The sequence below is a fragment of the Desulfoplanes sp. PS50 genome (assembly GCF_053851535.1).
Map to the genome: position 1 here is coordinate 1 of NZ_JBSPZA010000027.1, position 55,151 is coordinate 55,151.

47 protein-coding genes and 2 tRNA genes are annotated in these 55,151 nt (G+C 55.0%); 25 read left to right on the plus strand and 24 right to left on the minus strand.

Annotated elements, in window-relative coordinates; genetic code table 11:
- The first annotated feature begins 398 nt into the window (after positions 1–398).
- The 5 genes from ACTVJH_RS11910 to ACTVJH_RS11930 all read left to right on the plus strand — a co-directional run bounded on the left by ACTVJH_RS11910 (position 399) and on the right by ACTVJH_RS11930 (position 2,525).
- Positions 399–492 (plus strand) — tRNA-Sec (locus ACTVJH_RS11910).
- Positions 493–583: 91 nt separating this feature from the next.
- Positions 584–1,312, plus strand: coding sequence for a M48 family metallopeptidase (locus tag ACTVJH_RS11915; RefSeq protein ID WP_455990955.1), 729 nt, complete (start codon positions 584–586; stop codon positions 1,310–1,312).
- A gap of 154 nt (positions 1,313–1,466) precedes the next feature.
- Positions 1,467–1,784 (plus strand): hypothetical protein, encoded by a 318-nt coding sequence (locus ACTVJH_RS11920; protein WP_455990958.1) that lies wholly within the window; start codon positions 1,467–1,469, stop codon positions 1,782–1,784.
- A gap of 234 nt (positions 1,785–2,018) precedes the next feature.
- Positions 2,019–2,095, plus strand: a tRNA-Met gene (locus tag ACTVJH_RS11925).
- A gap of 211 nt (positions 2,096–2,306) precedes the next feature.
- Positions 2,307–2,525: a hypothetical protein gene (locus ACTVJH_RS11930; protein WP_455990961.1), complete on the plus strand. Its 219-nt coding sequence runs from the start codon at positions 2,307–2,309 to the stop codon at positions 2,523–2,525.
- 223 nt (positions 2,526–2,748) lie between these two features.
- Here ACTVJH_RS11930 and ACTVJH_RS11935 read toward each other — a convergent pair whose 3' ends face one another.
- Positions 2,749–3,393: a 16S rRNA (guanine(527)-N(7))-methyltransferase RsmG gene (locus ACTVJH_RS11935; RefSeq protein WP_455990964.1), complete on the minus strand. Its 645-nt coding sequence runs from the start codon at positions 3,391–3,393 to the stop codon at positions 2,749–2,751.
- Between the two features lie 153 nt (positions 3,394–3,546).
- Here ACTVJH_RS11935 and ACTVJH_RS11940 point away from each other — a divergent pair, with 153 nt between their 5' ends.
- From ACTVJH_RS11940 to ACTVJH_RS11975, 8 genes are all read left to right on the plus strand, one after another.
- Positions 3,547–4,488 (plus strand): ACP S-malonyltransferase, encoded by a 942-nt coding sequence (locus ACTVJH_RS11940; protein ID WP_455990967.1) that lies wholly within the window; start codon positions 3,547–3,549, stop codon positions 4,486–4,488.
- A gap of 48 nt (positions 4,489–4,536) precedes the next feature.
- Positions 4,537–6,192, plus strand: a complete 1,656-nt coding sequence (gene argS / locus ACTVJH_RS11945; protein WP_455990970.1) for an arginine--tRNA ligase — start codon at positions 4,537–4,539, stop codon at positions 6,190–6,192.
- Between the two features lie 59 nt (positions 6,193–6,251).
- Positions 6,252–6,881, plus strand: coding sequence for an SPOR domain-containing protein (locus tag ACTVJH_RS11950; RefSeq protein ID WP_455990973.1), 630 nt, complete (start codon positions 6,252–6,254; stop codon positions 6,879–6,881).
- Positions 6,882–6,964: 83 nt separating this feature from the next.
- Entirely contained in the window at positions 6,965–7,909 is a 945-nt protein-coding gene (gene speB / locus ACTVJH_RS11955) for an agmatinase (RefSeq protein ID WP_455990976.1), read from the plus strand.
- Positions 7,910–8,010: 101 nt separating this feature from the next.
- Positions 8,011–9,102 carry a deoxyhypusine synthase family protein gene (locus ACTVJH_RS11960; RefSeq protein ID WP_455990979.1) on the plus strand — a complete coding sequence of 364 codons (1,092 nt, stop codon included), beginning with the start codon at positions 8,011–8,013 and terminating at the stop codon, positions 9,100–9,102.
- 213 nt (positions 9,103–9,315) lie between these two features.
- Positions 9,316–10,494: a class I SAM-dependent RNA methyltransferase gene (locus tag ACTVJH_RS11965; RefSeq protein ID WP_455990982.1), complete on the plus strand. Its 1,179-nt coding sequence runs from the start codon at positions 9,316–9,318 to the stop codon at positions 10,492–10,494.
- A 129-nt stretch (positions 10,495–10,623) separates the two neighbouring features.
- Complete coding sequence (locus tag ACTVJH_RS11970; protein WP_455990985.1) at positions 10,624–12,351, plus strand: long-chain-fatty-acid--CoA ligase; 1,728 nt, start codon at positions 10,624–10,626, stop codon at positions 12,349–12,351.
- 5 nt (positions 12,352–12,356) lie between these two features.
- Positions 12,357–12,947 carry a MarC family protein gene (locus tag ACTVJH_RS11975; protein WP_455991093.1) on the plus strand — a complete coding sequence of 197 codons (591 nt, stop codon included), beginning with the start codon at positions 12,357–12,359 and terminating at the stop codon, positions 12,945–12,947.
- Positions 12,948–13,039: 92 nt separating this feature from the next.
- Here ACTVJH_RS11975 and ACTVJH_RS11980 read toward each other — a convergent pair whose 3' ends face one another.
- Positions 13,040–14,302 (minus strand): glutamate-5-semialdehyde dehydrogenase, encoded by a 1,263-nt coding sequence (locus ACTVJH_RS11980; RefSeq protein ID WP_455990988.1) that lies wholly within the window; start codon positions 14,300–14,302, stop codon positions 13,040–13,042.
- 399 nt (positions 14,303–14,701) lie between these two features.
- Here ACTVJH_RS11980 and ACTVJH_RS11985 point away from each other — a divergent pair, with 399 nt between their 5' ends.
- The 4 genes from ACTVJH_RS11985 (at position 14,702) to ACTVJH_RS12000 (ending at position 19,661) form a co-directional block, all read left to right on the plus strand.
- Positions 14,702–15,370, plus strand: coding sequence for a tetratricopeptide repeat protein (locus ACTVJH_RS11985; RefSeq protein ID WP_455990991.1), 669 nt, complete (start codon positions 14,702–14,704; stop codon positions 15,368–15,370).
- Between the two features lie 212 nt (positions 15,371–15,582).
- Positions 15,583–17,436, plus strand: coding sequence for an indolepyruvate ferredoxin oxidoreductase subunit alpha (iorA, locus tag ACTVJH_RS11990; RefSeq protein WP_455990994.1), 1,854 nt, complete (start codon positions 15,583–15,585; stop codon positions 17,434–17,436).
- Positions 17,436–18,032, plus strand: a complete 597-nt coding sequence (locus ACTVJH_RS11995; protein WP_455990997.1) for an indolepyruvate oxidoreductase subunit beta — start codon at positions 17,436–17,438, stop codon at positions 18,030–18,032. The genes iorA and ACTVJH_RS11995 overlap by 1 nt, the downstream gene beginning before the upstream one ends.
- Positions 18,033–18,122: 90 nt before the next feature.
- Positions 18,123–19,661, plus strand: a complete 1,539-nt coding sequence (locus ACTVJH_RS12000) for a sigma-54 interaction domain-containing protein (protein WP_455991000.1) — start codon at positions 18,123–18,125, stop codon at positions 19,659–19,661.
- A 60-nt stretch (positions 19,662–19,721) separates the two neighbouring features.
- Here the strand turns inward: ACTVJH_RS12000 and ACTVJH_RS12005 are convergent, their stop codons facing one another.
- The 20 genes from ACTVJH_RS12005 to ACTVJH_RS12100 form a co-directional block, all read right to left on the minus strand.
- Positions 19,722–21,140 carry an AAA family ATPase gene (locus ACTVJH_RS12005; RefSeq protein ID WP_455991003.1) on the minus strand — a complete coding sequence of 473 codons (1,419 nt, stop codon included), beginning with the start codon at positions 21,138–21,140 and terminating at the stop codon, positions 19,722–19,724.
- Positions 21,141–21,151: 11 nt separating this feature from the next.
- Complete coding sequence (locus ACTVJH_RS12010) at positions 21,152–23,950, minus strand: HDOD domain-containing protein (RefSeq protein ID WP_455991006.1); 2,799 nt, start codon at positions 23,948–23,950, stop codon at positions 21,152–21,154.
- Positions 23,951–24,072: 122 nt separating this feature from the next.
- Complete coding sequence (locus ACTVJH_RS12015; protein ID WP_455991009.1) at positions 24,073–24,681, minus strand: tetratricopeptide repeat protein; 609 nt, start codon at positions 24,679–24,681, stop codon at positions 24,073–24,075.
- Positions 24,671–24,799 (minus strand): CcmD family protein, encoded by a 129-nt coding sequence (locus ACTVJH_RS12020; protein WP_455991012.1) that lies wholly within the window; start codon positions 24,797–24,799, stop codon positions 24,671–24,673. Before ACTVJH_RS12020 ends, ACTVJH_RS12015 begins: the two co-directional genes overlap by 11 nt.
- 68 nt (positions 24,800–24,867) lie before the next feature.
- Positions 24,868–25,548 (minus strand): cytochrome c biogenesis protein CcsA, encoded by a 681-nt coding sequence (gene ccsA / locus ACTVJH_RS12025; protein WP_455991015.1) that lies wholly within the window; start codon positions 25,546–25,548, stop codon positions 24,868–24,870.
- A 43-nt stretch (positions 25,549–25,591) separates the two neighbouring features.
- On the minus strand, positions 25,592–26,266 hold the full coding sequence (locus ACTVJH_RS12030) for a heme exporter protein CcmB (RefSeq protein ID WP_455991018.1): 675 nt from the start codon (positions 26,264–26,266) through the stop codon (positions 25,592–25,594).
- On the minus strand, positions 26,256–26,918 hold the full coding sequence (locus ACTVJH_RS12035; RefSeq protein WP_455991021.1) for an ABC transporter ATP-binding protein: 663 nt from the start codon (positions 26,916–26,918) through the stop codon (positions 26,256–26,258). The genes ACTVJH_RS12030 and ACTVJH_RS12035 overlap by 11 nt, the downstream gene beginning before the upstream one ends.
- Before the next feature lie 152 nt (positions 26,919–27,070).
- Entirely contained in the window at positions 27,071–28,978 is a 1,908-nt protein-coding gene (locus tag ACTVJH_RS12040; protein ID WP_455991024.1) for a heme lyase CcmF/NrfE family subunit, read from the minus strand.
- A 105-nt stretch (positions 28,979–29,083) separates the two neighbouring features.
- Positions 29,084–29,497, minus strand: coding sequence for a cytochrome c maturation protein CcmE (locus ACTVJH_RS12045; protein WP_455991027.1), 414 nt, complete (start codon positions 29,495–29,497; stop codon positions 29,084–29,086).
- Positions 29,498–29,677: 180 nt separating this feature from the next.
- On the minus strand, positions 29,678–30,115 hold the full coding sequence (locus ACTVJH_RS12050) for an HDOD domain-containing protein (protein WP_455991030.1): 438 nt from the start codon (positions 30,113–30,115) through the stop codon (positions 29,678–29,680).
- Positions 30,116–30,369: 254 nt separating this feature from the next.
- Positions 30,370–30,978, minus strand: coding sequence for a tetratricopeptide repeat protein (locus ACTVJH_RS12055; RefSeq protein ID WP_455991033.1), 609 nt, complete (start codon positions 30,976–30,978; stop codon positions 30,370–30,372).
- Complete coding sequence (locus ACTVJH_RS12060; protein WP_455991036.1) at positions 30,968–31,096, minus strand: CcmD family protein; 129 nt, start codon at positions 31,094–31,096, stop codon at positions 30,968–30,970. Before ACTVJH_RS12060 ends, ACTVJH_RS12055 begins: the two co-directional genes overlap by 11 nt.
- 69 nt (positions 31,097–31,165) lie before the next feature.
- Positions 31,166–31,846 carry a cytochrome c biogenesis protein CcsA gene (gene ccsA, locus ACTVJH_RS12065; RefSeq protein ID WP_455991039.1) on the minus strand — a complete coding sequence of 227 codons (681 nt, stop codon included), beginning with the start codon at positions 31,844–31,846 and terminating at the stop codon, positions 31,166–31,168.
- A gap of 43 nt (positions 31,847–31,889) precedes the next feature.
- Complete coding sequence (locus ACTVJH_RS12070; RefSeq protein WP_455991042.1) at positions 31,890–32,564, minus strand: heme exporter protein CcmB; 675 nt, start codon at positions 32,562–32,564, stop codon at positions 31,890–31,892.
- Positions 32,554–33,216, minus strand: a complete 663-nt coding sequence (locus tag ACTVJH_RS12075) for an ABC transporter ATP-binding protein (protein ID WP_455991045.1) — start codon at positions 33,214–33,216, stop codon at positions 32,554–32,556. Before ACTVJH_RS12075 ends, ACTVJH_RS12070 begins: the two co-directional genes overlap by 11 nt.
- 152 nt (positions 33,217–33,368) lie before the next feature.
- Positions 33,369–35,276, minus strand: a complete 1,908-nt coding sequence (locus tag ACTVJH_RS12080) for a heme lyase CcmF/NrfE family subunit (protein WP_455991048.1) — start codon at positions 35,274–35,276, stop codon at positions 33,369–33,371.
- Between the two features lie 109 nt (positions 35,277–35,385).
- A complete protein-coding gene (locus ACTVJH_RS12085) occupies positions 35,386–35,799 on the minus strand; it encodes a cytochrome c maturation protein CcmE (RefSeq protein WP_455991051.1) in 414 nt (137 codons plus the stop codon).
- A 176-nt stretch (positions 35,800–35,975) separates the two neighbouring features.
- Positions 35,976–37,025, minus strand: coding sequence for a hemolysin family protein (locus ACTVJH_RS12090; RefSeq protein ID WP_455991054.1), 1,050 nt, complete (start codon positions 37,023–37,025; stop codon positions 35,976–35,978).
- A 133-nt stretch (positions 37,026–37,158) separates the two neighbouring features.
- Positions 37,159–37,860, minus strand: a complete 702-nt coding sequence (locus ACTVJH_RS12095) for a YggS family pyridoxal phosphate-dependent enzyme (protein WP_455991057.1) — start codon at positions 37,858–37,860, stop codon at positions 37,159–37,161.
- Between the two features lie 261 nt (positions 37,861–38,121).
- Positions 38,122–38,697 carry a hypothetical protein gene (locus ACTVJH_RS12100; protein ID WP_455991060.1) on the minus strand — a complete coding sequence of 192 codons (576 nt, stop codon included), beginning with the start codon at positions 38,695–38,697 and terminating at the stop codon, positions 38,122–38,124.
- Positions 38,698–38,979: 282 nt separating this feature from the next.
- On the opposite strand from ACTVJH_RS12100, the gene ACTVJH_RS12105 reads away from it, so the two are divergent.
- A complete protein-coding gene (locus ACTVJH_RS12105) occupies positions 38,980–39,855 on the plus strand; it encodes an LOG family protein (RefSeq protein ID WP_455991063.1) in 876 nt (291 codons plus the stop codon).
- Positions 39,856–40,070: 215 nt separating this feature from the next.
- On the opposite strand, the gene ACTVJH_RS12110 is transcribed toward ACTVJH_RS12105, so the two are convergent.
- Together ACTVJH_RS12110 and ACTVJH_RS12115 are read right to left on the minus strand one after the other, a co-directional pair.
- Entirely contained in the window at positions 40,071–40,523 is a 453-nt protein-coding gene (locus tag ACTVJH_RS12110) for a universal stress protein (protein WP_455991066.1), read from the minus strand.
- 363 nt (positions 40,524–40,886) lie between these two features.
- Complete coding sequence (locus tag ACTVJH_RS12115; protein WP_455991069.1) at positions 40,887–41,057, minus strand: hypothetical protein; 171 nt, start codon at positions 41,055–41,057, stop codon at positions 40,887–40,889.
- Between the two features lie 10 nt (positions 41,058–41,067).
- Between ACTVJH_RS12115 and tgt the strand changes: the two genes are divergently transcribed.
- The 7 genes from tgt (at position 41,068) to ACTVJH_RS12150 (ending at position 54,624) form a co-directional block, all read left to right on the plus strand.
- Complete coding sequence (tgt, locus tag ACTVJH_RS12120) at positions 41,068–42,189, plus strand: tRNA guanosine(34) transglycosylase Tgt (RefSeq protein ID WP_455991072.1); 1,122 nt, start codon at positions 41,068–41,070, stop codon at positions 42,187–42,189.
- 17 nt (positions 42,190–42,206) lie between these two features.
- Complete coding sequence (gene tsaA / locus ACTVJH_RS12125) at positions 42,207–43,175, plus strand: tRNA (N6-threonylcarbamoyladenosine(37)-N6)-methyltransferase TrmO (protein WP_455991075.1); 969 nt, start codon at positions 42,207–42,209, stop codon at positions 43,173–43,175.
- Positions 43,094–46,252 (plus strand): hybrid sensor histidine kinase/response regulator, encoded by a 3,159-nt coding sequence (locus tag ACTVJH_RS12130; protein WP_455991078.1) that lies wholly within the window; start codon positions 43,094–43,096, stop codon positions 46,250–46,252. Before tsaA ends, ACTVJH_RS12130 begins: the two co-directional genes overlap by 82 nt.
- A gap of 133 nt (positions 46,253–46,385) precedes the next feature.
- On the plus strand, positions 46,386–46,667 hold the full coding sequence (locus ACTVJH_RS12135) for a YhdT family protein (protein ID WP_455991081.1): 282 nt from the start codon (positions 46,386–46,388) through the stop codon (positions 46,665–46,667).
- On the plus strand, positions 46,664–48,142 hold the full coding sequence (gene panF, locus ACTVJH_RS12140; protein ID WP_455991084.1) for a sodium/pantothenate symporter: 1,479 nt from the start codon (positions 46,664–46,666) through the stop codon (positions 48,140–48,142). Before ACTVJH_RS12135 ends, panF begins: the two co-directional genes overlap by 4 nt.
- A 15-nt stretch (positions 48,143–48,157) precedes the next feature.
- A complete protein-coding gene (locus ACTVJH_RS12145) occupies positions 48,158–50,008 on the plus strand; it encodes an autotransporter assembly complex protein TamA (RefSeq protein WP_455991087.1) in 1,851 nt (616 codons plus the stop codon).
- A 287-nt stretch (positions 50,009–50,295) separates the two neighbouring features.
- Entirely contained in the window at positions 50,296–54,624 is a 4,329-nt protein-coding gene (locus ACTVJH_RS12150; RefSeq protein WP_455991090.1) for a translocation/assembly module TamB domain-containing protein, read from the plus strand.
- The last annotated feature ends 527 nt before the right edge of the window (positions 54,625–55,151 follow it).

Consider the following 55,151-nt stretch of genomic DNA (forward strand, 5'->3'; position numbering starts at 1 on the left):
TTTGTATTCTATTGCGTGGAAACAAGAGAAATACTAAAAAACAAGGATCTCTTCAAGTAAAAAATTAGTTATTTCAGGATGTTTGTTCTAATTTTGAAAGCAAAATAAACTCCGAAAGTCGAGTTATGATCTCGAACCCAAAAAGCATTTTCGCTTTTTGCCCCGGGACATCGGCATGCATTGAAAAACGTGGATATGTTTCATATCATAAATTCAGTTCAGGTACCAGCCCTGGAAAGGGCATGAAATTCACGAATGAGACACAAGTGGTATTTATTAAATCTCCAAATTGAAAAGGCAAGCAAAATTTCCGAGAAAGAAAAAAACCCGTATCCCTGCAATTATCCGCTTGAAAAACCAAAAGCATCCTGTTAGTCAACCTCACTTCACGAGAGCGAGGAAGCGTTTCGTCACCGGTGTGGCGCCTGGACTTCAAATCCAGTGGACGGTCGAGAGGTCGTCGGTAGGTTCGACTCCTATACGCTTCCGCCATAAGGAACCCAAAGCCCGGTTTGCCGGGCTTTTTTCGTTGCGTCGCCCTGAACTTGCCATCTTCGTATTCCACGAGATCCACAGGAAAATAATGACTTCCACAACCTTTCCATTTTCCTACACCGTGCGCACCAGCCCTCGGGCCAAATATGTCCGACTGTCCGTCGACCTGCACAATGGACTCGAGGTCGTTGTGCCCAGAGGATTCGATCATCACCGGATTCCGAATATTCTCGCGGATAAAAAAAAATGGATCACAAAACAGCTGGAGAGATCAAAACGTCTCCAACCGGATATTCCCGGCCGGATTCTCCCAGAAACCATAGACTTCAAGGGGATATCAGAACAGTGGAAGGTACGCTATGTTCCGGTGGAAGAGGCGACTTACAGCATCCACGAGACACCCGACCATGGACTCGATCTGTGCGGACCTGACCGGCATGTTCCAACCATGGCCTCCCTACTCAATAACTGGCTGATCTTTAAAGGCAAAAAACATCTCCCGGGGTGGGTGGCCTCTTTGGCGCGACAATACGATTTTCCCCGGATTTCCCGCATCCAAATCAGAAACCAGAAAACTCGCTGGGGGAGTTGCTCGGCACGAAAGACTATAAGCCTGAACGCCAAACTCCTCTTCATTTCCCCCGAACTGGTCAAGTATATCCTGATCCACGAGCTGTGCCATCTTGTCCACCTCAATCACTCACCTGCATTCTGGAGCATTGTGGAAAAACACATGCCGGATTTTCGCATCCACGAAGAGCATCTTAAAGAGGCATGGTTGCAGATGCCGCCCTGGGCAGAAATCTCCTTTTCCTGAGCCGATCATTTCGTGCAGAAAGAGATCCATGGAGTCCGCGTTCAGCAATCCCTTGCCACCTCATCACATGAGCGATTCCGGCAATCCGGCAAGAAGGCTTCTTGACCGTAGCTCCAGCTATACTTATCTATACTATTCAATGAGGAATTATTTTATGATAGATGAAACAATCACATTTCTTCTCGAGGCAATGAGCCCATGCACCGAGACTTTTTTTTCTCGGAGTTATACCTATGATTCGTCCGGGACCTGCCTGGATGACGCGACAGGGCTGGTCGGCCAATTGGAAAAATGCCGCACCTCCATGCTCGAGGCCGTTGTTTGGGAAAACAGCACCTATAGAGGAGGAACATGGTTCGACGTGACCCACCAGAAATGGACTGCGGAGTTTTTTGACAAGACCTGGAATACACGCACAGATTGCCCTGCAACCGAGTTCTTTCCTGCAGGTTACTTTCAAAAACCCGCATAACCGGTATATCCCCATACGACACCCGCTCGGATCGGGCAGCTCCCCTGCAAAACGCCTCTGATTCATCTGATCATTGATTTCAGGCTGGATTACCACCTTCCTCCATAATCCACCCATTCTGTCTTCTTTATCAACAATTCAATATGGTTGAGATGTCGAGGTATGATTTCGGAATCCACCCAAAAAAATGCTTGCATTTTCGTTTTATCGCATATAGACACCTTTTTCACTTTTGGCGAGGTAGCTCAGGTGGTTAGAGCATGCGGCTCATATCCGCAGTGTCGGAGGTTCAAGTCCTCTCCTCGCTACCAAAAAATCCAACCCCTTGTTCGCAAGGGGTTTTTTTATGCCTGGTGTGGTACATCTCTGCCTCTGCCGCACCCGCCTTTGTACCCGAATGTCCTCCATGAACCCGGTGTTCTCTTTTTGACCCGGCATATGCCTTGTGGCAAAAGCGTCGTGCTGCAGGAAAAAGTCCCGAAACCAGCCATGGCACATATTGCGAACCAACAGGAACCTACAATGATCACGGAAAAAACACTCAAGGAATTTCAGCAATACATGCGCTCAGGGAAAATGGGTGAGGATTTCGAAAGCTCAGGCGAAGAGCGCAGGATGGAAATGCTCGATCTGCTCGAAATGTTCATGGATGTGGCCGAGATCGCCGATGAGACGGCCACGAAGCTCATTTTCAAAAATTCACAGCTCGGGGAAATGTTCGGAGAGGGTCCGAAACAATAGCAGTAATCCATCGCTGCGACTTCCAAAAGCTCATATCCGGGACAGCGTGAATATGCCGTTTGGGGTTCTATCCCGGATCGCCAATTCCCCTCCCCGCACTTTTTTTCAACCCGGTGCCGCGAGGACGGATTGCCCATGGGAAGTTCCATTCCAATACGGTCGAACGCCTGCAACCCGATTCACCGGTTCATCTCGAGGAACAGGGGATTTGTATAACAAAACCTTACTCACGCGAAGGAGAAAAAAGCCAGAAGGATCGCTGCTCCGGACCTACATCATAGGATGAACATCCGGTCAGTATCCAGCCCGGGGGGATCGCATCCGGTTCGGGCGTATGGGACATGACAAGGCACAATCCGTCCTGCACAAGAAGGGGACGGGAAATAGCGAGAAACTCCCGCCAGGGACAAAAGGCCCTGCTCACAACCAGCCGGGCCGGTAAATCACTTGCCGGCAGATGCTCCACCCGGCACGCGGCGACCCGGGTGCGCGCAAGCTGCATGGCCCGGATGGCCGTCTGCATGAACATGGCCCGTTTCTGTCTCGGTTCGACCAGGATATACTCTCCCTTGTCCCAGAAGATTCGCAGGGGGATGCCCGGAAGCCCTGCCCCGGCACCAAGATCCAAGGTGCGGCCATCATCTTCAAGATGCAGACCGTTTAGAAAATCTCCCAGATTCCAACTGTCGATGACAAGCGTACCCAGCATGGTCTTCCAATCCCTGGGTCCGACCAGATTCATTTTTCTGTTCCACTTTTCCAGAAGTTGCAGATAGGTGGTTACGCGTCCGGCCTGTTGTGCGGTCAAATTCCGGCCGAGTTCACCGGCTCGGTCTGTCACGGCTTTTTCAGAAATAGGGGACACCATGAATTTTTTCTCTCCGAGTATATGGATGATTCCAAACGATGGCATACGTCCTTGCCATGGGCCTGCGCCACACGCGACACGTCCTTTTTCTCCCTTTACGTCCAGTAAAGGTCCGGGTACAAGCCCGAGGGATCACCACACGGGAGGACATATATGACCACGATCAATCACCCGACCGCAGTTCTTTTTCCCGGCCAGGGTTCACAATGTCCCGGCATGGGACGCGATCTGGCCGAGTATTGGCCGGATGCCATGGAACTCTGGGTCCGGGCTGAAAAAATATCCGGTTTTGCCCTGCGCGAAATCTACTGGGACGACGATACCGAGGCCATGGCGCAAACGGCCTATTTGCAGCCCGCTCTGACCGTTGTCAACGCGGGGATTTGGGCCTTTGTCAAAAGCAGACTTTCTGCGACCTGCACCGCAGGACACAGTCTGGGCGAATATGCCGCCCTGTTCGCCTCCAAGGTCCTGTCCATCGAAGATACCCTCAAACTGGTCTGTCTGCGTGGGCGGCTCATGTCCGAGGCGAGCAAAGAAACCGGGGGCAAGATGGCCGCCATTCTCAAGCTCTCCCAGGAAAAGGTGGAAGCCATGGTTCAGGAAGTCACATCCTCACTGGATCAGGAACTTCTCATTGCCAATTACAATACCCCGGCCCAGTTCGTGATCAGCGGAACGGAAGAGGCGGTCACCCAGGCGGCCTCCCGGGCCAAGGAGGCCAGGGGGCGGGCCGTTATCCTCCCGGTAAGCGGTGCCTTTCACAGCCCGATGATGGCCGAACCGGCTGCCGAACTCGCCAGGGCCATGAACAAGGTTGATTGGAGAGATCCCGAGATTCCCGTGTACCTGAACGCAACCGCCGAGCGTACGGACGACCCGGCAGCCATCAAGGACATCATGACCCGACAGATGACCTCCTCGGTGTACTGGATCCAGCTTGTCACGGCCCAATGGGAAGCGGGTATCACACGATTTGTGGAGCTTGGCCCCAAGGGTGTTCTCTCCCGGATGACCGGACAGATCCTCAAGGATCACAAGGACGAGCTGACTTCGGAGAATATCGAGACCCTGGAACAGGCTCAGTCATTGTAAAACGAATCTTTTGGCTACTTGGACACTTTTTTTACGTAAGGACGGATTATGCGCGGCGAAACCTATTTGAATGACAAACTCCAGGCCTTTGTCCAGACAAAGGGGTGGCAATGGCCGGGCAAGGCCACCCTGGAACCTCCCAAGGACGAAAAGTTTGGCGACCTGGCATCCAACCTGGCCATGATGCTTACCAAGCAGGCACAAACTGCTCCGAGAAACATCGCCGAAGAGATCCGTACCGCTCTGCTCGCCGAATGCCCGGAGGTTGCAACCATTGATATTGCCGGTCCGGGATTTTTGAATTTTTTCTTCAAACGAGATTTCTGGCTTGCGGCCATCCCTCAGATCGCTTCGCAAAAAAAGGCCTACGGGAGCTCACAACTCGATAAACCCATGAAGGTTCAGGTCGAGTATGTTTCCGCCAATCCCACCGGCCCGCTGCACATAGGCCATGGCCGGGGCGCGGCCATTGGCGACAGCCTGACCCGCATCCTGCGGGCAACCGGACACGAGGTGCAGACCGAATACTATCTCAACGATGCCGGCCGCCAGATGCTCATGCTCGGCAATTCCGTCTGGGTCCGGCTCAAACAGCTTGCCGGACAGGATATCGCCCTGCCGGATGAATCCTACAAGGGCGAATATATCCGGGATATTGCCGCGGATATTCTTGCGGACAAGGGAGAGTCCTTTCTGAACACCCCGGAAGACGAGGCCATCGAATATTGCAAAACCGTGGCCGTTGATGTCATCCTCGCCGGGATCAAGGAAGATCTGACCAATTTTCGGGTGGAACACCAGAACTGGTTTTCAGAAAAAAGCCTGGTCACTGACGGCATCGTGGACAAGGCCCTTTCGGCACTGAAGGATAAAGGCCTGGCCTATGACAAAGACGGTGCCCTGTGGTTTGAATCAACCCGTTTCGGAGACGACAAGGACAGGGTTCTTCGCAAGTCAAACGGGTATCTGACCTATTTTGCCTCGGACATCGCCTATCATGCCGATAAAATTGACCGGGGATTCGACCTCATGGTCGATATCTGGGGCGCCGATCACCATGGCTATGTCCCGCGCATGAAGGCGGGCATCGAGGCTGTTGGCAATGACCGGGAATCCCTGCAGGTCATCCTCGTTCAATTGGTCAACCTTCTTCGCAGCGGGGAACAGATTGCCATGTCCACCCGGGCGGGCAAGTTCGAAACCCTGGCCGATGTGTGCGCCGAAGTCGGCGTGGATGCAGCCCGGTTCATCTTTCTCTCCCGCAAAAGTGACAGCCATCTGGATTTTGATCTTGAAGTGGTCAAGCAGCAGTCCATGGATAATCCGGTCTATTATGTCCAGTATGCCCACGCCCGAATCTGCTCGCTCATGGCCAAGGCCGAGGAACGCGGAATCGAAACAACAGAGCCCGACATGTTGCTCCTGCGCCTGCTGGACACCCCCGAAGACCTGACTCTGCTAAAAAAGATGGATAGATTTCCGGACGTTCTGACCCTGGCATCACGAACACTCAGCCCGCACCATGTGAGTTACTATCTCCAGGAGCTGGCAGGCGATCTCCACCGGTACTATAACGTGCACCACATTTTAAACGCCCCGCAACCGGAACTGCTTCAGGCACGGCTCCACCTTTTCAAGGCTGTTGCCCAGGTCCTTCGCAACGGCCTGGATCTTCTCGGGGTGAGTGCACCGGAAAAGATGTAATCGCAGACACACTCTCTCTTGTTCTTTTTGTACAACGCGAGCGTACCAAACTTTTGTCCATGGCAATCAAGAATACAAAAAAAAAGCCCCCTTCCAAGCGGACAAGCCGGTATAAACCGGACTTCGCCCGACTGATCAACAAATCATTGATCATCCTGGTTGCCATGGCCTGGGCCTTTATATTGGGTGTCCTTGTGGGCAAGGGATACAGGCCGGAAAACGCTGTTCCGGAACTAGCCAGAATCATGCCGGATACGCAGGAAGTTCAGCCTGAACAACCCGTGGTACTCAAGGCCGAGGAGCTCGACTATTACGACCGCCTCAAAAAGGCCAAACCCCAACCCCGGCCACAAGCCAAACCACAGTCCCAACCACAAAAGGCTCCTGCTCAAAAAACAGTTTCCCACGTCCAGGCACAACCGCCGCAAAATGAGAAGAAACCCCAGTCTCCCCAACGTTTCACCTACATCTACCAGACTGCGGCCTTTCGATCTCAGGCCGATGCCCTGCGGTTCCAGCAACAGATCATCAGACTCGGCATTCCGGCATTTATCGAGAGCACCCCGTCTGGCTGGCATCGTGTCAATGTACGCTTCAAGGGAACACCCACCGAGACGGGCAACCTCAAACAACGGCTCAAATCCCTGGGCGTGAACAAGGTCATTTTGCGCAGCAAAAAACCTTTATAGACCTTTCTGGAACTTCCGATCAGGATACGGATCCCGCCATCCCGGAACAATTTCTCTGTCACCCTCAAACCTCGAACACGCCCATGTACAGCCATTTCCTTGATCTGGACACCCATAATGGCCGGCATATCCATGTCTGGCCGGTGCCCTACGAAGGTACCGTGAGTTTCATGAGCGGCACCAAATCCGGACCGGAAGCCATTCTCAAGGCGAGCTATCAGATTGAAACATTTGATGCCCAGTTGGGAGTCGATCTGGCGGATCTGGCCCATTTTTCAACGCTGCCCTATCTGCGAACTCCGGCACACGGTCCCGAAGGATTGCATCAGGCCATGCACGAAGTCCTTGCTGACCATGATCCCCGCCAGGATTTTTTTGTGACCCTGGGCGGCGAACATTCCATCTCTCTGCCCCTGTTCGAATTTTACAAAAAGGCCCATCCCGACATGGTCGTTTTGCAGATCGACGCCCACAGCGATCTGCGCAAGGAGTATGAAGAAAGCCCCTTGTCCCATGCCTGCATCATGGCCAGGGCCAGGGATCTGGGCATTCCAGCCATCCAAGTGGGTATCCGCAGCCTCTGCAGCGAGGAATTCGATTACATCTCCTCCCAGCCGGCCGATGAATTGATGACCATCTTTGCCTGGGATCTGGATACCCCCAAAAAGACCGCTGAAAACGTCAATGCATTCCTTGACGGTCGTCCCTTCTATCTGACCTTTGATATTGATGGACTCGATCCATCCCTGGTTCCCGGCACCGGAACTCCTGAGCCAGGAGGGATACAATATCCCTGGATCTGGGAATTCTTCTCCCTGCTGTGGCCCGGCTCCCCCCTCGTGGGGATGGATCTGTGCGAGGTCGCACCGGTACCAGGATCAGTTGTTTCCGAATCCGTTGCCGTCAAGGCCATCGCCAGGATCCTCACCTGTTTCCTGAAAAACCATCCCTCAAGGAATGGGTTGCAACAACAAGAGAACAAAAGACATTCGATACGGTCAGGACACGAATCAGAAAAGCACCTCTGAACACCCGGGTTGTGCATCCCCATCCTGGATTCTTTTTTCTCCGCGTCACTAACGTCGTGGCGCGATACCTTTTATTTCATCATCTTATCCCCGAGTTTGCCATGACAGACACAAACAAGAACCTCCGGACCACCAGTCATCTCGAAGATCCTGCGGATTATGGACTCGAACCCTTGACCACGCTTGATCCCGACAGGATACATTCCTTTGATCAACTCCTTGCGGCCATGTCCAAGACAGCCTTTGGAGGTCGCAATCTCGGAGAAGCCCTGGACGTGCTCCACGGCATGGTCACCGATCCCGACTGCCTTGTGGTGGGTACCTTTTCCGGGGCCATGACCGTCGGCAAAATGGGCAAACTCATCTGTAAGATGATCGACCAGGGATGGCTCAATGTTGTCGTGTCCACCGGAGCCCTCATGGCCCACGGCTTCATCGAGTCCATGGGAATGCGCCACTACAAGTACAAATTCGGAGAAATGGATGACAAGTCCCTTTTTTCCAAGGGTTTCAACCGGGTGTACGACACCCTTGAGCCGGAAATCAATTTCATGCAGGCCGAGACTGTCATCCACGAAGTCATGCGATCCCTTGAAGGGGAAACCTTTCTCTCTTCAGAGTCCTTTTGCAGAAAAATCGGTGAGTATCTTGCCGATCACGTAGACGGTCCGGGCATCCTCAAAAGTGCCTACAACAAGGATGTCCCTGTATACATCCCGGCCTTCACCGACTCGGAACTCGCCCTGGACGTGGCCACCCACTTGATGCGCCACACCCCCGGGCTGTTGGATGGAGAATGTGATCCGACGTCCTTTCCCTTCCAGTTCAACCCTTTTCTGGATCTGCTCAGCTATACCCGCAAGATCTGTTCGGCCAAAAAAATCGGTATTTTCACCATTGGCGGTGGTGTTCCCAGAAATTGGGCCCAGCAGGTGGGGCCGTTCGTGGAAATCGCAGGTCAACGCCTTCCCGAACTCGACCTGCCCATTCGCAGGTTTTCCTACGGCATCCGCATCTGCCCGGAGCCTGTGCATTGGGGAGGTCTGAGCGGTTGTACCTATTCCGAAGGCATTTCCTGGGGCAAATTCGTTCCGCCCAACCAAGGCGGAAAATTTGCCGAGGTCATGTGCGACGCCACCATTGCCTGGCCCATCCTCATCAAGGGATTGCAGGATAGACTCGCAAAAAGATGACAACAAAAAGCATGGGCATTATCGCGCAGAGGCGCTGAGACGCAGAGAAGGGCATTTTGGGTTTATCGTGTCTCGAGAGTGATTGGCGATACTTGGCCGAACTCAATCGATCGTGACCATGCCAGCAAGGTCTTTCGTTTTTTTTCCTCTGCGTCTCAGCGCCTCTGCGCGAGAAAAAACAAAAAACTAACGCAACGGAGCGCAACAAAAATTATGACCATGCTCCACGATCTGACCATAGAAAAAATCCTCTGGCGAGGCCGGGGACTTGCCAGGCTGGAGTCGGGCAAGGCAGTCATTGTCGAACCGGGCGTACTCCCCGGAGAGGTCGTGGATGCCGAAATTCTCCGGGAAAAAAAAGATTATATCGCGGCAGAACCAATCCGCATCAATCAGCCTTCTCCCCTTCGCCGCCCGCATCCCTGTCCCCATTCGTCAGCATGCGGAGGGTGCAGGATGGGTATTCTCCCGGCATCCAAGGGTCTTGATCTCAAAAAAGATATCCTCAAAGATACCCTGATCCGAAGCCTGCGGCGCCACATGGATGTAAAGCGGCTTCCATCCATTCAGACCATGGCCTCACCCAGGGGGTGGCGATACAGGTATCGGGGGCAGATCCACGTCCACAACCATCTCCCCCACTTCCAAAAGGCCCGAACGAACGATCCGGTCCGACTCGATGATTGTCTCCTTTTGGCCCGCCCTCTGGCCCGAGCCCTGCAGACAGTAAGCGCCGGACTTCCTGACGGCAGGTTCGCCATTGCTGCCAGCCCCAAGGACCACCGGGTGTGTTCCCAACAGGATCAGACAAGCCTGGCATTGCCCTTGTCTGCCTATGGTTTCGATCTCATCCAGCCCGGGGGCAATTTCTTCCAGGCCAACTGGGAACTCAATCAGTCCCTGATCCATCTGGTAACCCAGGCAGTCTCGGGACACGAACGGATTGCAGATCTCTATGCCGGGGCGGGCAATTTCTCTCTGCCCCTGGCCTTTTCGGGTGCACGGGTTCTCGCCGTTGAATCGGTTCCTGCGGCGGCACATGCCGGAACACAGAATGCCAAACGTCTTGGATTAACCGACCTCTCCTTTAAGACAGGAGATTTGTCCGAGGGAAAAACCTGGAAGACCATCGGCTCGTTCAACCCCACCGCCGTGGTCCTCGATCCTCCCAGAACCGGGGCCAGACATATTGCCTCCCGGCTCATGGCTCTTGAATCCCTCTCGACCATGGCCTGGGTTTCCTGCGATATCGTTACCACCTGCCGGGATCTCACGCCAATGCTCAAGGCCGGATGGACTGTCCGTGAAATCATCCTCGTGGACATGTTCCCGCAGACCTGGCATATGGAAACCGTTTTCATCCTTGAAAAAAACTTCGTTCCGGGTGCATGAAAACAAACCGCACTGCCGGGCAGCACAGCCCGATACTGGACAAACGCTCGAGAATCTTGCATTCCCCCTTTCCAAGTGTGAGGCTAAAGTCATACATTTTCCCACCCTCATTTTTCTCAGGGCTTGATCATGATTGAAGACGGCTTGCAGCGGCAATGGCTCAAAAATTACGACCGGGAGGTTTCTCCTCGGCTCTCGTACGAGAATATTCCCATCCATGAATATCTCAAACGGAGTGCTGAAAAATTTCCCAAACGTAAGGCGATCATCTTCAATAATTGGAGCATGACCTATGCCGGCCTGCTCACGGCCAGCGAAAAGATCGCCGCCAACCTTCGCGAACATGGAGTCCGGGCAGGGGACAGGGTAGCGATCATGCTGCCCAATACACCTCAGGCGATCATGGCCTATTACGGTGTCCTCCAGGCAGGTTGCATCGCCGTGATGACCAATCCATTGTATATGGAAAAGGAGCTGGTTCACCATTTCTCCGATTCCGGGGCCAAGATCCTCATCACCCTGGACCTCTTGTGGCCCAAGCTCAAAGCCCTTGAAAAAAAACTCAAGCTGTCCAAGATATTTGTCACCCGTATTTCCGACTGTCTCAGCTTCCCATTGAATATCCTTTACAATTTCAAAGCCAAAAAGGACAACGCCCCGACCATTCCCTATGACATGCACAAGGTCTTTCCCTGGAAAGTTCTGCTGAAAAAACGGGCCAAATTCAATCCCCGTTCTTTCAGACCGGAAAAGGATCTCGCCCTGCTCCAATACACCGGAGGAACGACCGGGGTTTCCAAAGGGGTCATGATAACCCATCAGAACCTGGCCTCCAATGTTCAGCAATACCTGGCCATTTTGCACAAATTGGGCAAGTCGCATGAAGTGCTTCTGGGCATTCTGCCCTATTTTCACATCTTCGGGCTGAATGTGTGCGTCAATTTCGCCGTGGCCCTGGGCGCAACCATGGTACCCTTTCCCAGGTTCGTCCCCCGGGACATTCTCAAATCGATCAAAAAAATCCATCCGACCATTTTTCCCTGTGCCCCATCGGTCTTCATGGCCCTTTTGCAACAAAAGGATATCGACAAATTCGATCTCTCCTCCATCCGATTCTGTATTTCCGGTTCAGCTCCGATCCCTGCGGAAATCATCAGACAATTCAAAAAACTTGCCGGGGCGGAGATCATCGAAGGGTATGGATTGACCGAGGCGTCACCAGTCACCCATCTCAATCCCCTCAACGGAACCCACAAGCTCGGCTCAATCGGCCTGCCCATCTCGGATACGGACGCCTGCATCGTTGATATGGAAGTGGGTTCCCTGACCCTCCAACCGGGCCAGATCGGTGAATTGATCATCCGTGGTCCTCAGGTCATGAAAGGGTATTGGAAACGGCCCGATGAAACAGCCTCCACCCTGCGCAATAACTGGCTGTATACAGGTGATATCGCCTACATGGATGAAGACGGTTATTTCTTCATCGTGGACCGGAAAAAGGACCTGATCATCTCCGGTGGCTACAATATATATCCCCGGGAAATCGACGAGGTCCTTCACGAACATCCCAAGATCAAGGAGGCTGTTGCCGTGGGGGTCCCCCACCACACCCGGGGGGAAATCATCAAGGCGTTCGTGGTCGTGCAGCCCGGAGAGAGTCTTACCCGGGCCGAGGTCATTTCCTTGTGCCGGGAAAAACTGGCCAATTACAAGATCCCGAAAAAGGTCGAATTCCGTGACGAACTTCCCAAGACGCTCGTCGGCAAGGTGCTCCGCAGGGCCCTGCGTGAAGAGGAGGTTGTCAAACTCGAAAAGGCCAAAAAGAAACGAGCGGACCAAAACAAGGCAGCTGAGTGACCTCGATGTTCATCAGCCTGTTCATCAAACTCTTCTTCCTGCTGACCCCGTTTTTTGTCCTGACCATGTTTCTTTCCCTGACCAGAGAGATGGGCCGGCACGAAAAACAGCGCATGGCCGTTCGGGTCACATGCGCTGTTCTCTGTACCACCTTTGTGATCTTTTTTCTGGGCAACTCCATTTTTGACATTTTCGGCATCACCCTGGATGCCTTCCGGATCGGCGCGGGATCACTGCTTTTTCTTTCGGCCGTGGAACTGGTCCATGGCAAGGCCGGCAAAAAGCCGGAGCATAACGCCTCGGACGGAGACATGAGCGTGGTTCCCCTGGCCATCCCCATCACGGTAGGCCCGGCTACGGTGGGCGCCCTGCTGGTCATGGGGGCCGGTCAGCGACAACTCATGGAAACCGTGATCGGATCACTGGCCCTGACCGCTGCCGTCGTCTCCGTGGGCATCCTGCTGCTCATGGCCGCGCACATCGAACGGCTTATCGGCAAAACCGGAATCATTATCCTCAGCAAGCTCACCGGTCTGATTCTCTCCGCCCTGGCCGCACAGATCGTCTTCACGGGCATCAGCAACTTCCTCACATAGAAAAACGAACCGTCATCCCCCAAAACCTGCTCTCAAGTCCTTATAAAAAAGTTGTCAGTTTTTTCTGCGCCCTGTGCACTGCGCACTTTCTTCTACTTGCGAATCTGCCCCTCGCCAAAGACAACGAACTTGGTGCTTGTGAGTTCCTTGACCCCCATGGGGCCGTAGGAATGAAGCTTGGATGTGCTGATACCGATTTCAGCGCCCAGGCCGAGTTCGCCCCCATCATTGAACCGGGTCGAGGTGTTGATGAGTACGGCCGAGGCATCCACCTCGCGCAGAAAGCGCATGGCCCGATCATGATCCCTGGTGATGATGGCCTCGGAATGGTTGGAACCGTATCTGGCGATATGTTCCTGGGCCTCGGTCTGGGAATCCACGATCCTGACGGCCAGTTCCAGACTGTGGAACTCCTTGCCAAAATCGTCGTCCTGCGCAGAAACTCCCTTGTCTCCCAGCAGGGGGAGTGACCGCGGGCAGGCCCTGAAAATCACATTGTCCTGCCCGAGCCTTTCGGCCACCTGGGGCAGGAATTCATCAGCCATGTCCTTATGAACCAGCAGACATTCCAGGGCATTACAGACACCCGGGCGCTGAACCTTGGCATTATGGACAATGGACAGAGCCCGGTCTGGATCAGCATGAACGTCCACATAGATATGGCACACCCCCTTGTAATGCTTGAGTACAGGCATGGTCGCATCCTTGACCACCGCCCTGATCAGCCCCTCCCCCCCACGAGGAATGACCACATCGATATATTCATCCAGCCCGAGCATGGCCTTCACAGCAGCCCGGTCCGTGGTCGGGACAAGTTGAACGGCCTCCGAAGGCAACCCGACTTGCTCCATGGCCCGGGACAAAAGAACGCCAAGCACCTGATTGGAATGAAAGGCCTCCGAGCCACCGCGAAGGATGACCGCATTACCGGCCCGCAGACACAGGATGGCCGCATCGATGGTTACGTTGGGACGGGATTCATAGATGATGGCGATGACCCCGAGAGGGATACGCATCCGACCGACCAGCAACCCGTTGGGGCGTTTGTGCAGGGATTCGATCTCACCGACCGGGTCCGAAAGCTGGGCCACGAAACGACAGGCCTCGGCCATGGATTCGATGGTCGCATCGGTCAGCCGCAATCGGTCTATTCGGGCCGCATCCATACCTTTGGCCGTCGCCGCCTCGATGTCTTTGGCATTGGCGGCAAAAATCGACTCCCGCTGACCCCTTAAAAGCCCGGAAAGCGCCACGAGGGCCCGCTCCTTGTCCCGGCTCGATACCTTGAGTAATTCCTGCCCTGCCTGTTTGGCCCGAGCTGCCATTTTCCGCATCTGTTCATCGATCCTATCCATACCCATCACCTCACCGTATTCGTCATGCGTATCAATGTTTCAGCACCGATCTCCGACGCTACCAGAAACCTGCCTGTTCTGCACATTGCAAATTGGACACTCTTTCTCATATCCTTCAATCTCATTGACAAAATTGTCTTGTCCCACCTATCCCAAACCCCTCATATTCTCAAGCCGTTGCCCGCGTGCCGGCAGGGAGGATGTGTCCTCATGCCCGGGTTGGTCAGACAGTCAACCCAAACGAGGCAATCCCGCCATACTCTTTCAGGTACCTGAACAGGAGCAGATTGACCCTGCTCGCCCCGGATGAATGACAGGAAGATTTTGACCTTTTTGCAAATAGTGAATACAAGGCAAGATCTTTGATCAGTTTACGATGTTACAGGAGGAATCACCACCATGACAGATGGGCAAAAACAGGAACATCACCGCGATATACTTGATGAAATCGAACAGGAGGCGGATCAGGCTCTCCACCCCATACTCCAGAAGATTCTCGATAATCTCAAACCCATTGGAATCGGTATCGGAGCGCTTATCCTCGTTGTGGGTGCCTATTCGGGGTATACAACCTACGCCGAGATGCAGGTCAAGAAGCTCAACGACGAATTGGGAACCATCCTCATCCAGGAAGATCCGGCCCAACGCATCGCTTCTCTGAATCAGTTTCTGGCGGATCATCCGTCGAACATGCCCGTTGGAACCCTGTTGGAGGTCGCTGCCACGGCCATGACCAGCAAGGACTATTCCGAGGCAGCTTCGGCCTGGTCCAGGGTGGCTGACGCCTCCCAGGCGGAAATCAAGATCCTGGCACTTCTGGGTCAGGCACGAGCCTTGAGCCTGGACGAAAAGTACACCGATGCCCTGGCTGTCCTCGATTCCATCGACACCAGCGAGGCCCAGGAGCTGGCCACACCCGTAGCCCGACAGGTCGCCTTTGCCGCGGAACAGGCAAAAGACTGGCAAAAGGCACTGTCCGCCTATGAAAAGCTCAAATCCACGGGTGCCGTCACAAATACGGCCTTTTTGGATATGAAGATCTCAGATATCAAGGCCAAGATGATCTAATGCGGCCAAGCCGCAGTATTCCTCTTGAATGTCACGTGGATGCGAATCCAAAATCACGTCCGCAATGCCATTTTGGTGTGCCCGAATTCCATTCGCTGCCCGCCAACCTCCCATGACGACCCTAACCAGCACCGGGGATCTTTTGCGAATCGTCCCCGGTGAGATTTTTTTCGTATTGTTTTTTAAACCTCCAACAACCAAGGGAAGCCACCATGAGTCATCCCCTCTTGAACACATCCCCAGACACCAGGATGCTTCTTCTCGGGAATGAAGCCATTGTTCGAGGTGCCCTGGAAGCAGGTGTGGGGTTCGTGTCCTGCTATCCGGGCACGCCCTCCTCGGAAGTCCCGGACACCTTTTTTCGCATTTCTCCTGAAGGAGAATTTGTCTTCGAATACTCGGCCAACGAAAAGGTGGCCATGGAGGTGGCCGGTGGTGCGACACTGGCCGGTGTCCCCTCTCTGGTGACCATGAAGCACGTAGGCGTCAATGTGGCCGCCGATCCCATGATGACCCTGGCCTACATCGGAACCCCCGGGGGCATGGTCATCCTGAGTGCCGACGATCCCGGATGTCACTCCAGCCAGAACGAACAGGACAACCGCTACTATGCGCGACTTGCCGGAATTCCCTGTTTCGAACCGGCCACGGCCCAGGAATGCAAGGACATGACCCGGGAGGCCCTGATCATGTCCGCCAAATACGAACAGCCGATCATGGTCCGGACCACCACCCGGGTGAACCATCTCCGTGGTCCGGTGGCCTTCGGCGCAATGGAAGCGGCCAGGACCAAAGGACACATGGACAAAAATCCCATGCGCTTTGTTCCTGTACCCGCCGTCTCCAGGGTTCGCCACAATGTGCTCCTGGAAAAGCTCGACGCGTTTGCCGGGGAATCCGAGACAAGTTCCTGGAACACGGAACGCGGTAAGGGGCGGTTTGGCGTGATCGCCTCGGGCATCTGCCGGGCCTATGCCAACGATGTGATCGAAGAGCATGGTCTGTCCGAATCCCTGCGCATGCTCGAGCTGGGCATGACCTATCCCCTGCCCGACAAGCTCATCCTCAATTTCCTCAAGAACGTGGACACGGTGATCATTCTCGAGGAGCTCGAGCCCATCATGGAACAGCATGTCCGGGCCCTGATCCAGAAACACCACCTGACGACTGAAGTCGTGGGCAAGGGAGCAGACCTCCCCCTGCAGGGCGAGTACTCCACCCTGATGGTCAGAAACATTCTCCTGAAAACCCTGAATCAGCCCATGCCCGAGCATGTTCCCTGCGCGGTTCCGGAAAATCTGCCCATGCGCCCCCCGAACCTCTGCGCCGGATGCTCCCATCGGTCCACCTACTATGCGGTGCGCAGGGTATTTGGAGACGAGGCGCTCTATTCCTCGGATATCGGGTGCTATACCCTGGGTATCCTTCCTCCTCTCAAGGCGGCCGACTTTCTGCTGTGCATGGGTTCCTCCATTTCCACAGGTTGCGGGGCCGCTCGGGTTGCGGATCAGCCCGTGGTCGCATTCATCGGCGATTCCACGTTTTTTCACTCCGGCATGACCGGCCTGGTCAATGCGGTCTTTAACGACCACGACATCCTGATCGTCATTCTGGATAATCGAACCACGGCCATGACAGGGCATCAGCCCAACCCCGGCGTGGATCAGACCCAAATCGGGGACAACGCCCACAAGATCGATATCGAGGCCATCGTCAAAGGCTGCGGTGTCGAACACGTCACCACGATCAAGTCACTGAACCAGAAGGCCCTGGTCACGACGCTTGAAGCGTACAAAGAATTATCCGGGGTCAGGGTGATCATTTCCCGCGAACCCTGTGCGATCTTCAAGCGCAAGGTTCTGCGATCGGCTCCCAGTCAGGTCGCCTATATCGAGGAAGGATTTGAAAGCAGTGATGACGTTCTCACCTGCCTCAACGAGCTCGGCTGTCCTGCATTTTTCCTCCATGAGGGCAAGGTGGGCATCGATCCCTTCCAATGTGCCGGCTGCATGCTCTGCGTCCAGCTCAGTGACCATATCAAAGCACGAAAAAGGAGCCTTGCATAATGCAAAAAACCCGTATCTATCTCACCGGTGTCGGCGGACAGGGTACGCTGACCGCGACCAATCTGCTGGCCCAGATCGGCCTGGACAACGGGCTGGAGGTCACGGCAGGCGAAATCCACGGCATGGCCCAGCGAGGCGGTGTGGTTGCCTCGACCATCCTGTTCGGTGGCTATCAGAGTCCCAAGATCAGCCCGGGTGAAGCCGATATCCTCCTTGGCTTCGAACCCCTTGAAACCTATCGGGCTCTCTGCTTCCTCGCACCCAGGGGCGTGGTGGTCAGCAACAGCGAACCGGTTCTGCCCATAGGTGTGGCCCTGGGCCGGGAAGGCTATCCGGATATGGAGCTCATCCATAAGGCCACAAACGAGCAGGCCCACAAGGCGTTCTTTCTGCCCTGCCTCTCCCTGGCCAAACAGGCCGGCACGCCACAGGCCGCCAATATCGTCCTGTTGGGCGCCCTGTGCTCCCTGAATCTGATTCCCATCGGACTTCAGGAACTGCAGACCGGAATACGTGCCCATCTCAAGCCCAAGATCGTGGATATCAATCTTCGCGCCGTGGAACTTGGTGCCTCGGCGGTCGATCAACAGGCTTAAGTGAATCAATCATTCATGTGTCACGCGAGAGCAGTCTGAGGGAAACCGTATCTGCGGTTTCCCTCAGTTCACAACCAGCCCACCAAAACCATGCCCACCACCTCCCAATCCCTGCTTGAAACGCTCAATCTGGTCATCGCCGATCTCGATCCTCTCCAACCCCTGCAGCCGACCCTGGAGGGGGTGCTCAAAAAAACGGCTGACTTATCGGGATATAAAAGGATTGCCCTGGCCATTTTCGACCCCAAGACAGACACCCTCCGTTTCAGCATCACCCATGGGCATACCAAACCTTCCTCCTCGACCTATGCACCGGGAGAGGGAATCACCGGCCATGTTCTGAGTACCGGAGAGCCCATTGTGGTCCGGATCATGGCCGAGGAACCCCTGTTTTTGAATCGGGCCGGCGGCCGAAGTCAGGAAGAAATGGCCTCCCTCTCCTTTATCAGCGTTCCGGTGATCACATCGGGCGAACAGGGAGAAATTCTCGGCGTCTTGAGCGCGGATCTTCCTCTGTCCGAACACGACCATCTCGACCTGCACAAGGACTTTCTTCAGGCCCTTGCCCGGGTCATTGCCAGGCAGACCGCCTACCTCCAGGAATGCATGATTTTAAGCGATACCCAGCTTTCCAGCATGGTTCGGGAAACCAATCAGGCGGAAAATCTGGCCAAGAACCGGATCGTGGCCTCTTCCAAGGCCATGTCCCAGGTCATGGGGCAGATCATGCAGGTGGCGGAAAGTCGGGCCACGGTCCTCTTGCGCGGTGAATCAGGAACCGGCAAGGAACTCCTGGCCGAGGCCATTCACAATATGAGCTCACGCAGGAACAAACCTTTTGTGAAGCTCAATTGCGCGGCCCTGCCCTCGGAACTCATCGAGAGCGAACTGTTCGGCTACGAGCGGGGAGCGTTTACCGGTGCGGTGGGAAGCAAAAAGGGACGTTTCGAGCTGGCCCATCACGGAACATTGTTTCTCGACGAGATCGGAGAACTCAGCGCCGAGGCCCAGGCCAAGCTGCTAAGGGCTCTTCAGGAGGGAGAGATACAGCGCCTTGGGAGTGAAAAATCCACCAGGATCGACGTGCGTATTGTCTGCGCCACACATCAGCCCCTTGAAACCCTGATCGAGGAAAATCGATTCCGCGAGGACCTCTACTACCGGATCAACGTCTTCCCCATTTTCATCCCCTCTCTTCGGGAACGCAGACAGGATATTCTTCCTTTGGCCGAACACTTTCTGTCCATTTTTTCCCAGGAATACGGCAAGCAGGTCAAGCGGATCTCCACTCCGGCCATCGACCTGCTGACCCAGTACCATTGGCCTGGAAATGTCCGTGAATTGCGCAATTGCATCGAGCGGGCCACCCTCTTGTGCATGGACGAGGCCATCCGGACCTACCACCTCCCCCCGACCCTGCAGACCGCTGAAAGTTCGGCTACCGATACAGAGCTTTCATTTGGCGAGGCCGTGGCCCGGTTCGAACAGGAACTTCTTGTGGAGGCCCTGAAAAAAACCCAGGGCAATATGCTCGAAGCGGCCAGAGAGCTGCGTTCGAGTTACCGGGTGGTCAATTACAAGATCAAGAAATACGGCATCAATCCCAAAAAATATACCCCCCACAAATAACAAACCGTGACCGGGTTTCTGCCCGATCACGGTTGTCTCTTTTTTATATCTTCTCTTTGATCAGTCGTGCGTGCCGCCATTGACCAGATTTTCCAGGGTCGACCGGAGTCCGTCCAGGGAAACCGGTGGAGGAATGACCGCCACGATACGATCGGCAAATGATCGCACAAGGGAAGTGCTTCCATATCCCCCCAACATGACCAGAGGAAGATCGGGCAGGCCCGCAAGACATTCTTGTATCCGCCCTTCAGGTCGATCCGCATTGACGATTCCCAGACACGGACTGTCCACCATATCGATAAACTCCCCATCAGAGGGAGACAGTGATCCCGCCTCATATCCCAGCATGTCGAGCATGTCCGTTAGAATCTGACGCATCTCCACCTGATTGCTGACCACGAGCAGCTGCGGTCGTGTCTCACCCTGGCCAAACGGCACTACCATCTCGCCGATATGAACGGACAATTCCCCGACAAGAGCGGCGATGGTTCGGGCCTTATCCGACAGGTGACTGCAACCGGGAAGGCGGGTCAGCTGGGCTGCCAATTGTTCCATCTCCAAAGACCGCTGTTTTAGAATCGATCCGAGTTCCTCGGGGGCGATCTTTGCATAGGCAGGAAGATCCGCGTCCACATGGTGGGAGGAAACCTCCAGATCAAACCGGGGTCGCTGTTTGATCCGGGTCAGGGTCGACTCCCAGAATTCCTCGGGACGTCCTTTTTTCCAATCCTTGGGTTCCTGATCGCACATCCGCTTGGCCACAAGACGGATACAGCGGGCAGCAGGACAGTTCGGATGGGAAGTGAAAAAGGGAGTCTTGCAAAACGATGTCCGAGCCTTGGGATCCAGGGGAACGACCCCCACAAGCCGGGGTTTCAACTTCAGATATCGCTGCACCGTGCTGGACAGGGTGGCAAAGATTTTCTTGGCATCCCCCATGTTTTCAGCCCTGTTGACGATGATCTGTGGGCGGGACCACAAACCGTTCTCCCGCAACACCTTGATCAGGGCATAGGCATCCACCAAGGAGGTGACCTCGGGATTGATGACCACGATCAACTCTCTGGCACTCAGACACAGGGAAACAACCTGTTGGGAGAGTCCGGGAGAATTGTCGATCAGCAGAAAATCATACCTGGTCAGCTTTTTGAACTCTCCGACAAGGGCGGCCCGCTTTTCCTGGGGCAGTTCAGCCATTCTGGAAATGCCTGAACTCCCTGGGATGATGTCCAGGTTGGGACAGGCCCGAACAATGACATCCTCCAAAGGAGTATCGAGAAAAAGGACCTCTTCCAGGGTATGCTCGGGAGGCTCCAGCCCCAGAACCAGATCCACATTGGACAGGCCGAGATCCGCATCGAGAAGACAGACCCTCTGCCCCATGGACGCCAGAGCGAGCCCGATATTGACGGCCATGGTCGTCTTACCGGCCCCTCCCTTGCCGCTGGCAAAGGCGATGATCCTTGTATGTGCTGACATGGGTGTTTTGCTCAGGACAGAGTCACGACAGACTGGATATCCTGGATAAGTGATTTGATGTGAAAGGGTTTGCGGATACACTTGGTGGCCCCGAGCTCGAGGGCCTTGTCCATTTCCTCGGACGAAGCCAGGCCGGTGATCACGAACACGGGCATCTCGCTGATCTGATTCTTGATTCTGGCCAAAAGATCCAGTCCCGAATAGGAAGGCATCCGGATGTCCATGAGCATGAGATCATAGCTATGCAGGGCCAGAGTTTCCAAACCCACTTTTCCGTTTTCAGCAACATCGACCCGACACCCGTATGAGCTCAAGGTTTCGGTCAGAATGTCTCGAATATGCTCCTCGTCATCCACCACAAGAATCCGGGTGTGCTGCGAAGCATTCTTGGTCACATTACTCAACCCCTGATGCGTGGCGTTCTGGTGCTTTGCCTGTTCTTCCCGGGGAGTGAAGATGGGCAAAGAGACGGAAACCCTGGTTCCCTGGCCGGGATCACTCTGGATATCGATGTTTCCATAATGATTGGTCACAATCCCATAGGCCGTGGAGAGCCCCAGACCCGTTCCCTTGCCCTGTTCCTTGGTGGTAAAAAAGGGATCAAAAACCTTGGCCAGACATTCTTTGTCAATACCCTCACCCGTATCCTGGACCACGATTTTCACCCATTTTGAAGATGGACCGGATGATGTGGATATCCGAAGCACCCCGCCATCCTTCTCCATAGCATGCTGGGCATTGATGAAAAAATTGAGAAAGACCTGCTCCAGTTGTGCCCCATCGGCATGAAGCAGGGCAATATCCTCGGCAAAATCCCTTTCGATACGGATGTTCTGCTTGCGCATGGGGGGTGCAACAAGATCGAGAACCTTGTCCAAAAGAGCGTTGATATCCACCTTGTTTTTACTCGGTGAGGCCGGGCGGGCAAAGCCCATGAGATTGGTCAAGATGGAGCTGATCCGCTCTATCTGATCATGAATCTGTCTGAGCTCACGTTTTTTCTTCTCATCATCCTCCCTGGCCTCGATCATCTGGGTCCGTGCGGAGATAATGGCCAGGGGATTGTTAATTTCGTGAGCTGCCCCGGCTGCCAGCTGTCCCACGGCGGCGAGACGTTCCGACTGCATGAGCTGCAGATTGAATTGACGGTTTTTCCACAGGGCGGCAGACAGTTCGTCGGCGCGTCTGCGCAGTTCTCTGTAGACCCGCAAACGTTCCAATGTGCTCACGATCAGCGAAACGAATTGGGAAAATCCCATGAATTCCTGGGTGGTCATGGCACGGTCCGGATGGCTTCGTCCCAGACACAATTCACCGAAAAACCCCTTTCCCTTCAAGGAAAAGATGGTAAAACCCTGGCTGAGGGCAAACCCCCGGGGTCCGGACTCCTGGTTGAGCGTTCCATGCTGATTTTCACGTTCCCAGACGGTTTTGATGAGTCTGCATAACCCCGCACTGACAGGAGGCGACCCCGGCTCCAGGATCGGTTCCATATCCCTGTCCAAGGGGCAGGAAAAGAGTCGTTCAAAACCTTCACACTTCCAAACGATCCCCTCGAGAAAGGTCCGGGATTCATTGATCCAATAGACAACCCCGCGTGCTACGCCCATGTCGGCATGGAGATAACGTGGAATGAGCGGAAAAAAATCAGCAACAGCATCGATCTTGTTAAAGGCGATACCTGCCTTGATGATTGCAGCGGAAAAGCGATTGGAAACGCTCAGGGAGACATTCTTCCGATCAAGCTCGAGGGCGATATGGGATAATCGCTCGTTGGCACGCTGCAGCGCATGGTAAAAAGGGGATGAACCGTTGGTATCCAGGTCGAACAGGGAAACGTGCTCTTCGAATTCCTTAGAAAATGTCTTTCTGATCACCTCGAGATCGTCCCCGGCGATGCCCAGGGAAGAGAGGAGTTCCTCGGTGTCCGCCTCTCGGGTCATGGATGGATTGGGTCTGTCCACCAAGGCCTCATGGGCCAGATGGTTGGCTGCCTTGACCAACAGAAGCATCTCCGTGAGTCCGTTTTCCCCGCTGACCACCCCGGGCTCGATATGATGCTGCCAGATGGTATTTTCGATCAGCGAAGGAAGATGCCATTTTCTGGCCAGCTCCCTGCCGATTGCGGCATGATTGACCTTGAAGACCTGTTCTTCCGCCCTGGAACTCGGTTCGTGGTGCACAGTGATCCGCTCGTGACATTCCATGAATTTGTCAGGGAAGTATACCAGGAGAAAGATCTTTCCCATATCATGAAGCATACCCGCGGCAAAGGCCTCGTTGCGCAGCTGCGGATAGGTTCGGTCAGCGAGAAGTCCGGCAAATATGGCGCAGGCAAGACTGTGTATCCACAACTCCTTGTAGAGATCATCCTCCTCGGTCTCGCTTCCTACGAGACCGTCCCTGACGATAACCGAGAGCAGCAGAATGCGCAGGGGACGCATCCCCAGCAAAGGAAAGGCATGGGACACGGAGGTGACCGGATGCCCTCCCCGCTCGGCACTATTCACCGTTTTGAGGACCTTGAGGGTCAGGGCGGGATCGGATTCCACAAGGGCGGCCAATTCCGAAAGAGAAAATTCATCTTCCAGCACGATCTGCAGAATCCTGGTCGCCACTGCAGGCAAAGAAGGCATCTGCTCCACGTGGTGGAGTATATTGTCGATTTGTATGGTCATGGAAGGGCGAAGAGATGCGGGTGAAGGGGAAGATGATACGGATCGATTTCTCGAGGAAAGGGAGGCCAGCGACATGGTGCGATCCGCCTGCCGTTGGACGAGCACTTTTTTCTTCTGAAAAAAATCACGCATAAATACCACCCCTGCTCAACCAAAAGGCATGTATTCCAATACATATTCTGGAATCATGCCTTTTTTACTGTTGTATGACAAGGACATTGTAATCAGCGGCAACGCTCCAACAGGTCGGAAAATTACGGAACCTGATCCTCTCCCCCCTCGTTTGAAGGGGGTTGTGCAGCCAGTTCCTGGCGCACGGCCTGCAGAACATCTTCAGGAACCGAGTCCAATTTGAGGATGGCCTGCAGATATCTTTCCCCTTGTGCGGGGTCATCCAAAAAGTGACGATGGAGAATGCCCAGATTGAACAGGGCGTAGACATTGTCGGCATCGATTTCAATCAAGGTGGCAAAGGTGGCTGCAGAGGCCGGGTAGTCCTGTTTTTGAAACAGCGAAACACCCTTTTGATTCAAGGCCATGGTATCATGCGGCTCGATGGCAAGAACGCGATTCCAAAACATGAGTGCCCTGTCCCAGGCCTTCATGTGCATGAACGCATTGCCCAGACCGCGCAGGGCATCCAGGTCGTTGGGATTGCTCTCGAGCTGTTCCATGAGCTGGGTGATATCGGCCATGGGCCCCTGGTCGGCGGATGGGTTCATCCGGACCTCCCGGACATCCAGAAAGGGATGGGTGACCCGGTGAAAAATCATGGTCCCGGCAAGAACAACCAGGCAAATACCTACAATGCCGAGCAGAGATTTCTCAAAACCGCGGGATGAAAGGGTGGCATTATCGTTCATTGATGATCTCCAGATGGTCGATGCGCTTGGCCAAACGTTTCTGGGTCGCATGGATGAAACAGAGATATGCGCCGATTCCGGCCCAGACGAACACATTGGCAATAAAAAGATAGTTCATGGATACTCCAAAAAATACAAACCAGATTGGCAGTGAACGGACAGATCCTCTCACGGATCTTCACGCGATTAGCGCAGGGTGATCTCATCCATGAGAGCGTGGTACCGCATGGTCCGCCACCGGGCCAGGACCAGACTCAGGGTCAGCAGCCCCCAGGCGGTCAGGGAAACCAGAACAGTGACGAACATTTCGGGTTCCAGCCCACCGGATTTGCTGGCAAATACGGCCGGATGGATACTGCGCCACATACGGGCGGAAAAAAAGACCAGCGGAACGTCCAGAAAGGCGATGATCCCCAGCACCGCACACAGTCTGCTCGAGCTGGATCCCCCCAGGCCGCTGCCGCGCAAAATAAGATAGCCGGCATAGACGAACCACATGACCAGGGCGGTACTCAATCTCGGATCCCAGGTCCACCAGGTATTCCAGGCGGACCTGGCCCACAGGGAGCCGGTGACAAGGGCCAGACCACAAAAAAGAACCCCGATCTCGGCACAGGCCCCGGCAAAGGCATCCCAGGCGGGATGACGGCGCACAAGGACCATGATCGAGCCCACAAAGACCCCTCCAAAACAGACCAAAGCCCACCAGGCAAGGGGAAGATGCGTGTAAAAGATCTTCTGAACCTGGCCCATGGTCATCTCTTCAGGGGCATAGATCCAGATGAAATACTGAGAAACGAGCATGGCCACGATGGTGGCCAGGGGAAGAATCACCCGGAAGGTTGTTGAAGAAAAGGTTTGATTCATATGCGCTGCATTCACGAGTAAGGGGTTCAACCGGCTCGAAGACTCATTCCTGCCCATAGACATACGGAAAAAGAAGCATGGCCGCTCCGGCAAAGATGACATCAAAGGCACCGATAATTCCGAACCAGTCCGTGACACCGTCGAGAGAAGCGTTCGTGAGCAGCACCCCGCCCACCTTGACCCCGCCGAGAAGGAGCGGAAGCAGCAAGGGAAAAAGAATGATGCTCAGTAACGAGTCACGGGTGTCCTGCCCCTGAGAAACCGCCCCGAGCAGGGAGCCGAGAATGACCAGTCCGGCATCCACACCAATGATCAGGGCTGCCAGTCCGGCAACCGAGGACAGGGTTTCCTGGGACAGAAAGACGATGATGGCCGGAATAAAACAGCATTGGGCCATGACCAGCAGGGCCAGGCCCCCCAGAAGTTTGCCCAGCCAGACCGTCTGGATGGGCATGGGCGTCATGATCAGGGCCAGACGCGTCTCGTTCTCCTCTTCGAGTCGATAGAGCATGGTAAAGATGAGAACCACCGAAAAACAGGAGGATATCCAGAAGATGGCCGCTGCCGATTGAGCGCTGATCCGCTCTCCGGGGTTGCCGGACAGACTGAAGATGAACACCAGCAAAAGCCCCAAAAGGACCGCCTGAAACAATCCGTTTCCACCGGAAAGTACCTGCCGCAGATCCTTGGCGGCTACGATCAGTCCTTTAGACACCATCGTCAGCATACTCCGTGTATTCCCGGGTCGGCCCCCAGAAATCCATTTTCTTCCCGGCCAGGCGAAGAAGATGATCGGTCCTTCCGAGATCCCGGGTGATGTCATGGCTGACCCACATGATACCGGCACCGTTTTGCCGGGCCGCATCGATTTCGTGGAACAAAAGCTCGCAGGACGCGGTATCCAGCCCCGTTGACGGCTCGTCCAGAAGAATGATTTTGGGGGCGAGCAGAAGAATCCGTGCCAAGGCCAATCGCTGGGCCATGCCCCTTGAAAACCCCCGGGTCCGTTCAAAGGCAAAGGGTTTGAGACCGACCCGTTCGAGAAGATCCACCAGGTCCCTCTCGGACCGGCCAAGGGTATACATCCGATTCCAGAACCCGAGATTCTGCACAGCGGTCATGCCGGTGTACACAAAGGTCGCGTGCCCCATATAGGCGATCTCGTGATCTCCCACACGTCGGACAACATCTCCCCCTGCCGGACGGATCAATCCGGCCACACACTTGAGCAACGTCGATTTGCCGGCACCGTTCTCGCCGGCCACGAGCACGGCCATTCCCGGATCCAGAGAAAACGAAACCTCCTTGAAGACCAGCCGGGAACCATAAAAATGGTACAGATCCCTTACCGTAAGCAAGGTCCCACTCATCGAGCCTCCAGGTTCTTGGAAACCGGATCGCATGAAATGCCCAACCCATTGTTTTCACGTAGTGCTGCTGAACCGGACAAACAGACAGGCTGGCCATGGCGCTTACACATTCCTTGGAAAAACATGATTCATCACCAGAGGCATAAAGTGTCCTAGCCTTCAGAGGCTACCCGGGAAGATCGACCGGACTTGCGTTGGCGTCTCAGGCAGAAAAAGGCCATCACACACATAAGTGTTCCTCCGATCCACAGCCAGTTGACCAGAGGATTGATGGTGATCTTCACGCTGATGTTCTTGTCCTCGTCGAAACCGAGCAGGGTCGCATAGATTTCATCCCCCAGGGAGGGAATGATGGACACTTCGGCAAACGGCTGCTCGAAATTGGCATACATCCGCTTTTGCGGAGTCAGGGTTCCCAGAGGCCGGCCATTTTTGGCAACCATGAGTCTGGCTTCGTATGCGGTCATACCCGGACTGGGTTTGATCTCGAAATCCGTATACAGGATTTCATATTCCCCAACCGTGAGTACACCGCCTTTTTGCACGATACGTTCCTGGTTGATCTGATAGGGGCCGGAAAAGGCGATTCCCAGGGCAATAAGGGCAACCCCTACATGAACCCCGTACGCTCCCCAGGCCCACAACTGTCTGGTCAAAGAACGGTTGACCAGGAACAGGGCCGGGATGGAAACAAGAACAGCCACAGCGGAACTGCCTGCAAAAAGGGACAGGGGTTTGATCAGACCGGCAAGATACAGCCCGCCCCCCCCGAGAACGAGGGCACCCAGGGTGAACCAAAGTCCCAGGCGGCTCTTGGCCCCGGACTTCCATGCCAGCCAGGGACAGAATCCCAGGAGCAAGACAATAAGGGACATGGGCGGGAGACAGACCCTGTTGTAGAAATCAGGACCAAACCCCACGGTATTCTCGCTCCACAACCCGCTGATAACGGGCCAATTGACGCCGAGAAAAACGATTCCCCCCAGGGCCAGAAGAAGCCAGACCACAAGAAGCAGGATCCCGGGTTTGCTGAACATGCCGTCGAGTTGCCGGCTCTCACACTGCCGGCACCCGTAAAGGACAGCCAGGGTAACCATGAGTCCCAGCATCATGAAGACGATAAGGGGCATCCCCACCCCTCCCGATCCAAAGGCATGCAGGGACTCGATAAAACCGCTCCGGACGATAAAGGTGCCGTAAAAGCACAAAAGCAGGGTCAGGCTGGCCAGAAAAATATTTGTTTTTAAAAGCCCCTTGCGGGTCCGGCCGATCAGGGCCGTATGCAGCAGGGCCGTGGCGGCGAACCAGGGGATCAGGGAGGCATTTTCCACCGGATCCCAGGCCCAGTATCCGCCCCATCCCAGTTCCATGTACGACCACCAGGCCCCCAAAACGATCCCGGCTGTCAAAAAAATCCAGGCCATGATCAGCCAGTTCCGACACCGTTCAAGCCAGAGAAAGGGACTCCCGGTCACACAATGGGCAAAGGCCAGACAGCAGGGAATCGTGAACCCGGCATACCCGATAAAAAGAAGGGGCGGATGAAAGATCATGCCCGGATTCTGAAGCAGGGGGTTCATGCCGTTGCCCTGATCCGGAGGATTGATCAATTGGACAAAGGGGTTACTTACGCTGGTCAACAAAAGCAGAAAAAATCCCTGGACCAGGAAAAAGAACAGCCAGAACCAGATCTTCGTTTTCTGATCCATGAGCCGGTACCCGGGGGTGAAAATCATGATGGCCCCCAAAAGGGCGAGCATCAATGCCCAGAAGAGAAACGATCCGTCCTGCCCGGCCCAAAAGGCGGTCACCGCATAGAATGTGGGCAAAAAGGTATCTGTATATTCCTGAACATACAAAAAGGAAAAATCCCGATTGACCAGGGCAAGGGTAAGAATCCAGGAACTCAGCAGCAAAAAACCCGTACAGGCCAATTGTCCCCGTTCCATCCATACCAGAACCGCATTTCTGTTCCTGGAGAGATCGAAACAACCTTTGAAGGAAAGTGACAGGGTGACAAGGAGGGACAGAAACAACGAGGCAAAGGCGATGGAATGCATGGAATAAGCGCTCTTTTATTTGGAATGGAAGATCACAACGGGAAAAAAGCCACAGGAATTATCCGGAAAAATGGCATACAGACAACAAAGAGGCAGGCATGATGATCACGACGATTTCTTCTCGTACTTTGAAGGACACTTGGTCATCAGGGTCTTGGCCATAAAGGTATGGGAAGACGGCTGCATCCCCCCCTCCACAATGACCTCGACACCAGGCTTGAAGGTATCGGGGATCACGCCACGATACCTGACCGGCAGGGTTTTGGAGGTATCCTCCTTGTCCACAAGGATAAAGGATATGGCCATGGAATCCGTGGAACGCTCGAGCCCCTGTTCCGCCACATTACCGAACAGTCTGGCCTGAGACAGCTTGGAGCTTTCCATGGCCAATGCTTCGGATACATTCAAAAAATAGACAGAGTTCTTGGACAGTCCCGAAAAGAGAAGATATCCAAGGCCCACGGCGAGACAGGCAAAGGCTGTCACATATATCCATTTCTGGTTGGCTTGTTTGGTCATGATTTCACCCTCATCAAGGGATGGTGTTCAGGGAACCGTGGTATCCATTCCCTATCCGTCATGTATGGTATCCTGGATGCGGGTCGACGTTCCGGCGCCATCCAGGCAATCGGTGCTGAACAACTACGGTGGTTCCACCAGGGGTGGACAATGCCTTTCGGGAGACTCATTTTTCCCGGATCAGCTCCGCGCGCTGTTGCCTTGCAAACTCCCGCATGTCAACGACCTGAGCGGATAGGTCCGGTCGGCAAGAAGCCCGGCAAATATGGCGCAGGCAAGACTGTGTATCCACAGCTCCTTGTAGAGATCATCTTCCTCGGTCTCGCTTCCTACGAGGCCCTCCCTGACGATAACCGAGAGCAGCAGAATGCGCAGGGGACGCATCCCCAGCAAAGGAAAGGCATGGGAGACTGAAGTGACCGGATGCCCTCCCCGCTCGGCACTATTCACCGTTTTGAGGACCTTGAGGGTCAGGGCGGGATCGGATTCCACAAGGGCGGCCAATTCCGAAAGAGAAAATTCATCTTCCAGCACGATCTGCAGAATCCTGGTTGCCACGGCAGGCAGGGAGGGCATCTGCTCCACGTGATGGAGTATGTTGTCGATTTGTATGGTCATAGAAGGGCGAATAGCTGCTGATGATGGGGGATATGCTTCGGATCGATTTCTCGACGAGAGGGAGGCCAGCGGCATCGTGCGATCCGCCTGCCGCTGGACGAGCACTTTTTTCTTCTGAAAAAAATCACGCATAAATACCAACCCTGCTCAACAAAAAGGCATGTATTCCACTGAATATTCTGAAATCATGCCTTTTTTACTGTTGTATGACAAGGAAATTGTAATCTGCGGCAAGGCTCCAAAAGGTCGAAAAATTACGGAACCTGATCCTGCGAGCCCTCACTCGGAGCGGGTTGTGCAGCCAGTTCCTGGCGCACGGCCTGCAGAACATCTTCAGGGACCGACTCCAGCTTCAGGATGGCCTGCAGATAACCTTCTCCCTTGGCGGGGTTATCCAAAAAATGACGATGGAGAATGCCCAGATTGAACAGGGCATAGACATTGTCGGCATCGATTTCAAGCAAGGTGGCGAACGTGGCTGCGGAAGCGGGGTAATCCTGTTTTTGAAACAGCGAGACACCCTTTTGGTTCAAGGCCATGGTATCCTGCGGCTCGATGGCAAGAACCCGATTCCAAAACATGAGCGCTCTGTCCCAGGCCTTCATGTGCATGAACGCATTGCCCAGACTGCGCAAGGCATCCACGTCGTTGGGATTGTTCTCGAGCTGTTGCATGAGCTGGGTGATATCGGCCATGGGCCCCTGATCGGCGGATGGGTTCATCCTGACCTCCCGGACATCCAGAAAGGGATTGGTGACCCGGTAAAAAACCATGGTCCCGGCAAGAACTACCAGGCAAAACACCACAATACCGAGCAGAGGTTTCTCAAAACCGCGGGATGAAAGGGTGGCATTATCGTTCATTGATGATCTCCAGATGGTCGATGCGCTTGGCCAAACGTTTCTGGGCCGCATGGATGAAACAGAGATATGCGCCGATTCCGGCCCAGACGAACACATTGGCAATAAAAAGATAGTTCATGGATACTCCAAAAAAATACAAACCAGATTGACAGTGAACGGACATATCCTCTCACGGATCTTCACGAGATTAGCGCAGGGTGATCTCGTCCATGAAAGCGTGATACCGCATGGTCCGCCACCGGGCCAGAACCAGGGCCAGGGTCAACAGTCCCCAGGCAACCAGAGAAACAAAAACCGTGACGAGCATTTCAGGCTCCAATCCACCGGATTTGCTTGCAAATACAGCCGGATGAATACTGCGCCACATGCGGGCGGAAAAAAAGACCAGCGGCACGTCCAAAAAAGCGATGATCCCCAGCACCGCACACAGTCTGCTCGAGGCGGCTCCACCCAGACCGCTTCCGCGCAAAATGAGATAGCCCGCATACACGAACCACATGACCAGTGCCGTACTCAATCTGGGATCCCAGGTCCACCAGGTATTCCAAGCCGACCGGGCCCACAGGGAACCGGTGACCAATGCCAGACCGCAAAAAAGGACCCCGACCTCGGCACAGGCTCCGGCAAAGGCATCCCAGGCAGGGTGACGGCGCACAAGAACCATGATCGAGCCGACAAAGACCCCCCCGAAACAGACCAATGCCCACCAGGCTAGGGGAAGATGGGTGTAGAATATCTTCTGAACCTGGCCCATGGTCATCTCTTCAGGGGCATAGATCCAGATGAAATACTGGGAAATGAGCATGGCCACTGCCGTGGCCAGGGGAAGAATCGCCCGAAATAATGCTGACGAAAAAATTTGGTTCATATGCGCTGTGTGCGAGAGTAAGGGGTTCAGCCGGCTTGAAGGCTCATTCCTGTCCATAGACATACGGAAAGAGAAGGATGGCCGCTCCGGCAAAGATGACATCAAAGGCGCCGATAATCCCGAACCAGTCCGTGACACCGTCGAGAGAAACGCCCGCAAGAAGCACTCCTCCCACTTTGACCCCGCCCAGAAGCAACGGGAGAAGCAGCGGAAAAAGAATGATGCTTAACAGTGAATCACGGGTATCCTGCCCCTGGGAAACGGCCCCGAGCAGAGAGCCGAGAATGACCAGTCCGGCATCGACTCCGACGATCAGTGCTGCCAATCCAGCGAACGAAGAGAGGGTTTCCTGGGCCAGGAAGACGATGATGGCCGGAATGAAGCAGCATTGGGCCATGACCAGCAGAACGAGCCCTCCCAGAAGTTTGCCCAGCCAGACGGTCTGGATGGGCATGGGAGTCATGATCAGGGCCAGGCGCGTCTCGTTCTCCTCTTCCAGCCGATAGAGCATGGTAAAGATGAGAACCAAGGAAAAACAGGAAGATATCCAGAAGATGGCTGCTGCCGATTGCGCGGAGATCCTTTCACCCGGACCGCTGGACAGACTGAAGATGAACACCAGAAGAAGTCCCAGAAGGACGGCCTGAAACAGTCCGTTTCCGCCGGAAAGCACCTGCCGCAGATCCTTGGCGGCCACGATCAGTCCTTTAGACACCATTATCGGCATACTCCGTGAATTCCCGGGTGGGCCCCCAGAAATCCATTTTCTTCCCTGCCAGGCGAAGAAGATGGTCGGTCCTTCCAAGATCCCGGGAGATGTCATGACTGACCCACATAATTCCAGCCCCGTTGTGTCGTGCCCGGTCGATCTCACGAAACAAAAGATCACAGGAGGGCTGATCCAGCCCGGTGGAAGGCTCATCCAGGAGAATGATCCTCGGATTCAGCAGAAGGATCCGGGCCAGGGCCAATCGCTGGGCCATGCCCCTTGAAAATCCCCTGGTCCGTTCAAAGGCAACGGGTTTGAGACCTACCCGTTCGAGAAGATCCACAAGGTCGGATTCGGACCTGCCGAGGCTGTACATCCTGTTCCAGAAACCGAGATTCTGCACAGCGGTCATGCCGGTGTACACAAAGGTTGCGTGCCCCATGTAGGCAATCTCATGATCTCCTACATGACGGGAAATCCCTCCCCCTGCGGGACGGATCAACCCGGCCGCACACTTGAGCAAAGTCGACTTGCCGGCACCGTTCTCACCGGCCACGAGCACGGCCATTCCCGGTTCCAGGGAAAAAGAGATCCCTTTGAAGACCAGGCGTGAGCCATAAAAATGGTATACATCAATGACTTCGAGCAATGCCCGATTCATCGATCCTCCCAGCTCTTGAAAATCACATTGTGTGAAATGCCGAATCCATTGTTTACACGTATCATTGTCAATCCGGAAAAACAGACAGGTTGTTCGTGGCCCTTACAAATTCTTTTGAAAGGCATGGTTGTTTCCCAGACGCATATATTGTTCTAGCTCTCGGAGGATACGCGGGAAGAGTGAGAGGACTGCCGCTGTCGTCTCAGGCAGAAAAGAGCCATCACACACATAAGTGTCCCTCCGATCCACAGCCAATTGACCAGAGGATTGATGGTGATTTTCACGCTGATATTCTTGTCTTCGTCGAAACCGAGCAGCGTCGCATATATCTCATCCCCCAGGGAGGGAATGATGGATACTTCGGCAAAAGGCTGTTCGAAATTGGCATACATCCGCTTTTGCGGTGTGAGAGTTCCCAGAGGCCGGCCATTTTTTGCAACCATGAGTCTGGCTTCGTATGCGGTCATACCCGGACTGGGTTTGATCTCGAAATCCTTGTACAGAATTTCATATTCCCCGACACTGAGTACCCCGCCTTGTTGCAGAATACTCTCCTGATTGATCTGATAGGGACCGGAAAAGGCGATCCCCAGGGCAATAAGGGCAACCCCCACATGGACCCCGTACGCTCCCCAGGCCCACAATTGTTTGGTCAAAGGACGGTTGACCAGGAACAAAGCCGGGATGGAAACGAGGACAGCCACGGCGGAACTGCCTGCAAAAAGGGCCAGAGGTTTGATCAGACCGCAGAGGTACAGGCCGCCTCCTGCGAGAATGAGCGCACCCAGGGTGAACAAGAGTCCCAGACGGCTCTTGGCCCCGGACTTCCATGCCAGCCAGGGACAGAATCCCAGGAGCAAAACGATAAGGGACATGGGCGGCAGACAGACCCTGTTATAAAATTCAGGACCAAAACCCACGGTATTCTCGCTCCACAACCCGCTGATAACGGGCCAATTGACCCCGAGAAAAACAATCCCTCCCAGGGCCAGAAGGAGCCAGACCACGAGAAGAAGGATCCCGGGTTTGCTGAACATGCCGTCGAGTTCCCGGCTGGGATAATGGCGGCATCCATAGATGACAGCCAGGGTGACCATCAATCCCAACGTCATGAAAACGATGAGGGGTATCCCCACCCCGCCCGATCCAAAGGCATGCAGCGACTCGATAAAACCGCTACGGACGATAAAGGTGCCGTAAAAACACAAAAGCAGCGTCAGACTGGCCAGAAAAATATTTGTCTTTAAAAGACCTTTGCGGGTTCGGCCGATAAGGGCTGTATGAAGCAGCGCCGTGGCCGCAAACCAGGGGATGAGGGAGGCATTTTCCACCGGATCCCAGGCCCAGTAGCCGCCCCATCCGAGTTCCATGTAGGACCACCATGCACCGAGAACGATCCCCGCTGTCAAAAAAATCCAGGCCATGAGCAGCCAGTTCCGGCACCGTTCAAGCCAGGCAAGGGGATTGCCGGTCACACAATGGGCAAAGGCCAGGCAGCAGGGAATCGTGAATCCCGCGTACCCGATAAAAAGAAGGGGCGGATGAAAGATCATACCCGGATTCTGGAGCAGGGGGGTCATGCCGTTGCCCTGATCCGGAGGATTGATCAATTGGACAAAGGGGTTGCTTACGCTTGTCAGCAGAAGCAGGAAAAAACCCTGTACCAGAAAAAAGAACAGCCAGAACCACATCCTCGTTTTCTGATCCATGAGCCGGTAGCCGGGGGTAAAAATCATGATCGCCCCCAGAAGCGCGAGCATCAATGCCCAGAAGAGAAACGATCCGTCCTGCCCGGCCCAAAAGGCGGTCACTGCATAGAATGTGGGCAAAAAAGTATCTGTATATTCTTGAACATACAGAAAGGAAAAATCCCGATTGACCAAGGCAAGGGTGAGGATCCAGGAACTCAGGAACAAAAAGCCCGTGCAGGCTAATTGCCCCCGTTCCATCCATACAAGAACCGCATTCCTGTTCTTGGAAAGATCAAGACAGCCTTTGAAGGAAAGTGACAGGGTAACAAGGAGGGACAGAAACAATGAGGCAAAGGCGATGGAATGCATTGTGTAGGCGCTCTTTTATTTGGGATGGAAGATCACAGCAGAAGAAAAAGCCACAGAAATTATTTACGAAAATACTATAAAGACAAAGAACAGGCAGGCATGGAAATAATTACGAAGATTTTTTCTCGTACTTTGAAGGACACTTGGTCATCAATGTCTTGGCCATAAAAATATGGGAAGAGTGTTGCATGCCTCCTTCCACAATGACTTCGACACCCGGTTTGAAGGTATCGGGGATAACACCACGGTACCTGACCGGCAAGGTTTTGGTGGTATCCTCTTTGTCCACCAGGACAAAGGAAATGGCCATGGAATCATTGGAACGTTCGATCCCCTGTTCGGCCACGTTGCCGAACAGTCTGGCCTGGGAAAGTTCGGAGCTTTCCATGGCCAATGCTTCGGAAACATTCAAAAAATAAACAGAATTCTTGGAAAGTCCCGAAAAAAGAAGATATCCGATGCCCACGGCGAGACAGACAAAGGCTGTCACATATATCCACTTCTGGTTGGCTTGTCTGGTCATGGTTTCACACTCATATAAGGGTGGAGACGGGGGATAACGAACCGGGAAGACAATATCTTATCCTTTCCATGTCCGTCATTGACTGTATCGCGGCATCCCGGGTGGAGGGGTAAATTCCTGGAGCTATCCAGCCCTCCGATACGGGGCAGGTATATCAATTCAACCAAGGACGGACATTACTTCCCGGCCCGCTCATTTTCCCGGATCAGCTCTGCGCGCTGTTGCCTTGCAAATTCCCGCATGTCAACGACCTGATCGGTTTCGTCCACGATTTCATTACCCAGGATTTCTTCAAGTACATCCTCGAGAGTGACCACTCCGGCCAGCCCCCCGTATTCATCCAGAACGACAAAGAGATGGACCCTGGATTCGAGGAATTTCACCAGCAGCCGGTCCAACGTCATGCTCTCGACCACGAAATGAATCTGCTTCATCAGCTTGTTGATGGGCAGATCGTTCTGCCCCTCGGCAAGGGCAACCATGACGTCCCGACGATAGACCAATCCCACGATATCTTCGGGATCATCGTCTTCATAAACAGGGATTCTGCTGTTGGGCCAGGAAGTCTTGAGGCTGTGGGCCTCGGCAAGGGTCATATGACTGGGAAGAGAAAATATGACCGTTCGCGGTGTCATGACATTCCGGACACACTTCTTGTCCAGGGTGAGAATGTTGTGCATGGACCGCTCTTCATAGGGTTTGATGATTCCATCCCTGCGGGTCAAACTGATGGCGGCCAGGAGATCTTCTTCGGAAGAAGTTGGTCCAGACGATTTCTTCTCTACGAAGCGGACCAGCCAGTTGGTCATCCAGATTGCGGGTTTAAAAAGCAAAACCAGAATAACCAGAGGCTTTGCCAGGGGGCCTGCCAGATTTTTGGCGTAGACCACACCAATGGTTTTGGGGAGGATCTCGGAAAAAACAAGAATAATCACCGTAAAAATAATAGAAAAAAAGACAAGGCGTTCCTCTCCGTAAGTCCGGGCGGCAATGGCCCCGGCAACCGCGGCTCCAGCTGTATGGGCCACAGTATTCAGGGTCAGGATGGCTGAAATGGGAGCATTGATCTGTCTCCGGAGTTCGGCGAGCAGTTCCCCCGAGGCCTTTCCCGCCTTGCGCAGTTGTTCGATAAAACTCCAGGGCACCGAGTATAATACCGCTTCGGCAACAGAACAGAAAGCGGAAATCACAGTGGCCAACCCCACGACAATGGCCAATTCTAGCATGATAGAAGGGTCTCCGATGAAAATGACAGGATAAAGGATTGAGGATGCAGGATAGATGCAGTCTGTTTTCTGCAAAACCTCCGAGAAGGCACAGCACAACATGTCGAGCGATACACCACGAAATGCCGAACAGTTATACGCAGGTATCGCTCCCCAACGTGCATCCTTCCCGCTGACCAAAAATACAGGTTCCAAGCCGGATCATGGTCGCACCCTCGTCGATGGCTACCTTATAGGCGTTGGACATTCCCATGGACAGTTCCTCCATGGATACGTTGAGAATATCCTGCTCACCAATGGTCTCGAAGATCTGCCGGCTGGCCCTGAAATACGGCCGGGAGGCCTCGGGGTCACCGAACCGCGGCCCCATGGTCATCAGGCCCCGGATGCTAATGTGGGACAGGCAGGCCGCCTCACGGACCACTTCTTCAACCCGGGGAAGCTCCGGCGGCATGCCGGACTTGGTCCGTTCGCTGCCGATATTTATCTCTAAAAGGACAGGCATGACCTTACCCATCCGCTCGGCACGCAGATTCACGGCCTGAGCCTTTTTCAGGGAATCGACCGTCTGGATCATGTCGAAAACAGGCAGGGCCTTGTTGATTTTGTTGGTCTGCAGATCTCCGATCATATGCCAGGTAACCCGGTTGGCCAGCTCGCCCAGACAGGCATGCATGGTTTCACCTTCCTGGACATAGTTTTCGCCAATATCCGTTGCCCCGGCCCTGATCGCCTCTTCCACCTCTTCCCGGGTCCTGGTCTTTGCCGCCAGAACAATCCTGACATGATCCGGAACTTCTTCTCTGATCCGTTGAAAATTACTCGTAATGCTCATTGTTCACTGCCTGTTTTTTACATTCAAAAATGCAAGAAATTTAGCAACTATTGAGGTGCATCTTACAAAACTACAATTCTGAATTGAAGAAATTTAAGATATTTCAAAAATTATAAACAGTTACAATATGTGTCTTCAATTTCTCAAATTTCTCAAATTTCTCAAATTTCTCAAATTTCTCAAATCTCTTAAATCTCTTAAATTTCTTAAATTTCTCAAATCTCTCAAATTTCTAAAATTTCTCAAATTTGATCACTTTCATCAATAATTCCAAACATCAAAAAAATTAAAACCAATCAAATAAATGACATCCTCACGCTTACCCAGAAATCGGCTGGCCCTCACAGGAAGTACGGAGAAATACCCATTGTCCAGCATCCAGAAATCATCCTCAGCGTACTGGATGATCGCAAAGGAATGACGCTGCTGTTCGAGCTGTACTGAAACCACGCCCAGGGCATCGTCGGGAAATCCGGCGTCCCTGAGCCTGTGCATGAGAACGATGGATTGGTCCAGACTGATTCCCCTGCCCTTTTGCAAGGTGTCCGTGGAGACCTTCCACATCCCTTCTTCACGATGTTTGACATCGAGTATTGTCTTTTTGTGGATAGTGCGCATCTTCCTGATGTCAATCACACCCGGGGATTTGCGGGGCACACTGTCTTCAAAGGACATGGATTCGATCTGCTTCTTCTGCCAGGCGGCAACGTCATCGTACAGGACACTGTTGGTAACATTTTCCTTGCGTACAAATGTCCGTTTTTTCGGTTTGAAAACATGGGCAGCCATACGCAGTGCGGATCTGCAGATAAGAAAATAGTAGCGAGCGATATTCATGGAGTGCAGTCCTTGAGTATGGGGAGAGAAATGATTGCGTCCGGTTCCTGACCGGTCACAAAGATGATCAGCAGTCCGGGTAAGGATCGCTGCTGATTACCCCATTTCCTCATACCGGTCCAATGGGAATTTACGAGCTCCGTCCCAAACTTAAAAAACAGGTTGAAAATCAATCTGTTATTACATATCAAGTAAAAAAGCTCATCCCTTTTTGAACCCATTTGAAAACAGCATCCTGCCTGGCTGCCTTTTCTCTCATCCTTCTTATTTTGAGGTGATACCATGAAAGATTCCCCCCGCAAAAGTCCTTTCCCTTCAGCCCATGACGACGCCAAATCAGCCGGGCTGCATGGCGATACACCCCAATGCACATCTCCGTCCTACAGGCTGGCCTTTCAGGATGACGATTTCATTCTCCGCGAAGAACTCCGGCCGGTCCGCTTGCAGCTCGAACTCATGAAATCGGAACTTGTGCTTCAGGAAAATAATATCAAATCAACCATCGTGGTCTTTGGAAGTGCCCGGCTCAAGGAACCGGAACAGGCGAAAATGGAGGTTGAACGGCTCGAGCAGCTCTGTGCGTCCTCTCCCGAACGAGAGGACTACCCCGTACTGCTCAGACGGGCCAAAAACGGTCTCAGGTATTCCAAATACTATGACGAATCCAGAAAACTGGGCCGACTCATCTCCCAAAATACCGAGGACAACAGTCTGGTGGTCATTACCGGAGGCGGAGAGGGAATTATGGGCGCGGCCAACAGAGGGGCCCATGATGTGGGTGCCAAGAATATCGGCCTGAACATCGTTCTTCCCTTTGAGCAGCATCCCAATGCATACATCACCCCGGAGCTCTCCTTCCAATTTCATTACTTTGCCATCCGAAAAATGCACTTTCTGATCCGGGCCAAGGGCATGGTCGCCTTTCCCGGCGGGTTCGGCACCATGGACGAACTCTTTGAGAGCCTGACCCTCATCCAGACCGGCAAGGTCAAACCGTTCCCGGTTCTCCTCTTTGGCCGGGAATTCTGGAATTCGGTCATCAACTTCGAGGCCCTGGTCGAGGCCGGAACCATCTCGGAAAAGGACCTGAAAATTTTCCAATACGTGGAAACCGCCGAAGAGGCATGGGAAATCCTGTCGGCGGCTAATGGGTATTAAAAAAAATAAAGTGCGCAGTACACAGTACGCAGCACGCAGAAAAAAACATGCAGCGCGGAGAAAAAACGTATTTTTTTGTCACATCTGACCACAACGAACCAATTATCCTCGGAACTTTAATGGAAATTTTAATGTCCCAGGGCTTTTACTGCGCACTGCGCACTGCGTACTGCGCACTGATGTGCACTGCGCCCTGCCTCCTGTGTACTTCCCACCTATTTCCCCTTCTGCCCGGTTTTCCCCGGGACGACCATGACCGGACACAAGGCCCTCTTGAGGACGCCGTTGGAGACACTTCCCAGAATAAACCGCTGCAATGTCCCCTTGTTGCGCGCTCCCACGATGATCAGGTCGGCCTCCATGTCCCGGGCCTTCAGGAGGATCGCTTCCACGATCTCCCCTTCATAGAGCGAGGCGGAACATCGATACCCGGCCTCCCTCAACGAGTGCACCTGTTCCTGAAGCAGAGCAAAGGCCCTGCCGCAATGAACCGGCACGGGTTCCTCCACAAGGCTGGGTCCCGGAAGATACCCGGTCAGCGAAGGATCGACCCGGAGAACATGGATCAGATGGATCTCCCCGTCAAAGGTTGTGGCAAGGAGCTTGGCCATTTCAAGTACCGCTTCGGTCAGGGTGGAGAAATCCAGGGGAACGAGAATGGATTGCATGATTGTCTCCTTTTCGGTTAGAATATTTGTGTTCCCTGTTACCACATCCCAAGGGCGAGAACAAATGATTATCTCGATGTGATCCCTGCAAGGGGCATTCGCGTCTGTTACAAATGCAGGGAAGCTCCCAAAATCCGGCTGAAAGAGCACGTCCGCTTCGCCCCGCTCGGGACGGTTTGACTGTCTGACCGAGCCAGGCATCGTTCATCAAGCCGTTGCCTGACATCGCCCGGAACATCTTGCCTGTATTGAGCAAAGGCTCGATGGTACGAGGCGGCGAGGGAGTTTTAAAGCGCCCCGAGCGGGGTGAAGCGAACATGCCGTTGATGGATCTACTCCCGGCCATTGACGACCGAATCACAGTCACTGTACTGCCACGGAGTCGGCAAAACAGCCGGTAACACCGCGACTGCCGTACAGGCGGAACCATCCGGACACACCGAGCACCATCTCTTCGCGATGGCGCTTTTCCGCCATGTCCCTGTTGCCGGGCATGTTTTTCGGGCCGCCCCTCTCTTCATTCTGTCTTTTCAAGGAGCCTTGTTTGAAAACCACCGCACCCCTTTTCACCTGTGAAGCCACGGACGGCGCCGCCAGGGCGGGTACGCTGATCACCCCGCACGGAACCATTACAACTCCGATCTTCATGCCCGTGGGCACATTGGGAACGGTCAAGAGTCTCGATCCCCACGACCTCTACGCCATGGGCGCCCAGATCATCCTGGGCAACACCTACCACCTCTATCTACGTCCCGGTGATGAAATGATCGCCCGCCGGGGCGGCCTGCACCGGTTCATGAACTGGGACCGGCCCATCCTCACGGACAGCGGGGGATTCCAGGTCTTCAGCCTGGCGGGTCTGCGGACCATCACCGACGACGGGGTGGAATTCGCCTCCCACATCGACGGGTCCAGGCATTTCTTTTCCCCGGAAAAGGTCATTTCCATCCAGAAGAACCTGGGGTCGGACATCATGATGGTCCTGGACGAGTGCGTCCCCTACGGTGCCGATCACGACTATACGGCCAAATCCCTCAAAAAGACCACGTCCTGGGCCAAACGGTGCCGGGCCGCCTATACCCGGGGTGAAACCGGGGATCAGCTCATGTTCGGGATTGTCCAGGGCGGATTCTTCAAGGATCTGCGCACCCAAAGCGCCGAAGAGATCATGTCCATTCCCTTTGAGGGATACGCCATCGGCGGATTGAGCGTGGGCGAATCCAAGACCGAGATGCTGGAGATGCTGGAGCATACCACCCCGCTTCTGCCCACGGACAAACCCCGATATCTCATGGGTGTGGGTGCTCCCATGGATCTGGTCAACGGGATCAGAAACGGGGTGGATATGTTCGACTGCGTCCTGCCGACGCGAAATGCCCGCAACGGCACCCTGTTCACCTCACAGGGCAAGGTGAACATCAAGCGGGCCGAATACCGGGAAGACGACAGTCCCCTGGATCCGGAATGTTCCTGCTATACCTGTCGCAATTTTTCCAAGGCCTACCTGCGCCATCTCTATGTTTCCAGAGAACTCCTCTCCTACCGGCTGAACACCATTCACAATCTCCACTTTCTCCTCAACCTGGTCAAAAATGCACGCAAGGCTATCTTTGAACATCGGTACGAGTTGTTTTACAGCCATTGGAAAACCATCTATCCTGAATAATTATGCCAGAATCCCCTATGCACCTCATCCCCGTCGGCCGGGTTCGCTCTCCCTTTGCCGACCGCGCCCACTGTCCCAAGCAGGCCGGGACAGACGATCCCGCCTCGCGCATCGAGCTCGACACCACCTATGTACCGGCCCTGCATCAATTGGAGATCGGCCAGGAAATCATTATCCTGACCTGGCTCGACCAGGGGGATCGCAGCGTCCTGCAATGCCATCCCCAGGGAGATCCGGACCGGCCCGTGCATGGAGTCTTTGCCACCCGCTCACCCGACCGGCCCAATCCCATCGGTCATCATCAGGCAACCATCCTGGACATCCAGGACACCGTCCTGACGGTTCATCCCATGGAGGCCCTGGACATGACCCCGGTCCTGGATATCAAACCGGTCGTGCGGCCACGGCCGCGCCTTTCTTCATCCGATCAGGATACGGCCCGGGCCATCATCCGTACAGGCCGCGACGGCTGGAAACGGGGATTGTACAATGGAATGAACGGCAATATCAGCGTGAAAACGGACAGTCGGATGCTCATAACCGGGACGGGAAGCGCCAAGGGACACCTGGTCCCGGAGGATCTGACCCTCATGGACCGGCATTCCCGGAAGGTGCTGACCGGGCCGCCCCCATCCTCGGAAACCCCGGTTCACCTGGCCATTTATGACCAGCAACCCAAGGCCGGGGCCATCGTGCACACCCACCCTCCCCACCTCCTGGCCCTTTCCCTGGACCATTTCGGCGACAACCTCCTCGATCTTCCCTTGTTTGAAGGCAAGATGTATGCAAAGATGCTTACCTCGGTACCTCCCATGGAACCCGGGACCGAGGAGCTGGCCCGGGCCGTGGGTACGGCCTCCGCGAGTCATCTCTGTATCTTCATGGAAAATCACGGTCTTGTGGTATGGGCATCGACATTGACCAGGGCATTGGCCCTGACCGAAGAGATCGAGAGTCTGGCACGTATTCGGCTTTTAGGGAGCTGATCACCACGTTTCAACAAACGACCATGCCCGGCATCCTGCCAAGGATCACCCCCGTGCGACATGTCATTCTGTTGTTCATGTGTCTGTTCACTGTGTTGCCTTTTTCTGCGGATGGTGCAGAACCACCGCAAAAGGGCCACATTCTGGTGCTCAACTCCTATCACCCGGGATATGTCTGGTCCGACAGCATCATGGAGGGGCTGCTCGACAGTCTCGACGATTCTCAGACGACCATCGATATGCACATCGAGTACATGGACACCAAGTATCACCAGGGCGATGACTACCTGGAACAACTCCGCTCCCTGTACCGCCATAAATATGCACACCTGGACTTCGACCTCATTGCCGCCTGCGACGACAATGCCGTTGAATTCCTGATCAGCCACAAGGACGACCTGTTCCCGAACACTCCGGTGGTTTTCTGTGGAGTCAACGACAATCAGGCCATGGCCCGGGCCATCCAGGTGGGCATGAAGGGTATCTACGAACCCTGGCGATATAGCGAGAACATCGACCTGGCTCTGAAATTATTTCCTGAAACCACGACAGTCGCGGTCATCGCGGACCAAACGCCCACTGGCCAGGGAGCACTGGCCCGGATAGAAGAACTCGAACCGGACTACGCGGACCGGATCGACTTCCTCCGTGTGTCCTCCCGGAGTATCGAACAGATCAAGCAGGATCTGGCTGCTCTCCCCAGACAGAGTATCGTCCTCTTCACGGTGCTGTTCGCGACAAACGAAGATTACCGCCATTCCAGCAGATACGGCGCCGAACAGATCACCGACATCACAGATAAGCCCATCTTCGTCATAACCGACTACAGCGTGGTCCCCGGCGTGATCGGCGGATACGTTGTCAGTGGATATCGTCAGGGCAGCTCACTGGGCGATCTGATCCAGCAGATCGTCATCGATGAACGCCCTCTTGCCGAAATCCAGCCCTCTCGGACCATCGAAACCAAATTCTTTGACCACAAGGGGCTGGAACGATTCGCTATTCGTCCGTCCCGGCTTCCCGAAGGCAGCGTGATCCTCAACCGTCCCTTCAGCTTTTACGAGACATACAAGGTATGGATCTGGATACTCGTCGTCTTTCTTTCCCTGGAAACCCTGCTCATCGTCCTCTTCGCCCTGAACCGGACCTATCTCAAACGGGCGCAAATAAAGGTCAGTCAGGCCGGCGAACGTCTCGACCTGGCCATCAGGGGCACCGAACAGGCCCTTTTTTACTGGGATGCTCTCAACAACGCAGTGACCTTCAAGTACCTGTGGAAGGACATTCTCGGCTATGATCAGGAACTTGAACCACTGAGCATCGAAGAGTGGCACACGCACGTCCATCCCGACGACCTTCACCAGCTGGAGTCAGCCCGGATGGCCCATCTGCAGGGAAAAAGCCCCCACTACGAGCAGGAATTCCGCGTCCGTAAGGCCGACGGCACATGGCGCTGGCTGGTGGTCAAAGGCAAAATCATGGAAAAGGATCGCGGCGGTACGCCCCTCCAGGTGACCGGAACCCTGCGGGACATCACTGAACGCAAGCTTGTGGAGGAAAAACAGCAGCGGCTGGTCGCCGCCCTGGAACAATCCGAAGAGGCCATAGCCATCTGCGATATTCAGGGAAACATCCTCTCCATCAACCATGCCTTTGCCCGTTTCTACCATGTCCAACCCGCGGTTGTCAGATCCACACCCATCTGGGATATCGACCGTATTTTCAAGATAGAGCCCATGTGGACGAGTCTGGAACAGAACAACGCCTGGCGGGAACGGATCAGGCATACCGTTGACGAAAAAAAAACCTATGACCTGGAAATCAAGGCATCTCCCATCAAGGACGCCCAGGGCAGAACCGTGTGCTACATCTTCAGCCACAGGGACATAACCCGGGAAACCGAACTGGAAACACAACTCAGGCAGGCGCAAAAGATGCAGGCCATCGGCCAACTCGCCGGGGGTATTGCACATGATTTCAACAACCTGCTCCAGGTCATTCTCGGTTACACGAGCAAAATCCTCGATGATCCGACCGTTGCGGTGGATACCAGAAAACGGCTGGAGACCATCTCCGATGCCTCCAAAAAGGCCGCCAACCTGGTCCGCCAGCTACTCATTTTCAGCCGCCGCGACATGGTGGCCCAGCAACCCGTCAACGCCAACACAGTGATCAGCGATGTTCTTGGCCTGCTCAAACGTACCATTGGGGAACAGATCACCATAGACTATGCTCCCGAACCATTTCTTCCCCTGATCAAGGCCGATGCCGGGCAGATGCATCAGATCATGATGAACCTCTGCGTCAACGCCCGTGATGCCATGCCCCAGGGGGGAACCATTTTCATCAGAACATCCCATGTCTGCCTGGTCGATCACTTTGTCCGAAACCACTCCTGGGCGCGCAAGGGAAGTTATGTGCGCATCGAAGTGCGGGACACAGGCATCGGCATCCCTCCGGAAATCCGGGAACACATATTCGAACCCTTTTTCACGACCAAGAAACTCGGCAAGGGTACCGGCCTGGGCCTGGCCACAGTCTACGGCATCGTCAAGAGTCATGCCGGATTGATCTATGTGGACACAACCTCGGACAAGGGTTCCTCCTTTCAGGTTTATCTGCCGATTACAGAGGAACAGGAAAAAGATGTGGAACCCTCCGCCAATACGAGCTGCGAAATCCCGACCTGTCCGGCGACCATCCTCATGGCCGAGGACGACGACATGGTCCGGTCCCTGGCCCTGGAGGTTCTTGAAGATGCCGGGTACACGGTCATCGAGGCCGTCAACGGCGAAGAGGCCGTGGAGTTGTTCATGGCAAACCGGGATTCCATCGACCTCGTTCTTCTGGACGTGATCATGCCCAAGATGTCCGGTCAGCAGGCCTGGGAAAAGATCCACGAACTCAATCCGGATCTTCCGGTCATCTTCAGCAGCGGCTATAGCTTCAACGAACTCAAGAAAAACACCCTTATCACGGAAAAGGGCCGGCTGATTCAGAAGCCCTACACCCCTGATCAGCTCATGGATACCATTGCCAAGACCCTGGCTTTGACCTCGAGCCGATACATTCCCTAATGCGGCCAAGCCGCAGTTTTAGGTTTTAGGTTTTAGGTTTTAAGTTTTAAGTTCAAGCTGTTATAAAATTTTCGTGTTTTTTATGGCAGACTTTCGCGAGTAAGGTACTAAAATAATCAAGGATTCAAAATTTATGCAACAGGATCGGCGTTTTCGCATTGCGGCCAGGGAAGCCCTTTTCTGCATCCTGCTGACCGTGGCCAACTTCATCTGGTGGTATGGGTTTGCCTATGGCCTGGGGAGCGGCCCGGCTGAATCATTCACATTTTTCTTTGGTCTTCCGGCCTGGTTCTTCATGAGCTGCGTGGCCGGACTTCCGATCTTCAGCCTGCTTGCATGGGCCATGGTCCGATTCGCGTTCACCGACATGCCCCTTGATCCCGAGGAACCCGAGGACGGGGGGATAAAAGAATGAGCGTCAATCTGGACGTCCTCATTCCCCTGGGGATTTATCTGATCTTCGTCTATCTCCTGGCCGTATACGCCAACCGGGTGCTGTCCCGTTCCGGCAATTTCCTGGAGGAGTATTTCATCGGCAGCCGGTCCATGAACGGGATCATGCTGGCCATGACCCTGGTGGCCACCTACATCAGCGCGAGCAGTTTCGTGGGAGGTCCCGGGGTTGCCTACAAAACGGGACTGGGGTGGGTGCTTCTGGCCATGATCCAGGTACCCACGGCCTGGCTGACGTTGGGGGTTCTCGGAAAAAAATTCGCCATCGTGGCCAGACGGATCGATGCGGTGACCATCAACGATTTTTTATGGGCGAGGTATGAAAACCGGGCCGTGGTCATCCTGGCCACCCTGAGCCTGGTCATCTTTTTCATCGCGGCCATGGTGGCTCAGTTCATCGGCGGGGCCCGGCTCTTTGAGACGGCAACCGGCCTTCCCTACCATGTGGGGCTGACCATCTTTGCCGTGTCCGTGGTTTTGTACACGACTCTGGGGGGATTTCGGGCGGTGGTGCTCACGGATGTGGTCCAGGGGATTGTCATGCTCCTGGGTACGGCGGCCCTTTTTGCAGGCATTGTCCATGCGGGCGGCGGGATGACCGCCATTGTCCTGAAGCTGCAGGCCATCGATCCCGGACTGATCACTCCGTTCGGCCCGGACAAATTCCTGGCCAAACCGTTCATTCTCTCCTTCTGGGTCCTGGTCTGCTTCGGGGTCATCGGACTCCCGCACACAGCGGTACGCTGCTTCGGGTACAAAGACAGCCGATCCATGCACTCGGCCATAGTGATCAGTACCATTGTCCTCGGCCTGCTCATCCTGGGCATGCATCTGTGCGGGGCCCTGGGCCGGGCGATCATCCCGGATCTGACCGTGGGGGACAAGATCATGCCCGCCCTGAGTCTGACCATTCTTCCGCCCGTTGTCGCCGGCATCTTCCTGGCCGGCCCCCTGGCCGCGATCATGTCCACCATCGACTCCCAGCTCATCCTGGCCTCGGCCACCCTGATCCGGGATCTGTACACCAACTACATCCGGACAGGCAGAAAACCCGATGACCGCAGGCTGCACACACTCAGCTTCTATTGCACGGCCCTGCTGGGAACTATCGTGTTCATCGCGTCTCTACGTCCACCCGATCTGATCGTATGGATCAACCTGTTCGCTTTTGGCGGCATGCAGGCCACCTTTCTCTGGCCCGTGGTTTTGGGACTCTACTGGAAACGGGCCAACGCACGGGGCGCCCTCTGGTCCATGGTTGCCGGCTTGTGCGCCTATTTCGCCCTGGTCATCTGGGTCAAACGGTTCATGGGCATGCATGTCATCGTGCCCACCCTGGCCATCTCCCTGGTCGCCTTCATCCTCGTGAGCCTGATGACCAAACGACCGGAGGACGGGATTGTCCGGATTTTTTTCGCGAAAAAAACAGGAAAATAAAGTACGCAGTTCGCAGTGCGCAGTGCGCAGGAAAAAGCTGAAAAAGCTTCAGGCCTGCGCACCTGTCCGCCGTACTTTGACATCATGCAGACGTATAAATTCATCATCCCGTTTCTCTGGGCTGTTCTTGCCTGGATCCTCATCCATCCCGGCCCTGCCCGTGCCCAGAACCGGACCTTCCCCTACACCCCCGTCCTTCAAGGGGCGCCATCCGACGAAGCGGAACAGGCCATTCTCCTGGAGACCGACACCTTCTCCCGCAAGGACGCTCCTCCCCGCACCCTGGGTCTGCTCAACAAGCGCATAGCCGAGGACATTCCCACCATCCGGTCCATCCTCAATGCCCTGGGGTACTTCAAGATCCAGGTCCAGGGGGATGTGGACACGAGCACCACTCCGGCCAGGGTCACAGTCCGCATTTCCCCGGGTCCTGTTTTTCGCATTGCAACCGTCACCCTGACGGGAACACCCGAGGCTATCGACCTTTCTCCCGGCATGCTGGGCCTTGCCCCGGGCACCCCGGCCGCATCCGCGACCATACGCACGGGTGAATCACGGATCCTTGCCGGACTTGGCAGCCGGGGGTATCCTTTTGCCCGGATCGAATCACGGGATGTGATCGCCGACCATGCCCACGACAGGGTGAATGTGCACTGGGTCATCGAGCCCGGTTCTTCCTGCACCTTTGGTCCGGTGACCTTCACCGGCCTGGACAGGGTGGCGCCCACCTTTGTGCATCGCAACATCGTCTGGCAACAGGGCGAACCCTTCAATGCCACCCAAAAAGATGCCACCCGGATGGAACTCCTCAAAACCGGCCTGTTCGGAAGCATTGGGATCGAGCATGCACCCGCGCCATCTGCTGACGGTTCCCTCCCCATGACCATCACCCTCAGGGAACGGGTTCCCCGGACGGTCAAGACAGGGGTCGAATACGCCACGGATACGGGTCCGGGAGGCATCCTCTCCTGGGAGCATCGCAATGTCTTCCACGAAGGGGAACAGCTGCGCACCCGGGCCGAGATCAATGCCGTACGCCAGAGCGCGGATGGACGGTTGGTGTTCCCGGCCTTTTTCGGCCCGTGGCAACTGACCACAGAGGGAAAGATCGCCCGAGAAGATACCGATGCCTTCGACAGCAAATCCCTGGCCGCAGGTGTGATCATGGAACGCAAACCCGCGCCGTGGCTGCGGACAGGCGGGGGCATGCGCTACCGTCTGTCCACCGTGGACGACAGCACATCAGGCCGAGAAACCTTCGGTCTGGTCTCCTTTCCGATCTTTGCCGACGCCATCAGGGCAGAACCCATCCTGGACCCGGCCTCGGGATGGACCCTCAAGGCGGAAACCGCCCCGTATCTGGACACCCTGGGGCAGGACATTGTCTTTCTCCGATCCCGGGTCCAGGCAAGTGCCTATCTCCCGGTGCTGCCCTCGGGAAAACTCGTCGCGGCCCTGCGGGGAAGTCTTGGAACCATCGGGGGAACAGGCCTGCAGGATGTTCCGGCTGACGAACGGTTCTATGCCGGCGGGGGAGGTTCCATCCGGGGATACGGGTTTCAGAAGGCAGGGGAGCTTGATAAAGATGACAACCCCATAGGTGGGTTGTCATCGGTCGAGGTCAGCGCGGAGCTGCGGTCCCGATTCACCGACTCCCTGGGCGGAGTCGTGTTTCTGGATGGGGGACGAACCTTTGACCATGCCGTCCCCGATTCCTTGTCCGGCCTCTTCTGGGGGACCGGTGTCGGCCTGCGCTACTACACGCCCATCGGTCCCATCCGTCTGGATGTAGCCTTTCCCCTGAACCCGCGCCAGTCCATCGACGATTCCTTCCAGCTCTATGTCAGCATAGGACAGGCCTTTTGATGTGCATCACCATGGTTGGACATAAAAAAACGTAACTATTCAGGTCAAAATTTAGCAGGAGCAACAGGCTGGAATATATCGTTAGATTTGAGTGCCAGCCCGTAAATTTCAGAAATTTAAGAGATTTAAGAAATTACAAGCGGTTAGCGTCCAGGTCCTCAATTTCTAAAATTTCTTAAATCCTTAAATCTCTGAAATTTGTAATTCTGATTCTTGAGAAATGCACCTGAATAGATACAAAAAAACGAACTATTCATCAGGATGCGTGTTATAAGACCCTGTAGATCATGAAAAAATTCCATCTCCCTTTGGGACTTCGCCGCATCCTCCAGGCAGGCGGGATGATCATGGCCGCCGTGGCCGTCATCTGCCTCGGGCTGTTGCTGCTTCTGACCACCCAGACCGGCCTGAAGAGTGTGGAACGCCTGGTGAACCGGGTCCAGTCAACGGCCCGGATCATGGGTCTGCGCGGCAATCTGCTGGGACAATTCTCCCTTGAACAGGTCAGCGTCAGGGATGCACAATCCACCTGGCTGACCATCGGAGATCTGGACTGCCAATGGACCCCCCTGGACCTGCTGCAGGGGGAACTGCATATAGCGCACCTTCGGGCCGCACGAACGCATTTTTTACGGCTTCCGTCCGCGACACCCGGTACCGGATCCCGCACAAAACCGCTGTCCCCTGAAGACGGACCACGCTTTTTCCCCGGGCTGACCGTCACCGATATGGCCATCGATCAGCTTGTGCTCGGATCTGACAACGACCAGGCAATCCCCATGCTGACCCTGTCCGGCTCGGCATTTGCTTCATCCCTGAAAGGACCGGCCGCTATTGAACTGCACCTGCATTCCCTTGGAAAAAATGTTCCGCGACTCGACGTCACCGGGCAGATAAACCGGGATTTTTTCGAATCCTCGGGCAGGTACGATGATCCGCACGGCCGGATGACCGCCTTTCTGACAGGCCGTTCCGATCCCCTGCCCCTTGAGATCACGTGGACGGGAACAGGAAACAGCACCTCCTATCAGGGAAATATAGCGGCCAGCGCACCCGCCATGGCCTCCGTCGATGCCTGGGTACAATGGATGGTTTCTGACCAGAGAGGCGCCTTGCAGGGCACACTGACCCTTGAACCGGAGGGCGAGCTGCAAACCCTGGCGGAATTGGCAGGGGAAAAGATAACAATCGACCTGAAGGCTGACACAAACACACAACCGATCTCAACAACCCTTCAGCTTGCAGGCGACCGGATCAACCTTTTTGGTTCAGGCAGCATCGACCTGCAAGGAAACAACACGGACATGGGGTTCACCCTGACCCATGCGGAACCCGAGCGATTGGGCAGAGCCCTGGGGATCGAGCTGATCGCACACGCCCCCCTCACCGGCAGCATTCAAGGCAGTCTCAGTCGCCCGGTTCTTGCCTGCTTCCTGGCGGCCGACACCCTGCAGTCCGGCCCGGTCCTGATTGAACATCCAAACATTTCTCTGACCGCCGCCCCATCCTCTGACGGTGCGAACCTGCACTACACGGCAACCCTGAACGCCACGGCATCCAACCTGATCCTGCCGGACATCCTGGAAACCGGAGCATTGAACCTCCGTACGGTGGTCGAAGATCTGGGCAAAGAAACCCTGCATGCCCGGCTGATAGCCTCCTCGCACCCGTTCACAATGAACGCGACCGGATCATTTACCCCCGGCCCCGGTTCACTGGTTGTGGAATATTCCGGGAATGCCCAACCAGAAACCCTGTTTGGCCCGAACATTGCGCCCCTTCCCCAATGGCTTGAGCTTGCAGGAACGATCCACGCCGATGTGTTCGAACGGACGGGAACAACCGACCTGCATACCAGGCTGGGCCGGTTCGCCACAGGACCGGACCTCCTCGATGAACTGCTCGGCCCTTCGACCGATCTGACCATCTCCGCCTCTCTCCAGGAAAACGACCTGACCATCGAAACCCTCAATCTGAACGCAGCCCGGGTCCAGATTGAGGGCAACGGCACCCTGTATGGTGAAAGCGGTGCCTACACGGCCGACCTGACAGGGGTCGTCCAGGCGGAGGCGTTGGGAAAGGACCTCGCTTTTCTTGAAACACTTGCCCTGAGCTCACGGATCAGCGGAACCAGCGACCATATTACCGGTACCCTTTCGGCCCGTCCGGAAAAGACCCCGGTGTTTGGAGTTCATCTAGAATCCGCTTCCCTGGATCTCTTGCTTGGGCATCTGCAGACTGCACCGGCCGGAACCTGGACAGCCGACCTGGCAACCGTTCCCGGCCCCCTGCATCTTGCCGGCGACCTGAAGCTCATAAACGGCATCCACATTTCCCAGGCCACCCTCTCGGGTCCCGGCCTGAAGGGCGGGTTCAGTCTCGCTCTGCCGGAAGACATGGGGCCGAAAAAAATCGATTTCAATCTCGCCGCATCCTCTCTGGTTCCCGTGGGGGAGGCTCTGGACCAGCCCCTGAAGGGGGCTTTTGATCTGCGTGGATCGTACCTTGACGAACAAGGCTCCCCTTTGCTGACCCTTTCGGGGTCTGCCCGGAATTTGGCCTATGGCGACACCGCACAACTCAGGACCCTGGACCTGACCCATCTGACCCTGGACCCCGGCCAATGGGATCAGCCGGTCATGGATCTGAAACTCAGGGGATTCACGAGCAGAGACGCGGATCTTGAAACCCTCCACCTGCAAACAGCCCCATTGGCCGGGGGAGTGGACATCGCCCTGGATCTCCAGGGGACCAGGCCGGCCCCTGTGCATCTGTCCCTTGCCGGACACGGTTTTTCAGATGGTGCCCAGAGATCCCTGCGCTTCTCCTCTCTGCAAGGGGGCTACAACGGCCTTCCCTTTTCCCTGGCAGATCCGACCCAGCTGCACAGCACAGAAAAAACCATTGAACTTCACCCCTGCACCCTGCGGGTGGGAGAGGGCATCCTGAAAGCCCGAGGGCGCAGTGATGAGCAGGGAATCAACGCCACAATGGATATTTTGAATCTCCCACTTGCCTCACTTAACCTGACATCCTTTTCCCTGCCAGTGGGCACCCTGTCCGCCCAAACTTCCCTCACGGGTTCCCTGGAAACCCCCTGTCTGCAGGCAGACATGGTAATCGAGGGCCTGACACCTGCGGGCAGAACAGTCCAAGACTCTCCCACAGGCACATTGTCCGTCATTGCCAAAGCAGAGGCCTCCAGACTGACTGGTTCCGGCACCCTGAAAGGCTGGGGTTCGCCCCCGCTTTCCATGACCGGCGAACTGCCCCTTCAGTTTTCCCTCAAGCCTGTAAGTATATCGATTCCCTCCAACGATCCCCTGCACGTCACAGCACAAGGACATGTGGACCTGGAAAAAATCAGCGGCCTGCTGGCTGTTGGGGATCTGGATCTCAAAGGCGATCTGCGGCTGGACACCTCGTTGAGCGGGACCCACGCAGCACCGGAATGCACCGGTACCATCCGGCTGGATCACGGAAGGGTCGAGTATCTGCGGACCGGAATCCTGTTGGAACAGATGCATGCACTGATCGGTCTGAAAACGGACAGACTCATCCTTGAAGAATTTTCTGCAACAGACGGGGAAGACGGCAGACTCTGTGCAACGGGCGAGATGACCCTTCCCCTGCGCAATCCCTTTGCCTACCATGTCACGGCGGACCTGAACGCAGCCCGTCTGATCACCAGCGACACCCTCACGGCCCGGGTCAGTGGAGACTGCCGGATACAGGGCAATGCGACCACCACGGCGATCCAGGGAAACCTGATCATTCCCCGGGCCGAACTGGACATCTCCCGCAATCCCGATCCCGACCTGGTTCCCCTCGAGGTTCATGAAATACATGTCCTTCCTGAACACGCATTCGAGCCCCCAAAGACCGCATCACCTCCAGCCGCTATCCTGCTGAACGTGGGCGTGACCATCCCCGGTCAGTTCTTTGTGCGTGGACGCGGACTGGAATCCGAATGGAAAGGCCGACTCAAGGCCGGGGGAACAGCTGCACAACCCGATGTGAGCGGCATGCTTGAATCGATCCGGGGATCTCTCGATTTCGCCGGAAGAAACCTGAATCTGGACTCGGGAAAAATCCGGTTTGACGGAGCGTTCCCGCCCAACCCCCTGGTGGACATCGTCACCTCGACCGACATCCGGTCCACTGACGTACAGATCAAAGTCCAGGGATCAGCCAAACAACCGGTCCTGGTCCTTGGATCTTCCACGGGCCTTCCCCAGGACGAAATTCTGGCAATGCTCTTGTTCGGAAAATCCGCCTCCGGACTCAACCCCATGCAGGCCCTGCAACTGGCCAACACGGCACGGAACCTGGCCGGAAGCTCGGGAAAAGGCGGATTCGATCCCATGGGGTTCGCCCGTTCACTCCTTGGCGTGGATACCCTCACCATCGGCTCCGACGATGAGGATGGAGAAATGCAGGTCGGTGTGGGCACCTACCTGACCGACTCCATCTATGTGGAACTGGAAAAGGGGCTGTCATCGGACGATGACGCCGTGTCCGTGGACATGGAGCTGACCCCGAGCATCGGCGTGGAAACCGAGGTGGGCACGGATTCCACGGGAAAGGCAGGAATCTACTGGAAACGGGATTACTGACCCCCCGTCCCGTCCGACAAACGAAATTCTCCTGTCTCCCTTCTTTTCCTCCTGCTCGTTCCGGTTTGGGCGAACACAAGGTTCGCCCCTACAAACATTCGCCTTCCATTCGCCTTTCCCGTTCCTGCGCACTGCCTCCTGCGCACTGCGCACTTCATCTCCCCCGTCTCCTGCGCACTGCGCACTTTTTTCTCCTCCCGTCTCCCTCCTCCCTCCTCCCGCCTCCCGTCTCCCGCCTCCCTTCTTTTCCTCCTGCTCGTTCCGGCTTGGGCGAACACAAGGTTCGCCCCTACAAACATTCACCTTCCATTCGCCTCTCCTGCGCACTGCCTCCTGCGCACTTTTCTGTCTCCGGCCTCCCTTCTCCCGCCTCCCTTCTTTTCCTCCTGCTCGTTCGGGTTTGGGCGAACACAAGGTTCGCCCCTACAAACATTCACCTTCCATTCGCCTCTCCTGCGCACTGCCTCCTGCGCACTTTTCTGTCTCCGGCCTCCCTTCTCCCGCCTCCCTTCTTTTCCTCCTGCTCG

Coding starts and splice junctions, on each gene's coding strand:
- ACTVJH_RS11915 (WP_455990955.1), top strand. CDS start 584: ATGACTTCCACAACCTTTCCATTTTCCTACACCGTGCGCACCAGCCCT.
- ACTVJH_RS11920 (WP_455990958.1), top strand. CDS start 1,467: ATGATAGATGAAACAATCACATTTCTTCTCGAGGCAATGAGCCCATGC.
- ACTVJH_RS11930 (WP_455990961.1), top strand. CDS start 2,307: ATGATCACGGAAAAAACACTCAAGGAATTTCAGCAATACATGCGCTCA.
- ACTVJH_RS11935 (WP_455990964.1), bottom strand. CDS start 3,393: ATGGTGTCCCCTATTTCTGAAAAAGCCGTGACAGACCGAGCCGGTGAA.
- ACTVJH_RS11940 (WP_455990967.1), top strand. CDS start 3,547: ATGACCACGATCAATCACCCGACCGCAGTTCTTTTTCCCGGCCAGGGT.
- argS (WP_455990970.1), top strand. CDS start 4,537: ATGCGCGGCGAAACCTATTTGAATGACAAACTCCAGGCCTTTGTCCAG.
- ACTVJH_RS11950 (WP_455990973.1), top strand. CDS start 6,252: ATGGCAATCAAGAATACAAAAAAAAAGCCCCCTTCCAAGCGGACAAGC.
- speB (WP_455990976.1), top strand. CDS start 6,965: ATGTACAGCCATTTCCTTGATCTGGACACCCATAATGGCCGGCATATC.
- ACTVJH_RS11960 (WP_455990979.1), top strand. CDS start 8,011: ATGACAGACACAAACAAGAACCTCCGGACCACCAGTCATCTCGAAGAT.
- ACTVJH_RS11965 (WP_455990982.1), top strand. CDS start 9,316: ATGACCATGCTCCACGATCTGACCATAGAAAAAATCCTCTGGCGAGGC.
- ACTVJH_RS11970 (WP_455990985.1), top strand. CDS start 10,624: ATGATTGAAGACGGCTTGCAGCGGCAATGGCTCAAAAATTACGACCGG.
- ACTVJH_RS11975 (WP_455991093.1), top strand. CDS start 12,357: ATGTTCATCAGCCTGTTCATCAAACTCTTCTTCCTGCTGACCCCGTTT.
- ACTVJH_RS11980 (WP_455990988.1), bottom strand. CDS start 14,302: ATGGATAGGATCGATGAACAGATGCGGAAAATGGCAGCTCGGGCCAAA.
- ACTVJH_RS11985 (WP_455990991.1), top strand. CDS start 14,702: ATGACAGATGGGCAAAAACAGGAACATCACCGCGATATACTTGATGAA.
- iorA (WP_455990994.1), top strand. CDS start 15,583: ATGAGTCATCCCCTCTTGAACACATCCCCAGACACCAGGATGCTTCTT.
- ACTVJH_RS11995 (WP_455990997.1), top strand. CDS start 17,436: ATGCAAAAAACCCGTATCTATCTCACCGGTGTCGGCGGACAGGGTACG.
- ACTVJH_RS12000 (WP_455991000.1), top strand. CDS start 18,123: ATGCCCACCACCTCCCAATCCCTGCTTGAAACGCTCAATCTGGTCATC.
- ACTVJH_RS12005 (WP_455991003.1), bottom strand. CDS start 21,140: ATGTCAGCACATACAAGGATCATCGCCTTTGCCAGCGGCAAGGGAGGG.
- ACTVJH_RS12010 (WP_455991006.1), bottom strand. CDS start 23,950: ATGCGTGATTTTTTTCAGAAGAAAAAAGTGCTCGTCCAACGGCAGGCG.
- ACTVJH_RS12015 (WP_455991009.1), bottom strand. CDS start 24,681: ATGAACGATAATGCCACCCTTTCATCCCGCGGTTTTGAGAAATCTCTG.
- ACTVJH_RS12020 (WP_455991012.1), bottom strand. CDS start 24,799: ATGAACTATCTTTTTATTGCCAATGTGTTCGTCTGGGCCGGAATCGGC.
- ccsA (WP_455991015.1), bottom strand. CDS start 25,548: ATGAATCAAACCTTTTCTTCAACAACCTTCCGGGTGATTCTTCCCCTG.
- ACTVJH_RS12030 (WP_455991018.1), bottom strand. CDS start 26,266: ATGGTGTCTAAAGGACTGATCGTAGCCGCCAAGGATCTGCGGCAGGTA.
- ACTVJH_RS12035 (WP_455991021.1), bottom strand. CDS start 26,918: ATGAGTGGGACCTTGCTTACGGTAAGGGATCTGTACCATTTTTATGGT.
- ACTVJH_RS12040 (WP_455991024.1), bottom strand. CDS start 28,978: ATGCATTCCATCGCCTTTGCCTCGTTGTTTCTGTCCCTCCTTGTCACC.
- ACTVJH_RS12045 (WP_455991027.1), bottom strand. CDS start 29,497: ATGACCAAACAAGCCAACCAGAAATGGATATATGTGACAGCCTTTGCC.
- ACTVJH_RS12050 (WP_455991030.1), bottom strand. CDS start 30,115: ATGACCATACAAATCGACAACATACTCCATCACGTGGAGCAGATGCCC.
- ACTVJH_RS12055 (WP_455991033.1), bottom strand. CDS start 30,978: ATGAACGATAATGCCACCCTTTCATCCCGCGGTTTTGAGAAACCTCTG.
- ACTVJH_RS12060 (WP_455991036.1), bottom strand. CDS start 31,096: ATGAACTATCTTTTTATTGCCAATGTGTTCGTCTGGGCCGGAATCGGC.
- ccsA (WP_455991039.1), bottom strand. CDS start 31,846: ATGAACCAAATTTTTTCGTCAGCATTATTTCGGGCGATTCTTCCCCTG.
- ACTVJH_RS12070 (WP_455991042.1), bottom strand. CDS start 32,564: ATGGTGTCTAAAGGACTGATCGTGGCCGCCAAGGATCTGCGGCAGGTG.
- ACTVJH_RS12075 (WP_455991045.1), bottom strand. CDS start 33,216: ATGAATCGGGCATTGCTCGAAGTCATTGATGTATACCATTTTTATGGC.
- ACTVJH_RS12080 (WP_455991048.1), bottom strand. CDS start 35,276: ATGCATTCCATCGCCTTTGCCTCATTGTTTCTGTCCCTCCTTGTTACC.
- ACTVJH_RS12085 (WP_455991051.1), bottom strand. CDS start 35,799: ATGACCAGACAAGCCAACCAGAAGTGGATATATGTGACAGCCTTTGTC.
- ACTVJH_RS12090 (WP_455991054.1), bottom strand. CDS start 37,025: ATGCTAGAATTGGCCATTGTCGTGGGGTTGGCCACTGTGATTTCCGCT.
- ACTVJH_RS12095 (WP_455991057.1), bottom strand. CDS start 37,860: ATGAGCATTACGAGTAATTTTCAACGGATCAGAGAAGAAGTTCCGGAT.
- ACTVJH_RS12100 (WP_455991060.1), bottom strand. CDS start 38,697: ATGAATATCGCTCGCTACTATTTTCTTATCTGCAGATCCGCACTGCGT.
- ACTVJH_RS12105 (WP_455991063.1), top strand. CDS start 38,980: ATGAAAGATTCCCCCCGCAAAAGTCCTTTCCCTTCAGCCCATGACGAC.
- ACTVJH_RS12110 (WP_455991066.1), bottom strand. CDS start 40,523: ATGCAATCCATTCTCGTTCCCCTGGATTTCTCCACCCTGACCGAAGCG.
- tsaA (WP_455991075.1), top strand. CDS start 42,207: ATGCACCTCATCCCCGTCGGCCGGGTTCGCTCTCCCTTTGCCGACCGC.
- ACTVJH_RS12130 (WP_455991078.1), top strand. CDS start 43,094: ATGGGCATCGACATTGACCAGGGCATTGGCCCTGACCGAAGAGATCGA.
- ACTVJH_RS12135 (WP_455991081.1), top strand. CDS start 46,386: ATGCAACAGGATCGGCGTTTTCGCATTGCGGCCAGGGAAGCCCTTTTC.
- panF (WP_455991084.1), top strand. CDS start 46,664: ATGAGCGTCAATCTGGACGTCCTCATTCCCCTGGGGATTTATCTGATC.
- ACTVJH_RS12150 (WP_455991090.1), top strand. CDS start 50,296: ATGAAAAAATTCCATCTCCCTTTGGGACTTCGCCGCATCCTCCAGGCA.